Origin of the sequence: Amycolatopsis sp. NPDC059021 (assembly GCF_042739895.1) — a bacterium.
Classification (GTDB): domain Bacteria; phylum Actinomycetota; class Actinomycetes; order Mycobacteriales; family Pseudonocardiaceae; genus Amycolatopsis.
Genome location: NZ_JBHYIQ010000011.1, coordinates 1 through 54640, shown reverse-complemented (window position 1 = coordinate 54640; position 54640 = coordinate 1). Strand labels below are relative to the sequence as shown.

Genomic DNA, 54640 nt, shown 5'->3' with positions numbered 1-54640 from the left:
TACTGCTCCCGGAACTCCGGGTCGGTGACCAGCCGCTCGTCGACCGAGAGGCCCGCGCGCAGGATCGCCGCCACGTCCTCGTATTCGGTGAGGAACCAGAAGCCGTACGGGTGCTGGTGCACCGGATCGGCCGTCCGCATGCGCCGGTACACCGGGTACGGGTCGTCGGTGAAGCCGGGCTCGAAGGGGTTGAACAGCAGTTCCGTGTCGGTCATCGCTGCCTCCTGAAGGCTGTCCGCCTCATGCCGTGGCCGCGCCACGGGCGGCGAAGAGAGGGCACCACCGCGGCATCCGGCGGTGGCGCGGGGCCTGGTGCGCGGCCGGGATCCGCCCCGGCTCCAGGCGGACCCCGGTCGCCTGGAGGAGCCGACGGCGGTGATGGTCGTCCAGCTCGGCCAGCGCCGGATGACCGGTGCACGCGTCCAGGAGCAGCCGCGCCGCCGGCATGACCGCGGCGAGCTCGTGCCACAGCCGGACGAGCGCCGCGTGGACGTCCGCGGGATCCTCCTCCAGGACGGCGTCCAGGCGCGCGTCGAACGCCCGGTACCACCGGAACTGCACCTCCCGCAGGAACCCGTCGAAGCCGCCGAACTCCGCGTCCACCTCGGCCCGCCGTCCGGCCGGGATCACCGGCAGCCCGGATTCCGCGATATCCCCCAGCACCGCCTGGACCACCCGCTGGCGGCGATGCAGCTCGTTCCACGACATACCCCTGCACCTACTCCGTGTCGGAAACATACACTGCGTATGTCGTATACTCCCCGCATGCCTTCTGTCAAGAGCCGGCGCGAGCAGTACTCGCAGGCGACCAAGGCCGCGCTGATCGAAGCGGCCACCCGGCGGTTCGCCGAACACGGCTTCGCGGGGACCTCGCTCGAGGACGTCGCGGCCGACATCCAGGCCACCCGTGGCGCGGTCTACCACCACTTCTCGAACAAGACGTCGCTGTTCCGCGCGGTGTTCGACGAACTGGAAACCGAGATGATGCGCCAGGTCACCGAATCGCGGGAGAACTCGGCGGGCCCGTGGCAGGCCGCGCTCGCGGCCATGGCGAAATTCCTCGACCAATGCTGCGACCCGGTCTACGGGCGGGTGGTCTGGCAGGAGGCACCCCTCGCGCTCGGCTGGCGCGAATGGCAGGAATGCGAGGAGAAATACGCCTACGGCTTCATCGAGCAGACCCTGCGGGAACTCGTCGACAACGGCGAAGTCCGGCCGTTGCCCCTCGGGCCGACGACCCGCATCACCTTCCATATTCTCGGCACCGCGGGAATGGCACTCGCCGAAGCGTCCGAAGAGGACAAACCGAGGATCAGGGCCGAGTACGCCGAGGTCATCGGGCAGTTGCTCAGCGGCATCCGGATCGAGAAACCGTCCTAACAGGACACAAGAGAAGGGCGGGTGCCCCGCGTAAGCAGGACACCCGCCCCTCGTGGTGCGTTACCGGACAGCTCAGCTCTTCGAGCCGCCGATCTGTTCCTTGACCCAGGCCGCGTGCGCGGTGACGTCGGTGTAGATGCCGGCCTTCTCCGGGCAGTTCGCCGTCTGCCCCCGGCTGGTCGCGCCGACCAGCGCCCACTTGTCGCCGTCCTTCACCACGGCAGGCCCGCCCGAATCGCCGTAGCAGGCACTGACCTTGCCGCCCTGGTTGTCCATGCACAGCTCGGTCTTGGCGTCGAAGTCACCGCAGGCACTCGCCGCCGCGATCTTCGTGTCGACCTGCTGCAACTTGACCGGGGCCTCGCCGCAGCCCCGGGTCGGACAGGTCTGGCCCCAGCCGATCTCCCGCACCGCCGTGCCCTCCTTGGGCTTGGCCGAGGCGATCGAGATGGGGGCCGCCTTCACCGGCTTGGCCAGGTGCACCAGGGAAATGTCGTAGTTCCCCTGCCCCTGCCAGCTCCACTTCGGATGCGGGATGAACTTGTCCACCGCGACGACCTCGCCACCCTTGGTCCGGTCGGTGCTGCCGATGCGGTACTGCCACTGCGCCGGGTCCTCGACGCTGTCGTCCTGATTGGTCACACAGTGCCCCGCCGACACCAGCCATTGCTCGGCGATCAGCGAAGCACCGCAGTTGTGCTGCCCGTCCTTGGTCTGCATGGATGCCATGAACGGATAGGTCTCCGTCGCGTCACCACCGCCGATGATGAACGGCTGCACCCCACCGTCCGGCGCTCCGGCGGCGACGGCCGGGGTGACGAAACCGAGAAGTGCGGCTGACGCGGCCAGCAATCCCGCGACCATGGACCGTTTCCTCATCTGATCCCCTTCCTTTCCCTGCGGTCAGTTATTTTCACCCTGATCGCAGGGGACGTTAGGGGGCGAGCGCACGACCTCGGTACCTACGATCGTCGGAACCGGTCTTTACTATCGAATACCCCGTGAACCGTAACCGGAATCAGCCGGAAGAATCCTCTGTGGACAGATTTACCCCGGTCTTCCGGCACGCGACGAAAGTAGGGGAACGCGAATCACCTCTCCGCTTCGCCGTTATTGGGACGCCCGTACCGCCGCGAGAACGTCGTCGGTGGCCGGGTCGAGAATGTCGTCGAAATCGTGGTGCCGGGCGACGTACTTCGCGACGAACGGGCAGACCGCCACGATCCGCCTGCCGTCGGCGCGGGTGAGTTCGAGCGCCCGCGCGATCAGCGCGCTCGCCAGTCCCCGCCCCGCGAACCGCTCGTCGATTTCGGTGTGGAAGAAGACCCGCCGTTCCTCGTGGTCGAGGAATTCGGCGAACCCGGCGGCCTCGCCACCGGCGGTGATCTCGTACCGGTCCTTCTCCGCCGATCGGGTGACCGCGACGTTCTGCTGCTCTGCCATGGCCTCACCCTAGGCCGGGCCCCGCGGCTACGCTCGGCCATGAGACCGGCGCGACGCCGGCCGCAGGCGCACGGGAGAGCGGATGAGCAACCTGGAAACCACCCCCGCGGAGCTGACCTGCACGGGCGACGGCGAAACCGCGCCCGGCCTGGTCCTCACCCCGCGTGCGGTGCCGCTCGGCGGACCGCGCGGGATGACCGTGCGCCGGACGCTGCCCCAGCGGTCCCGCTCGCTCATCGGGGCCTGGTGCTTCGCCGACCACTACGGGCCCGACGACGTCTCCGGCACCGGCGGGATGCGGGTCGCCGGGCACCCGCACACCGGGCTGCAGACCGTGTCCTGGCTGTTCGACGGCGAGGTCGAGCACCGCGACACGGTCGGCACCCACGCGCTCGTCCGGCCCGGCGAGGTCAATCTGATGACCGCGGGCAACGGCATCGCGCACTCCGAGTACTCGACCCCGGCCACCAGCGTCCTGCACGGTGCCCAGCTGTGGGTGGCACTGCCCGAACGGCACCGGTTCGCCGCGCCCGCCTTCGAGCACTACGCGCCGCCCGTGCTCGACCACGACGGGGCGCGCGTGCTCGTCTTCCTGGGGTCCCTGCTCGGCAGTTCGTCGCCGGTCCACACGTTCACCCCGTTGCTGGGCGCCGAAATCACGCTCCGCGCCGGCCAGCAACTGCGGCTCGACGTCGACCCCTCGTTCGAACACGGCGTGCTCGTCGACACCGGCGAGGTCCGCGCCGCCGGGGTCACCGCGGGGCCGGGCCACCTGATCTACCAGCCGACGGGCCGGCCGCGGCTGGACCTCGCGGCGGCACCGGATCGCGACACCCGCGTGCTGCTGCTCGGCGGCGAGCCGCTGGGCGAACAGATCGTCATGTGGTGGAACTTCATCGGGCGCTCCCACGAGGACATCGCCGCCTACCGCGAGCAATGGCAGGCGGAGCGGGCGAACCCCGGCGGGGACGGAGCCCGGTTCGGCTCCTTCCCCGCACAGTGGGCGGAGACGCTCGCCGCGCCGGAGCTGCCCCACGCGCGGCTGCGCACGCGAGGGTGAGGCGCGCTCAGCCGGGGAGGTCGCTGATCTCCCACAGCCCCAGCGCTTTGTCCGCGTAGGCGCCGTCCTCCTCGGTACAGCCCTCGAGGAGGACGGCCAGTGGCTCGGGGAAACCGAACGGCTCCCGGCACAGGTTCAGCGGCCGCCAGTCCCCCGTCGGGATGTCGGTGTTGGTGGTCAGTTCGACGAACGTGGTGGTCAGCAGGTACCGGGACCCGCTGCGCTTGAGGTTCTCCACGGCCCGCCCGATCTCGGCGAAGCTCAGATGCACCAGGCAGTCCCGGCACAGCACCAGATCCGCCCTCGGCAGCGGATCCGCGGTCAGGTCCAGCACCCGGAACTCCCGCGTGCCTTCCTGCCCGTACCGCTCGGTGTTGCGGTCCACCAGATCGGCGACGATATCCCCGCCGAGATACCGTTCCACACCGAGATCGACGCCGCTCAGCCAGCCGAAGTCCCCGCACGGCAGGTCGAGCAGGGTGCGCACGCCGAACCGGCCGAGCAGCTCCGGCAGCCGCGCGCGCAGTTCGCGAGTCTGTTCGAGTTCCGAGCCCTGCCCGGACACCGAGTCGTCCGAACCCCACAGGTTGTTCCGGAAGATGTGCGTGAAGCGCTCCCTGGCGTCCATCTTCGCGAGCGTGTCGGCGTGTTGTTCGTAACTGCGCTGCGCCACCGTGATCGGCCGATCGTCCATGTCGCCACCATACTGATCACCGGCGGGAAAGCGCTTCCCTTCCGCGCTCCCTTTTCGTGCTCGCGGCTAGCGCCGCACCGGCGCCCGGACGGGACGGCGGGAGAAGCGCAGGGCACCGTCGTCGATCTTGCCGTGCCGCAGGTTCACGACGTCGTGCGCGTAGCTCATGCCGAGCTGCCAGGGGGCCCGCGAACCGGCGCGCGGGAACTCGTCGATGGAACGCCGCACGTAGCCCGCGTCGAAGTCCATCAGCGGCTGTTCGGTGACCGACGGGTCGTCGTTGACCGGGACGAACTGGTCGTACCCCCGGGAGTCGAGATACCGCAGCAACCGCACGACGAATTCGCTGACGAGGTCGGCCTTGAGCGTCCACGACGCGTTCGTGTAACCGATCGTGAACGCGAAGTTCGGCACGCCGGACAGCATCATTCCCTTGTACGCCATGGTTTCCGGCAGTTCGACTTCGCGCCCGTCGACGGCGAGCCGGATACCGCCGAGTGCCAGCAGCCGCAGCCCGGTCGCGGTGACGACGACGTCCGCGTCGAGTTCGGCCCCGGATTCCAGGCGCAGCCCGGACTCGGTGAACGTCGCGATCCGGTCGGTGACCACCGACGCGCTCCCCCGCCGGATCGCGCGGAACAGGTCGCCGTCGGGCACGAGGCACAACCGCTGGTCCCACGGCTGGTAGCGCGGCTTGAAATGCGTGTCGACGTCGTAGCCGGACGGCAGCAGGCGGGTGTTCGCCCGGCGGATCAGCTTGCGCACCAGCCCCGGGTGCCGCCTGCTGAGCTGGTAGAACAGCGTCTGGCTCAGCACGTTCTTCCACCGCGCGATCGGATACGCGCGCCGGGCGCCGAGCAGGCTCCGCAGCCGGTTCGCGAGCGCGTCCTCGGCGGGCAGCGCCATGATGTAGGTCGGCGACCGCTGGAGCATCGTGACGTGGGCGGCCTTGTCCGCCATCGCCGGGACCAGGGTCACCGCCGTGGCGCCGCTGCCGATCACCACGACCTTCTTGCCGGTGTGGTCCAGGTCCTCCGGCCAGTGCTGGGGGTGCACGACCGTCCCGCCGAAGCGTTCGATGCCGGGGAATTGCGGCGTGTGGCCCGCGTCGTAGTGGTAGTAACCGCTGCACAGGTACAGGAAGTTCGCGGTCAGCGTCACGGTTTCGCCGTCGTGGACGGCTTCCACGGTCCAGCGAGCGTCCTCTGTGGACCATTCCGCCCGCACGACGCGGTGCCCGAACCGGATGTGCCGGTCGATGCCCGCCTCGGCCGCGGTGTCGCGAACGTAGCGCAGGATCGACGGCCCGTCCGCGATCGCCTTCGCCTGCGTCCACGGCCGGAACCGGTAGCCGAGCGTGTGCATGTCCGAGTCGGAGCGCACGCCCGGGTAACGGAACAGGTCCCACGTTCCGCCGATGGCGTCACGAGCTTCGAGGATCGTGTACGTCCGCTTCGGGAAGGCCGACTGGAGGTGGTGCGCCGCGCCGACGCCGGACAGCCCGGCACCGACGATCAGCACGTCGACGTGTTCGGTCGTCATCGCACGGCCTCCTGGGTCCGGGTGGCTTGGGCAGGTGCCGCCCGCTCGGCGGTCCGGCGGCGGACGACGGCGAGACCACCCTTCCCGGGAGCGTAGGCTATCCCGCGCGAATGCCATCGCTCGTCGCGCTCGTTCGTCGGTATCAGGGTGTACTCGCGCAGCAGCGTCCGCAGCACGACGTTCAGCTCCATGGTCGCGAAGGCCGCGCCGATGCACCGCCGGGTCCCGCCGCCGAACGGGATCCACTGGTAGAGGTCCGGCCGCGTGCCGACGAAGCGCGACGGGTCGAACGCCCGCGCGTTCGGGAAGAGCGTCTCGTCGTCGTGGATCAGGGCGATGCTGACCAGCACCGCGTACCCCTTCGGCAGCGTCCAGCGGCCGAGCCGGAGACTGTCCGCCTTGACCTGCCTCGACGTCAGATCGATGACCGGCCGGGTGCGCTGCACTTCGAGGATCGTCGCCTCCCGCAGTTCCTTGCCGCCCGCGTCGGTCTCCTCGACGAGGTCACGCAGCACCGCCGGATGGCGGCGCAGCCGTTCGACCGCCCAGGCCAGCGTCGTCGCCGTCGTCTCGTGCCCGGCGGTGAGCAGCGTGAGGAGCTGGTCGGCGATCTCACCGTGGCTCATCGCGGAGCCGTCGTCGTAGCGGCTCTGCAGCATCAGGGCGAGGACGTCGTCGCGCTCGTCGAGATTTTCGCCGTGGGACGCCTTGACGATCAGCCGTTCGACGATGGCGTCGTACTCGCGCCGCATCGCCCTGAACCTGCCCCACGGGCTCCACCGTGCCTCGCCGAACTTAGGCATCGGGACCACGGCCAGCCGCGAACCGAGGGTGACGAAGGGCGGCAACAGATCGCGCAGCCGGGAGAGTTCGGCGCCCTCGGCGCCGAACACCGCGCGCAGGATGACGTTGAGCGTGATCCGCATCATCGAAGGCAGCGTCGCGAACGGCCGTCCTTCCGGCCACGAAGCCATCTCGCGCAGCGTTTCCGCTTCGACGATCTTCTCGTACGCGCCGAGACGACGGCCGTGGAACGGCGGGACGAGGAGTTTGCGCTGCTGCCGGTGTTCGTCGCCGGACAACGCGAAGAACGAGCGAGGGCCGAGCACTCTGCCGAGGTTCACTTCGAGGTTGTCGGCGACCTCGGGACCGGTCATGAACAGCTGCTTGATCTCGGCGGGATCGCTGATCACCACGGCGCGGCCGAAGACAGGGACGTGCACGGTGAACGCGTCGCCGTAGCGGTCCCGCAACCGCCGCATCCCGCGCAACGGCATGGTCAGCGCGTACGCACCCTGGAAGGCGCGCGGCGCCGAGGGGCCAGGAGGAAGCTTGACAGTCATCGAGCCGGCACCCTTCTCGGCGTGGTACGTCAACGTACCGTCGGTACGGTACGCCGGAGTACCATTGCTGCACAAGAGCTTCTCGGATGCGGGAGGTATAGCGTGACCACGGTGACGACCGCTCGACAGCAGCACTCCGAGACGACGCCGGCGTCCGACGAGGCCGGGAAATTCCGCCAGCGGCTGCTCGACGGCCTCGCCGCCTCGATCGTGGAGGACGGCTACCGGGACACCACGATCGCCGACATCGTCCGCCGCGCGCGTACCTCGCGGCGGACGTTCTACGAGCACTTCTCCAGCAAGGAAGCCTGTTTCGTCGCTCTGCTCGCCGACGCGAACGCCGAGATGGTGCGGCAGATCGCGGCCGCCGTCGACCGGAGCGCGCACTGGGAAAGCCAGGCGCGGCAAGCGATCGAGGCGTGGATCGCCTGCACGGAATCCGAGCCCGCGCTCACGCTGAGCTGGATCCGTGACGTCCCGGCGCTCGGTGCCGCCGCCCGTCAATTGCAGCGCGACACGATGGAAGCGTTCATCGTCATGATCCAGACGCTGTGCGACACCCCCGAATGGCGGACCGCCGGGATCGGGCCGGTGTCCCGTCAGCTCGTGATCATGCTGCTCGGCGGGTTACGCGAGCTGACCGCGAGCACCGTCGAGGACGGCGGGCGGATCGGCGACCTCACCGAGGTCGCCGTCCACGCCACGATCGCGCTGCTCGGCCCGCGCCCCTAGGCTCACACCGCCGCGGGCGTCTCCTGGGCGAGCAGTTCCCGCACCCGCGGGACGACCTCGGTGCCGTACAGCTCGATCCCGGTCATCATCCGCTCGTGCGGCAGGGTGCCCTGCGAGTACTTGAGGTCGAAGCGGTCCGCGTCCAGTGCCCGGACGGTCCGCGCGATCTTCCTGGCCACCGTCTCCGGCGAACCGACGTGCAGCGCGCCCTCGTGGACGTCGGCCTCGAACTTCTCCCGCGTCAACCGCGGCCAGCCGCGCTCGGCGCCGATGCGGTTCAGGATCACCTCCGTGTGCGGCCACAGCGTCTCGATCGCCTCCTCGTCGGTCTCGGCGACCAAGCCCGGCGAGTGCACGGCCACCGGCAGCGGCTCCCTGCCGAACTGGTCCAGCGCCCGGTGGTAGAGATCGACGTACGACGCGAAGCGGACCGGGTCGCCACCGATGATCCCGAGCACCAGCGGGAAGCCGTACTTCGCCGCGCGGACCACCGACTCCGGGGTGCCGCCGACGCCGACCCAGGTGCGGATGTGCCCGCTCTCGGTCTTCGGGTACACGTGCTGGTTGTCCAGCGCGGCCCGCAACCCGCCTTCCCAGGTCACGGCCTCCTCGGTCAGCAGCTTCGCCATCAGCTCGAGCTTTTCCGAGAACAGCTGCTCGTAGTCGCCGAGGTCGTAGCCGAACAGCGGGAACGACTCGGTGAACGAACCACGGCCGAGGATGATCTCCGCGCGGCCACCCGAGATCGCGTCGAGCGTGGCGAACCGCTCGAACACGCGCACCGGGTCGTCCGAGCTGAGCACGGTGACCGAGCTGCTCAGGTGGACACGCTCGGTGCGGCTCGCGATTCCCGCGAGCACCACCTCGGGCGCGGAAACCGCGTAGTCGTCGCGATGGTGCTCACCCACGCCGAAGTTGTCGAGGCCGACCCGATCGGCGAGGACGCCCTCCTCGATCACGTTCCGGATCACCTGCCCGTACGGAAGACGCTCCCCCGCGGCGTCGACCGTGACGTCACCGAAGGTGTCCGCCCCGAATTCCACGTTCTTGGCCATGCCGTCTTCCCCTGTCCCTGTGCCGATCACGCTGTTAGATGCTTCGTCAAGCAACTACAATACCCGCATGCCTTCTTATTCCCGGCCGGTCCAGCCCCTCACCCCCGCCGAGGAGACGCTGTTCCGCACCTGGCTGCGGGCCGCGCGGCTGATCCGCCGTGCGTTCGACGAGGACCTCGAGCGCGAGCAGCGGATGTCGCTGCACGAGTACAGCGTGCTGATGCACCTGTCCGAAGCGCCGGAACGCCGCCTGCGCATGGGCGAACTGGCCGCGGCCGTCGAGATGTCGCTGAGCGGGATGACCCGGCTGGTCACCCAGCTGGAACGGCTCGGGTTCGTCGAGCGGTGCCGCCTGGAGTCCGACGGCCGCGGCGCGAACGCGGTCCTCACCGACCGAGGGTTCGCCCGCCTCGAAGAGGCCTATCCGACGCACCTCGCGAGCGTACGGCGGCATTTCGCCGACCACCTCGCCGGGCTCGACATCGCCGAGCTGACCCGCGCACTGGCAGCCTGCGCGGACAGCACCTCGGCGTAATTCGCTCGCGGGCGCCGCCGTGCCGTCGTTATGCTCGCCGCGTCCATCGTGGATTCACCGACCGGGCCTGTGGCCGAAAAGCCGTGTGCCTTAGAAAGAGTGTCTTGATGCCCCGGCCCGCGCCGAGCGCGCCTCGCTTCACCGCGTAACCCTTCGCGTCCCCAGGACGCCGTTCGCGGTGCCCTCAGCCGCTCCACCGTGCCCGGATTCTTCCCGGGTCACGGGGCTTTCGCGCGGCCGCTCGGCCTGCTCTTGCTGTTCTCCGTACCTTTTCAGCAAGGAGCATCCCGGTGTCCACCACCGACAACACTCGTCAGAACAACACCGTCAAGATCGGTACCTTCGCCTGCGTCCGCTGCGGCCTGACCGTGTCGGCCTTCGCCGCCGACGGCACGCGGCGCAACCACTGCCCGTCCTGCCTGCACTCCCGGCACATCGTCGACCACACCGACGACAGCCCGGGTGACTGCCAGGCACGGATGACCCCCATCGCGATCGCCGTCACGCGCGGCGGCGACTGGATGGTCATCCACCGGTGCGTGCGCTGCGACGAACTCACGGCGAACCCGATCTGCGCGGACGACAACCAGCTCATCCTGATGCGCATGGCGGTCCGCCCGCTGGCCCAGCCGCCGTTCCCGCTCGAAGTGTTCGGCGACCTGTGATCGTGGCCCGGCAGAAAGGAAAACCACATGCCACGACGGAACAACCGCCAGGAACGGGCTCGTACGCAACGGCACAAGGACGTCCAGCACGCCGAAACCGGGTACCGCGCGTTCCGGTGCGTGGGGTGCCGGCTCGACGTGCCACCGGACGCCCCGGGCACCGCGCACCGCAACCACTGCCCGCACTGCCTGGCCAGCCTGCACGTCGACCGCCGCGTCCCCGGTGACCGGGCCGCGTCCTGTCGCGGGCGGATGGAGGCACTGTCGATGTCGGTCCGCCCGGACGGCGAATGGCTGATCATCCACCAGTGCCGGACGTGCGGTGAGCTGTCGGCCAACCGCATCGCGGGGGACGACAACGCGCTGGTGCTGCTGCGGCTGGCGCTCAAGCCGCTGCGGGACACCAGGGCGGCGACCCGCACGCTGCTCGCCCTGTGAAAACCGGGGCCGCCGAAGCGATCTCTTCGGCGGCCCCGGCCAGTCACCGGCCCGCCGCGGCGTCGCCGATCGCTTCGTCGAGAATGGACAGACCGAGCGCGAGTTCCTCCTCGGTGACGGTCAGCGGCGGCGCGATCCGGAACACTCCGCCCATTCCGGGCAACTGCACGATGTTCATGTGCAGGCCGAGTTCGAGGCAGCGCCGGGTGACCGCCGCGCCGAGTTCGTCGGAACCGCGCTTGGTCTCCCGGTCGGTGACCAGCTCGAGGCCGGCGAGCAGGCCCCGGCCGCGGACGTCCCCGACGACCGGATGCCGCTCGGCGATCGCGTCGAGGCCCTGCCGGAGAAGCACGCCCAGACGGGCTGCGCGCTCGTCGAGCCGCTCGGCCGTGAGGACGTCGAGCACGGTGTTGCCGACGGCGGCCACCAGCGGGTCGGCGACGTGGGTGGTCAGGAACAGGAACCCGCGCTCGTGGGCCGTCTGCTCGATTTCCGCGCTGGTGAGCACGGCGGCGAGCGGCAGCCCGGCACCGAGGGTCTTGGACAGGGTCAGGATGTCCGGGACCACGCCGTCGCGTTCGAAGGCGTACCAGGTCCCGGTGCGGCAGAGCCCGGTCTGCGCCTCGTCGAGGATCAGCAGCATCCCGCGTTCCCGGCATTTCTCCCGCAGGGCGGCGAAATAGCCGGGCGGCGGCTCGATGATCCCGCCCGAGCTGAGGATCGGCTCCACCACACACGCGGCGAGCGCGCCGACCGACTGCGCGTCGATCATCTCGAACCCGAAGTCCAGCTGACGCCGCCAGTCGAGTTCACCGTCGGGAGTGGTGAAGTCGGGGCGGTAGGCGTTGGGGACGGGAAGCGCGAAGTTGCCTGGCGCCGCGGGACCGTAACCCTTGCGGCCCGCGCTGTAGGTCGCGTTGGCGGCCCCCTGCGTCATCCCGTGCCAGGAACGGGCGAACGAAACGATCTCGTGCCCGCCGGTGACGAGCTTCGCCATCCGGATCGCGGCCTCGTTCGACTCGGCGCCGGTCGTCAGGAGCAGCGCCTTCTCCAGCGGCGCGGGCAGGGAATCCGCGAGCCGCCTGGCGAGGTCGACGACCGGGCGGCTCAGCATCCCGCTGAACAGATGGTCCAATGTGGACACCTGGCGCCGCACGGTGGCGACGATCTCCGGATGCGCGTGGCCGAGGATCGCGCTCATCTGCCCGGAGGTGAAGTCGAGGATCCGCCGGCCGGTCTCGGTGTAGACGAAGCTCCCCTCGGCATGGTCGATGATCTCGCGGGTGAACGCGCCCCCGCCGGTGTAGCGCACCAGATGGCGGTCGGCGTCGGCCCAGAACGTCGCGGCGGTGGACGGGTCGGTGATCGGAGCAGCCATGTCTCCGACGCTAAGGGCACCCCGAGCGACGCGTCCATCTCACGATTCCGGCTGTGCTGTTCGGTGAAACCGCACAACAATGGCGGCATGCTGAACCCGTGGCGGCTCCGCCTGCTGAGCCAGCTCGACACCCTGGGCACCGTCCGCGCCGTGGCGCAGGCGGCCAACCTGAGCGCTTCGAGCGTGTCCCAGCAGCTCGCGGTGCTGGAGAGCGAAACCCGCACGCGCCTGCTCGAACGGACGGGACGCCGGGTCCGGCTGACCCCGGCCGGGCTGATCCTGGCGCGCCGGGCACGGGCGATCCTCGACCACATGGACACCGTCGAGGCCGAGCTGCGCAGCCTCGGCGAGGAGCCGGTCGGGCTGGTGCGGCTGGGGTCCTTCCAGAGCGCGATCCACACCCTCGCGGTCCCGGCGGTGACCCGGCTCGCGCGCTCGCATCCGCATCTCGACGTCGAGCTGCTGGAGCTGGAGCCGCACGAGAGCATCCCGGCACTCCAGGTCGGCGACGCCGACCTCATCATCACGACACCGGACTTCGTCGAGCAGCCGCTCGGCCCGGACGTCGACGTCGTGCCGCTGGCCATCGACCCGATCGTGCTCGTGCTGCCCGCGGATCATCCCACGGCGGGCCGGGGGCCGGTGGACCTCGCCGCCTGCGCGAACGAGCCGTGGGCGTTCGACATTCCGCAGTCGTACATGGCGAACGTGGCGATCCGGCTGTGCCGTCAGTCCGGTTTCGAGCCGCGGGTGGTGTGCCGCTTCAGCAACTACCTGATGACCCTGCAGCACGTCGAGGCCGGGCTGTCGATCGCACTGCTTCCCAGCCTCGCCGTCGATCACCGCTACCGCGTCGCCACCCGCGAACTCGCCACCCCGGTCACCCGCACGATCACCGCCGCTCTCCGGCGAGGTTCACCACCGCGCGCGGCGGTGAACCTCGTGCTCGACGCGCTCCGGCACCACCCGGCGCTGCCCGCCTCCGTGGCGCCCGCCGCCCCGGATCAGGCGGCGGGTGGCCAGGTGTAGAGCTTCTCCGGCGTGATCCGGACGATCAGCCGTTCGGCCGCGGGCTCCGGCGGCGGTGTCGCGCCGCCCATGTAGCGGTCGTACATCTCGTGCAGCAGCGTCTTCCCGGGATCCGGGGTGATCTCCACGGTGCCGCGGATCTCGACGTAACGGCCGGTCTCCTTGCCGAGTACGAGCAGGCTGACCCGCGGATCGCGGCGCATATTGCGGGTCTTGAGCCGTCCCTCGATCGTGCTGAACACGACCGTGTCCCCGTCCCGCTTGACGAAGATCACCGAGGACTGCGGACGGCCGTCCGCGTTCGAGGTCGCGATCATCGCGGCGTGCGGGCCGTCGAGCAGTTCCCGGGCGAAGTCGGTGAGGTGCGCGGTCATCGGGCTGTTCCTTTCGTCGTCCATATCCCGGTAGACCGGACGACGGCCGGAAAGGAATCGGTGCCGCGGGATTTTTCTCAGGCGACGGTCAGGACGAGCTTGCCGGGCGCGTGCCCGCCGTCGCTGACCCGATGGGCTTCGGCGGCGTCGGCGAGCGGGTAGACCGCGCCGATCCTGACCCGCAACTCGCCGCGGGCGGCCCGCTCGACGACCTCGGCCAGATCCTCGCCCCTGCTGCGGTCGTCGCCACCGCCGGAGAACGTGATCCCCAGCTCCTGCGCGGCGGGATCGGCGATCGTCACGATCCGGTCGGTGCCACCGCGCAGGGTGATCGAATCCGGCAGCGCGCCACGGCCCGCCGCGTCGAACACCGCGTCGATCCCCTTCGGCGCCAGCGCACGCACGCGATCGACGAGCCCGTCGCCGTACTCGACCGGAGTCGCCCCCAGCGAAGCGACGTAGTCGTGGTTGGCCGCGCTCGCGGTGCCGATCACCGTGGCGCCGAGCGCCACCGCCAGCTGCGCCGCGAGGCTGCCGACCGCACCGGCCGCGCCGTGGATCAGCAGCGTGTCCCCCGCGCCGACCTCCAGCACGCGCAGCACACGTCGAGCGGTTTCCCCGGCGACCGGCAGCGTGGCGGCGTCCTCCCAGCCGAGCCCGGCCGGTTTGGCCGCGACCACGGTCGCGAGCGCGTACTCCGCGTACGAGCCGGAATCCGCCCAGCCCACGACCTCCTGGCCCACGGTCAGCCCGGTGACGCCCTCGCCCACCGCGTCGACGACTCCGGCGACGTCCAGGCCCGGCGTCGACGGCAACGTCGTGGGGAACACCGCCTGCATCGCCCCGGACCGGATCTTGCCGTCGACGGGGTTGACCCCCGCCGTGTGGACCTTGACCCGTACCTGGCCCTGCCCGGGTTCCGGAACGTCCACTTCGGACAGCTGGAGTACCCCGGGATCCCCGAACCGGTCGAACGTGATCGCCTTCATGCCGTTTCCCTTCCGACTGCTGTTCCGCATTACCTGTCCGAACAGGCAACTCCGGCGACCTCTTCCGAGCGGACGACGAATGTGACCCAGGACACCAACGGCGCCAAGGTTAGTACGCTCTCCCTTCGGCGTCACCCTGACGGCTGTGCGAGCAGGTAACCTGCGAGTTCGTCGGGGAGAAAGGACGGTCGATCGCGATGGAGCAGCCGGACCCCGGGGCCGCGGCCCCGCCCGCCGCGCGCGGCGGCCCGATCAGCCACACGATCTTCCGGGTAGCACGCCTGCACCGCATGCTGGCCGGCCAGCTGCTGCGCCAGGCCGGGCTCCATCCCGGACAGGAACTGCTGATGATGCACCTGTGGGAGGCCGGCCCGCAGCGCCAGACGGACCTCGTCGCCGTACTCGGCTCCGACTCGGCCACCGTGACCAGGACGGTCACCCGGCTGGAGCGGTCCGGTTTCGTCCGCCGCACCTCGTGCCCGCACGATCGGCGGGTCACGATCGTCACCCCCACGCCCGCGAGCCTGGCGCTGCGCCGCGAGGTCGAAGAGATCTGGCGGCGGCTGGAGGACCTGACCGCCGACGGACTGACCACCGGCGAACGGGACACCGCCCTCGACGTACTGGAGCGGCTCGAACGCAATCTCGCCGAGGCCACCGCGGAACGCTGCGCGCGGACGTCGCCGCCGCGCCGCCCGTAACCGGTGGCCACCCGGGGCGCCCGTTCCGGGTTACGGTCACGGTATGCGCTTTGGTATTTCCCTTCCCCAGTTCTTCGCCGACGGCGAGTTCGACCCGGCCGGCTTCCGCGCGTTCCTGCGGCGCGCCGAGGAACTCGGTTTCGACAGCGGCTGGACACAGGAGCAGGTCCTCGGCTCGATGCCGCATCTGAGCCCGATCGAGACGATGACCTACGCCGCCGCCTGCACCGAGCAGCTCCGGCTCGGATGCGCGGTGTTCGTCTCTCCCCTGCACAACCCGGTCCACCTCGCCAAGCAGCTCGGCACGCTGGACCAGCTCAGCCGCGGACGGCTGGACGTCGGCATCGGGACCGGCGGCAAGGGCCGGGCGTTCGGCGCGTTCGGCATCGAGGCCGAGGGCCTGGTGTCGCGGTTCACCGAGGGCCTGCGGCTGATGCGCGAGCTGTGGACGCAGCCCGAGGTGACCTTCGACGGGCGGTTCTGGCAGCTCGAAAACGCTTCCATGGAGCCGAAACCGTTCCAGAAGCCGGGCCCGCCGGTCTGGTTCGGCGGCAGTCACCCGAACGCGCTCGCGCGGGCGATCCGGCTCGGCGACGGGTTCTTCGGCGCGGGTTCGTCCACCACCGCGAAGTTCGCCGAGCAGGTCAAACTGCTGCGCGCCGGACTCGCCGAAGCGGGACGGCAGGACTTCCCGATCGCCAAGCGCGTCTACATCGCCGTCGACGACGACGCGGCCCGCGCGCAGACCCGTATCGCCGACGGACTGGCCGCGCTCTACGGCAAGCGCGGCTTCGAGGACGTGGCTGTCGCGGGCACCGCCAAGGACTGTGTGGACGGTGTGCGCGAGGTGATCGATGCGGGCGCCGAACTGGTCCTGTTCACCCCGCTGTTCGACCAGGCCGAGCAGATGGAACGCCTCGCCGCGGAGATCATGCCACAGCTTCCCTGATCTCCGCGGTCACTCGCGCTCGGCCCTGCGCAGCCCGCGCTCGGGTGTCCACCACTCGACGACGAGCATCGTGGCCTTGTCGTCGAGGTGGGTGTGCACCACTTCGGCGATATCGGCGTGGAAACGGTCGCTGCCCTCGCCGTCGGCACCTTGTCCGGCGACGAGGGCCCGGCCGGAGATCTTCGCCTCGCCCGGCCATTGCGCCTCGGCGCCTTCGACCGGGTCGACCGTGGCACTGTGCAGAGCGAAGCGCGGATCCCGGCGGAGATCCGCGCCCTTGCGGGCGTTCGGCATCGATCCGAAGACCAGCTCACCATCCTCGAAGACCGCCTCGATCCCGGAGATCCGCGGCGACCCGTCGGCCCGCAAGGTGGCCATGGTCTTGTGCCGATGGGCGTCGAACAGCGCCCGCACCCGCCGCGCGAACTCGGGTGCCGCCTGTTCGACGTCGCGCCAAGCCGTCATGCACTCACGGTACCGACGGCGCAGCCACACTCAAAGTACATCTGATCCTCGAGGTCCTCGCCTATGCGGCCGAGGAGGCCGAGAGCAACGCCGGCGGACGATGCACCAGGGGCAGACCGTCAAGAAGCCGATCATGGCGACGAAGGATCTGCGGTTCTTCGACTTCCCCGACGCCCAACTGCTTCCCGACGGTCACCCACGCCGCGGAATGTCCGTCGTCGCGGCACTGAGCGAGTGGCTCGTGCACACCAACCGGCGCCACAACGGTTCATGGACCCAACGCTACGAACACGGCATCCCGGCCACCGACCTGACCCCGATCGCCGACGACGGCACGACCGGGACAACCGTCCTCTTCCGCCCACAGCAGAACCTGGACGCGACGACTCAACCCCCGGCAAGCACGCTGCAGCAATGGACCGAATCATGGCCACAGCTGTCCATCGAGACGATCGACCGGCGAGTCGGCTGACCTCGACTGTCCCGTGCCTCGTCGCCGAGCAGCCCTTGGTCGATGATTTCTCTCGCAAGAGAAGGAAAACAAGCCAAGCCTCCGTGCAGACGCCGGTCGGCTTACGTCCAGCGGCAGCAGGTACGTCTGACCGGTACGGCACGCTGGCGCCGGGCTCCTGGTGCGAGAGAAGTGGCTTCGGTAACCACCTCCCCTACCAGGCGCCCATGCCCACCATAGGTTCAAGGGGCGATGGGTATGTGGAGGACGTTGCGTCTGGGTGTGCGTAAGGGATCTACGTAATCTGGCGGGATGAACTCGGGGAGTCCGTCCTCGGCGATCCGGACCGACCAGTCGGCTTTGTGCAGGAGTCGGTGGTGGGCGCCGCAGAGCAGGACGAGATTCCGGAGAACGGTCAGTCCGCCGTGTATCCACATAGTGACGTGGTGGGCGTCGCAATGCCGGGGTTTGCGGTGGCAGCCGGGGAATGCGCAGCCGCCGTCCCGGATGGTCAACGCTTTGCGTAGCGCGGGTGTAACCAATCGTTTGGCTCTGCCGAGATCAAGGGGTTCGCCCCTGGAGCCGAGAACGGCGGGGATGACCTGGCAGTCGCAGGCCAGCATCCGGGCTTCGGTGGCGGTGATGGTGCTGACCATGTCCAGGCAGGCGGTGCCCAGCTTGGACTTCAGGTCCTCAAGGGTCACTGTGACCAGGAGTTGGGCCCGGTCGCCGCCGGGCACATCCGGGACGTTGGCGAGCATCGCGATCGCCTCGCCGAAGGCTTCCCCGTAGCGTTCGGGGACCGAGCGCAGGTCGGGCCATTTGTCTTCCCCAGCAGGACGCGGGGTGGCCAGTGGATCGAGGATGGTGCTCAGCCGGGTTCCGGTGATGGGGTCGAGCTGTCCGTCGATGTCGAACCAGCCGTCCTTGCGCTGTCGTACCCGCAGTTCCGGCTTCCGCTCCGGCGGGTCCGGGTCCTTCGGTGGCTTCCCGTCCTGGTCCATCCGCGCCAGCAACTCATCAGCGGCTTTCACCACCTCTTGAGGCGTCGCGTGACGAGCCAGCTCCACCAAGATCTTCTCGGCCTTGGATCTGTCCTCATCGGACACAAAGCTCGGGACCTTCTTCAGGAACTGGAGAATACGGTCGCTGTGGTGCGGGCCGATCTCACCGTCCAGTGCGGCGGCGCCGGTTGCTGGCGCCACCGCGGGGAGTTCGGTACCGTCGAGGTTACGGCCGGGATTCAACCCGTGGGCACGATCGAGATACTTTTTGGCTTCACCACGCGACATTCGAGCCATATGCGCGAACCACGCCGCAGTGGAGCCGTATCCGTACAGTTTGGACGCGCCGCGAGAGTCGATCTCCGCGAGGTAGTGGCCGAGTTCGGCGTCCAGGCGCCACAAGGACTCCAGTCGTGTACGCACCTCATCGGCGAGTTCACGACCGGATCGCCGCCACAGCTCCTGCGGCGGTTCCAGAGTGGACAGATTCCCGGACACACCACCATCATACCGCGCCGGATAGAACATATGTACGACATGATCGAGTGAAATCATCCGCTTGACTTTCGCGGTTATGCGGCGGCATTCGTTGACGATGTCAGGCTGCGATGAGGACGCGGCGGAGCTTGGTGATCGTGGCGAGTGGACGGTGCGCTGGACAGCTTTTCGGTGCGGTTGCGGACTTCTCCCGCGCCGGTGGTGTTCTTGACATCGGCGAAGGCGCCCTCGATGGACCATCGTGCGGCATAACGTTCGATAATGATGACGGTGGACATGGCCAGTCCCGGTGTGCCGATACGTAGTCGGCCGCGTCTGCCTCGCGCCCCATGGCCGGGCGCCACTGAATCGAGCGCCGCATCCCACACGATGAAACAGGAACGTCGGCTTTCAGGAGGTGCGCGCGTCCCCATGACCCGCCAGCCGCCGCTCCAGACCGTCGATCAGCGCGGACAGCCCGATGTCGAAGGCGCGCTCGGCATCGTCGGGCAGCCCGGTCGCCTGGTCGTGTACCGAGCCGATGACGAGGTATTCGATCGCGCGCACGACCGGTACCAGGTCGTCCTCCGGCCAGCCTGCCTCGCGCAGGACGGCGAACACCTTGTCGTAGGCCGCCAGTACCGTCGGCGACCGCACCGGCTGGGCCGTCAGCAGCGGGACGACGTGGGGGTGCGCCGCGAACGACGCGCGGTAGGAACGGGCGACGCGGTCGCAGGCCAGGGTCCAGGGACGCAGGTCCGCGGCGGCGAGATCCATGTCGGCGGTGAGCAGCTCCCGGAGGCCTTCGATGATCTCGTCACGCCCGGAGACGTGGTTGTACAGCGAGGGGCCCTTGACTCCCAGTTCCGCGGCGATCCTGTTGGTGGACAAGGCATCGGGGCCGTGCTCGTCCACCAGTCGCAGCGCCGCGCGGAGGATGCCATCCCGGCTGATCAGCGCCTGCTTCGGTCGTGCCATCGGTCCGTCCTGGCGGGGTTGTTCCTCGGCCCCGGATAGCCTACCGTCCTAAAACTAGAACCTCTAGTCCAAGGCGGTGGTCCGGTGGAGTACAGCGAGTACCGGCGGTTCGACGCGGTCGGCCTTGCCGAGCTGGTGGCACGCGGCGAGGTCTCCCCCGCCGAGCTGCTGGAGGTGGCGATCGCGCGCGCCGAGCGGGTCAACGGGCCGCTCAACGCGATCGTGTACCCGATGTACGACATCGCCAGGAAACGCGCCGCGACCGGCCTTTCCGGACCGTTCGCCGGGGTGCCGTTCCTGCTCAAGGACCTGCACCAGGACTACGCGGGGCTGCCCACCGGCAGCGGCTCCCGCTCGCTGCGGCACCGGCCGGCGGCACGGCACAGCGAGGCCGTCCGGCGCTGGCTCGACGCGGGCCTGGTGATCTTCGGCAAGACCGCGACACCGGAGTTCGGCACCAAGGCGGTCACCGAGTCGGCGGCGACCGGGCCGACCCGCAACCCGTGGAATCCCGGGCACACGCCCGGCGGCTCCTCCGGCGGTTCCGCCGCCGCGGTGGCCGCGGGCGTGGTGCCGGCGGCGGGAGCCAGCGACGGTGGCGGTTCGATCCGGATTCCCGCCGCCTGCTGCGGGATCTTCGGGCTCAAACCGGGACGGGGGCTGCTGCCCTGCGGCCCGGACCACGCCGAGTACCTGCACGGCGCCGCCACCGAGGGCGTCCTGTCCCGGAGCGTGCGGGACACCGCGGCGATGCTCGACGTCCTGGCCCGCACACCCGACCCCGGCGGCCCGTACCTCGCCGCGATTCCCGAAACGCCCTACGCCGAACTCGCCCGGCGGGAGCCCGGCAAACTGCGCATCGGCTACACCACCTATTCCCCGCTCGGCACCGCCGTCCACCCGGAGGCCGTCGCCGCGGTGGACAGCGCCGCGGTACTGCTCGCCAAGCTCGGCCACGACGTGGAGCCCGCGGACCCCGGCATCGACGGCGCCCAGCTCGCCAAGGACTTCCTGACGATGTGGTGCGCGCAGTCCGCCACCACCATCGCCGAGATCCAGCGCACCACCGGAGCCTCCACAAAGGACTTCGAGCTGGACACCCGGCTGCTCGCCGCCTCGGCCTACGCGGTGCGCGCCCCCGAGTACGTCGCCGCGCATCACCGGTGGAACGCCCACACACGGGCGCTCGCCGCGTTCCACGAGAAGTACGACCTGCTGCTCACCCCGACACTGGCGGGCCCGCCGGTACGCGTCGGCGAGCTGGACACCCCGCGCCTGCTGCGCTACGTCGGCGAGGTCCTGCTTCGCCTCGGTCTCGCCGGGCCGCTCGCGAAGACGAAGGCGTGGAACGACACGGTCATCGCGAACCTGGCGCCCGTCCCGTTCACCCAGCTCGCCAACCTCACCGGCCGCCCGGCCATGTCGGTGCCGCTGTACCGCACCGGCGCGGGGCTGCCGCTCGGCGTCCAGTTCGTCGGCGGGCTCGGCAGCGAACCGGCGCTGCTCGCGCTGGCCACCCAGCTGGAAGCCGAACAGCCGTGGGCCGATGCCGAACCCGAGTTCTGATCGGACAGTCCACAAGAGACATTCAGCGAGGACGGGGGCCACTCAGCGCCGCCGCGGCGGCGTCGGCGACGCGGCGGGTGAGGTCCGGATCGGACAGCTCGGGCAGCACCCGGTCGACCGGGGCCAGCGTCGCCAGCGCGTGCGCACCGGCGCGATACACCTCGAGCCGGTACAGCGGGTCGGCATGCCGCCGGGAATCGGGCCCGTCGCGGAGCGCGCGGACCAGTCCCGGCAACGCCAGCAGATGCGCGAACGGATCATCGTGGACGAGCACTGCGGGGGCCGTGTCTTCGGCGACGGAACGGCTTCCGGCGGCACGCGCCAGATCGACGACCACCGCGGCGTCACGGGCGATGGCCGCGAGCGGGAAGCCGGGCGCGTCGGCCGGACGCCACGACGCGATGTCCCCTACACCAGCTGCCATGAGCAACGAGACCAGGAGCGGTGCCAGTTCCGCTCCCGTCACCACGACACGGCCGGCTCGGCACGGGATGTCCTTGCGCCGCAAGGTGACCAGCACGGAGGCGGCGAGCGCGACGCCGAGCGTGTCCTGCTCGGTGAGGACCGGGACCCCGCCCGCCAGGGCACGCTGTGCCGCCCCGGCCCGCGCCGCTTCGGTGCGCGCCAGGAACACCGCGGTGATCCCGGTGGGCAGCGCCCGCACCGCGGTGGACAGGTCCCCGGCGTCACGGGCCGCGACCGCCACCGGGAAGGCGTTCAACGAGGTGTGGTCACGAAGCGACCGCGCGTCGCCGCTCAGCGCGGCCAGCACCGCGCCGGGATCGCCCTCGGCACCGGGCAACGCGCTGCCGTCACCGGCGATCGCGAGCCCGGCCGCCACGTTCACGCTTCGAGGACGGCACGGTCCTCGGCCAGTGCCGCGCGGACCGCGGGAATGACGAGCACGGTGGCGTCGATGTCGTTTCGCTCGGCGAGGTCCAGCAGTTCGGCCAGCCGCGCGCGATGCAGGTAAGCCTCGTAGGGGTGCCCGGCCTCGGCCGCGACGAGGGTGGCGTCCTGTGCTTCCCCGATCCCCCGACGCAGTTCGTTCGCGAACTCGCTCACGGCTCCCGCCTTCCCGCCGAACTTCCCAAGACCTAGAGAACATACCATGTTGGCAGTTTCATAATTTTGCAACTCTTCAGTATGTGCCGGCACCGCCGTTTCGCGGACACGGCACGCGGTTCAGCCGGATCCGGTGCGCGCGGGCGCGAGCGAGGCGAGCACGGCCTCGGTGATCAGACCGGTCACTTCCCGTGCCGCACCGCGCGAAAGCATCCGACCCGGCGTGACCACGGCCGCCAGCACCGCCGCCGCGACGTGGCAGGTGTCGGCCTCCCCCGCCCTGCCCTCCGCCTGGAGCGCGGCACGCAGCAGCCCGGCCGCAGCGCACGGCGCGGCATGCACGTCGTCGCCGGTGATCACGGCGAGCGCGCCGCCGATGTCGCCGGGGAGCGCGCCGAGCAGGTCCACCACGGCGTCGGCGCCGAAAACGATCTGATGCAACGGGAAAACCGCGCCGTCGGCGGCGTTCCACAGCGTGACGTCGCGGATGTCGGACGCGATCAGCAGCGGGGCGAGACCGGGCAGCAGCTCGGCACCGGCGATCACGACCCGCGCGTCGCGCGGTGCGCGTCCGCGCCGGGCCAGTGTCGCCAGCAGCGCACCGGTCACCGCGATCGCGGCCGCGTCCTGGTCCGACAGCACATAAAGCCCGCTGGCCGCACGCACCCGACGCGCCGCCGAAGCCGCCCCCGCACCCGGATGGGCCAGCAGGATCGCGCCGTACTCGCCGGCAAGGGCCGTTCCGGAACTCGCGCCAACGAGCACCCTCGCGGGAATTCCGGCCAGGCCGCTGATCAGCTCCACGTACTCGCGCGCCGGGGATTCCGCGGCACCGGCCTCGCACACGACCGCGATTCGCCGGGTTCGCTCACCGCGCATGGACATCACTCTGACCGGGAGAAGTCACCACAGCGCGATAATGTGCGCAGTTGAAGAAATTCGCAAGTGCCCGATCATGCGAGAAGAGCCACACCCGGAGCCGCGGCCTACAGGTCGTTGCCCGCGTAGGACAGGTTGAAGCTCTTGTTGGTGAGCGGGAAGTCCGGGACGATCGTGTCGGCGAGCGCCACCGGGAGCGCCGGCCAGTTGAAGAAGCTGGGATCGACCACCTTGACCCGGCTCAGCCTGCCGCCGGCGTCGATCTCGACCCGGTGGACGATCGTGCCCCGCCAGCCTTCGGCGATGCCCACCCCCGAGCGCGCGCGGGGGAACCGGCGCAGCGCCACGGTCCGGCCGAGTTCGCCGGTGTCTGCCACCAGACGGGTGATCAGCGCGACAGCGGCCTGGATTTCCTCGGCGCGGACCATGAAGCGCGCCAGCACGTCGCCGTCGGTGCGGCTGTGCGCGGCCGGGGCGAACCCGGAGCCGAACACCGGGTGGCCGGCGCGAGCGTCCTGCCGCACGCCGCTGGCGCGAGCGACATAGCCGAGTGTGCCGAGGTCCTCGGCCTGAGCGCGGGTGAGCACCGCGGTGCCGGTGAACCGGTCGGCCACCACGGCGTTGGCCAGCGCGAGACCGGCGATCTCCTCGACGTCCGCACCGATCACGGCCAGCTCGTCCGGATCGGGCAGCCGCCGGACGCGGGTGCCGCCGGGATGGACGGCACCACGCAGCAGGCGGTGCCCGGTCACCTGGTCGTTGATCCGCAGGAGCCGTTCGCGGACCCGCTGGGCGTGCACGTTGAGGATGCCGTGCCCGACGTCGTTGCACAGCGCACCGAGATCGGTGACATGGTTGTACATCCGTTCCAGCTCCAGCAGGATCGCGCGCAGGCGCACCGCGTCGTCCGGGACCACGACGTCCAGCGCGTCCTCGACGGCGAGGCAGAAGGCGAGCGTGTGACCGACGGCCGTGTCACCACTGACCCGCTCGGCGATCTCGATCGCTTCCGCGGGCCCGCGGCCATGGAACAGCTTTTCGAGTCCTTTGTGGACGAACCAGAGCCGCGCCTTGAGGTTGAGGATGGTCTCGCCGACCACGGAGAACCGGAAGTGGCCCGGTTCGATCATTCCGGCGTGCACCGGGCCGACGGGGATCTCGTACACCCCGTCGCCCTCGACCGCCCGGAACGGGTACGGGCCGTCGACATCGCCGAACGAGGGCGGCTCCCCGGCGTCGCCGAGCATCGGATACCAGCCCTGGGGCCAGTGGAAGTGCCGCACCAGCCTGCGCGGCAGCGGATGGCCGGTGGGCACGATCCCGAACAGATCACGCATCTCACGCTCGAAGCGGCCCGCCGGGAACGACAGGCCGGCCAGGCTCGGCACCCGCGGATCGGCCTTGTCGAGCGGGACGTGCAGCTCGACGCGCCGGTCCGGGCCCGCCGCGGTGAACAGGTACACCGCGCGCAGCCGGTCGCCGTCGTCATGCCCGGCGACGAGCGCGACGCGGAACCCTTCGCCGAGCAACGCCTCCGCCCGCGCGGGGAGATCACCTGGGGTGAGGATCGTCGAGCCGGTCATAGTGTCCTCGTCAGCAGTTCGGCCGCGGCGTGCAGCAGAGTGGTCAGCGGGCCCGTCGTGACGCCGAGCCCGGCGCAGAGCAGCAGTCCCCCGACGAGCGCCGTCGCCGAGGCCCGGGAGAGCCGGATCGGAGCGGTCGCGGTGCCCGGTCCCTCCGGCGGGGCGCCCAGCACCATGCCGCCGGTGTGCCCGATCAGCGCGGCCGCGATCACCAGCACCAGCACCAGCGCGGCGGCGGTGACCCAGCCCAGGCCCCCCACCGCGAACCCGGCGCGGACGATGCCGAGCTCGCTCGCGAATAGGCTGAACGGGGGCAGCCCGATGAGCGCCAGCACACCGAACCCGACGCAGCCCGCCAGCACCGGCCCGCGCGCGGCGAGGCCGCGGACACCGGCGATGCGGCTGGTGCCGACGCCCTGCAGAACGCGGCCCGCGCCCAGGAACAGGACGGCCTTCGCGAGCCCGTGGCCGAGGATGTGCAGCAGCACCGCCGCCGACGCGAGCGGGCCGCCGATCGCGGCGCCGAGCGCGATCAGGCCGAGGTGCTCGATGCTGGAGTAGGCCAGCATCCGTTTGTAGTCCCGCTGTGCCAGCAGCAGCGACGCGGCCAGTGCGAGCGACGCCAGCGCCATGACCGCCAGCAGCGTCCGGGCGAAAGCGGGCCCGAGCGCGCCGTCGGCGATGACCTTGACCCGCAGGATGGCGTAGAAGGCCACCGAAAGCAGCACACCGGACATCAGTGCCGACACCGGCGCCGGCGCCTGGGAATGCGCGTCCGGCAGCCACGCGTGCAGCGGCGCGAGGCCCGCCTTCGTCCCGAACCCGAGGACCAGCAGCGCCACCGCGATCCGCGTCACCCCGGGATCGAGGTCGCGCGCGTGGGCCGAGAGGGACGCGAGATCGATGCCGCTGCCCGCATAGGCCGCGGCGTAGTCGAGCAGCAGCGTACCCAGCAGCGCCAGCGCGATCCCGGTCGAACAGATGACCACGTACTTCCACGCCGCTTCGACCGCGTGCCGGGTGCGGCGCTGGCCGACGAGAAAGGCGGTGACGATGGTGGTGGCCTCGATCGCCACCCACAGCACGCCGAGGTTCGCCGCCAGCACGGCGAGTCCCATCGCCGCGAGGAACAGCTGAACCAGCAGGCTGTGCCGGGCCGCCGTCCGGGCCGTCGCGCGGCCCGCGGCGATTTCCCGTCGCAGGTGGGCGGGCGTGGCCGCGGTGGCGAGCAGTGCGACCACGCCGATCACCAGCAGCATGAACGCCGACAGCGCGTCGGCCCGCAGCAGCCCGCCCAGCACCTCGCGCGCCCCGTGGCCGACCACGTCGGCAGCGGTGGCGGCCGCGGCGGCCAGCATCAGCCCCGAGGCCACGGCGCCGGTCCAGACGGTGGCCCGCCGCCAGCCGAACACCGCGTGGACGAGCGCACCGAGCAGGGGAAGGACGACGAAGGCGGTGAGAGTGATCATGAGTCGCGCAGCTCCCGCAGCTCGTCGAGATCGGTGCCGCCGAAGGTCTCCCGCATCCGGCTGGTGAGGATCCGCAGGACCAGCACGGCGAGCAGGACGTCGAGCGACACGCCGAGTTCCACGATCAGCCCGGCACTGCTCGTGGTGAGGAATCCGACCGCGGTGATCCCGTTGTCCAGCAACAGGAATCCGACGAGCTGGGACAGCGCGCGGCGCCGGGTCACCACCCGCGGCGACGATCCACAGCTCGGCGGAGTGCTCGTGCGCGGCGAGCACCGCGACCAGCGTGGCCAGCGCCAGCCCCTGGAACACGAACACCCGCACGATCACCGCGAACTCGCGGCGCCACAGGATCAGCACCGCGGTCAGCAGCAGCGCACCGCCCGCGAGATCGAGCACCTGCACATAACCCGTCTCGTTCACGACACTCCCTGGGCGAGGAAGAAGGACGCCGCGACTGCCAGCAGCGCCAGCAGGAACGACCCGGCCAGCAGCTCGGGGACCCGGAACAGCCGCAGCTTGGCCAGGAACACCTCGGCCACCGCGAGCAGCACGCCCAGCACGCCGACCTTGACCACGAGCGCGATCACGCCGACGAGCACAGCGAGCGGGGTGGCCGTGGCGGCGATGCCCCACGGCACGAACAGATTCGCCAGCAGGCCGAGGAACACCGACAACCGCATCGCCGAGGCGAGCTCGATCAGAGCCAGGTCCGGCCCGGCGTATTCGAGGATCATCGCCTCGTGCACCATCGTCAGTTCCAGATGCGTCGAGGGGTTGTCCACCGGCAGGCGCCCGGTCTCGGCGATGATCACCACGATCAGCGCGACCGCGGCGAGCAGGCTCACCGGCGAGATCACCCGCGCCGGATCGTCCACAGTGGACGAAACGATGGCGCCGAGGTTCGTCGAGCCCACCCGCACCGAAAGCGCGAAGATCGCCACCAGCAGCGTCGGCTCGACCAGCGCGACGATCGTCATCTCGCGGCTGGCGCCCATGCCGCCGAACGCCGTCCCGGTGTCCAGCCCGGCCAGCGCCAGCGCCACCGTGCCCAGCGCCAGCAGCGCCACCACCGCGAACAGGTCGGCCACCGGTCCCGCCACCGAGGTCGTGCTCACGAACGGCGCCACCACCGCCACGACCAGCGTCGTCGAGACCAGGACCAGTGGGGCGAAGCGGAACACTTCGCTCGTCCCGCGCGGGGCGACGCGCTCCTTGCGCAGCAGCTTGAGCAGGTCCCGCCACGGCTGCGCGATCCCCGCGCCCGCCCGGCCCTCGAGCCGGGCCCGTGCCTGGCGCATCACCCCGGTCAGCAAGGGCGCGCCGCCGGCGACCACTACGAGCTGCACCGCCGCGCCCGCGATCGAGAACCCGCTCACCGCGTCACCGCCAGCAGGATCAGCACGCCCACGACGGTCGAGAAGCCGTAGCCGAGGTAACGGTGCACGCTGCCCGTCGCCAGCCGTCCACCCACCCGGCCCCAGGCCGTCACGGCGGTCAGCACCGGGCGGTACAGCCACCGTTCGACGCGGTCGGGCACCCGGCGCCGGTACTCCACGGCCCGTACCAGGTAGCGCGACTCCTCGTGGTGGTCGACGTCGACGTCGGTCTCGGGCAGCACCACGTCGTCGAAGACCCGTTGCAGCGGTTCGGCGAACGACGTCGCGGTGTACTCCGTCCGCGCCGGCATCGGGCCGCCGCCGCAGTCCCAGAGCCGCTTCTCCGCCCGGCGCGCCCCGCGTACCGCGACGGCACGCAGCGCGGCGACGATCACGATCACCCCGGCCGTCAACCCGAGCGCCAGCAGCAATGGCGACAGCGATCCGGCGACTCCGGCCAGCCGCAGTGTCACCGCCCCGCGCACCGCCGGGTCACCGAACCCGGACGCGGCGCCGACACCGGGGAGCACCAGCGTCGGCACCATGGCCAGCACCGCGCAAGCCACCGCCGCGACGCCCATCCCGGCCACCATGCTCGGCGGGCTTTCGTGAGCGTTTTCCGCCGCGGCGGACCGGGGCCTGGCCAGGAATCCGACACCGAACGCCTTCACGAACGTGGCCACCGCGAGTCCCGCGGTCAGCGCGACCGCCGCCACCGCGACCGGCATCGCGATCGCCGTCGCCACCCCGGCCGCCGGCAGCCCGTGGATCAGTGCCTGGAGCAACAGCCATTCGGACACGAACGCCGTCCCCGGCGGGAGCGCCGAGGCCGCCAGCGCCCCCACGCCGAACAAGGCGGTCGTGGCGGGCATCCGGGCCCGCAGCCCGCCCAGCGCGTCGAGATCGCGGCTGCCCGTACCGTGCAGCACCGAACCGGCCGCCAGGAACAGCAGGGTCTTGAACGCGGCGTGGTTCACCACATGCAGCAGGGCCGCCGCCAGCGCCAGCCCGGCCAGCGTCCGCTGTCCCGAGGCGGCGAACATCCCGGCCGCGCCGATCCCGGCCAGCACCAGCCCCAGGTTCTCCGTCGTCGAGTATCCCAGCAGGCGCTTGAGGTCGGTGCTCATCGCCGCCTGCAGGATCCCGTATACCGCCGAAACGGCCCCCAGCGCGAGCACCAGCAGCCACCACCACCGCGGGCCGCCGCCGAGCAGATCGAACCCGACCCGCACGATGCCGTACGCGCCGAGGTTCACCATCGCCGCCGACATCAGGGCCGAAACGTGGCTCGGCGCCTCGGGATGCGCGCGCGGGAGCCACGCGTGCAGGGGAAGGACGCCCGCCTTCGAGGAGAAACCCGTCAGCGTCAGCACGAACACGATCCCGGACATCACCGGGGAAAGGTGCGCCTGGCGCAGCATCGCGAACGTGTCACCACCCGCGTACGCGGTGAAGATCATCAGTCCGCAAAGGATGGTCAGGAAGCCGAGGTGCGTCATCACCGCGTACCACCGGCCCGCCGCCGCGACCTCGGGGCGCCGCCGGTGGTCCGCGAGCACCAGCACCAGCGAGGTCGCGGCCATCAGCTCCCAGCACACCAGGAACGTCCCGGCACTCGCCGCCGCGGGCACCAGCAGCATCGCCGTCACGAACAGGGGGAACACCGCCTGGATCACCCGGGAATCAGGGCCGCCTCTGGCGTAGCCGACGCCGTAGATCCCGGCCGCGACCGCCACCGCCCCGATCACCGCGGCGAACAGGCCACCCAGCGCGTCGAGCGTCAGCGAAACCCCCGAAAGCGGGAGAAGCCCTTGCCACGAAACGGAAAACGACGTCCCCGCCACCGCGGACACCCCGGCCGTGACCCCGGCCGCGCCGGTCAACGCCGTCCCGGCGCCCACCGCCACCGCGCGCGCCGGACGCGGCACCAGCAACCCCGCGAACGCGCTCAGCACTCCGAACGCCCCGGCCGCGCCGAGGCCCGCCGCCGTGAGGTTCACCGACCGGTCAGCTTCCGCAGTCCCTCCACAATGGCCTCCGGCCGCGGTGGGCAGCCCGCGATCTCGAGGTCGACCGGCACGATGTCGCCGACCGCGCCCGCCACGCCGTAGCCGCCCGCGAACACGCCGCAGTTCCGTGCGCAGTCCCCGACCGCGACGACGGCCTTCGGACCGGGCACCGCGTCGTAGGTCCGGCGCAACGGCTCGGCCATGTTCCGCGTCACGGGGCCCGTCACCAGCAACGCGTCCGCGTGCCGGGGTGACGCGACCAGCCTCGCCCCGTACCGCTCGGCGTCATGGACCGGGCCGAAGGCCGACGCGATCTCGACCTCGCATCCGTTGCACGATCCGGCGTCGACATGCCGCACCTGCACCGAACCGCCCAGCGCCGCGACGCCGTCCGGACGTTCCGGCGCCGGCTCGGCGATCCGGCCGGTCCGGCGGATCATGCGCCACAAACCCAGCATCGACCACTCCCACCTGCGCACACGAAAGAGGGGAAGCCGCCCCGCGGGCAACGAGCCAGTGATCGGCGGGGCGGTGGCGGGTCAGCCGCCCCGTGCGTTCGACTTTCGCGTTCGCCGCCCGGTGGCCGGAGCCGGAGCCGGGGTGCGCAGGTCGTCCAGCAGTTCCACCTGCCCGGACAGCACACCGGTGAGGATCCGGCGCGCCACCGCGAGCAGTTCCGCCACGTAGGGGCTGGTCAGCGAGTAGTAGACGCTCGACCCTTCCTTGCGGGTCGTCACCAGGCCCGTGCGGCGCAGCACCGCCAGCTGCTGCGAAAGGTTCGCCGGCTCGATGCCCACCTCCGGCAGCATCTCCGCCACCGCGTGCTCTCGTTCGGACAGCAGCTCCAGCACGCGGATCCGCGCGGGATGCCCCAACGTCTTGAAGAAGTCAGCCTTCAACTGGTACAGGGGCCTGCTCACCGACGCTCCTCCCGGAGAGTGCACCGTCCGGTACGGTGTTCAACACTTGCCAACCTTAGCAAGTCCGAAAGAGCCTGCAACCGGACGCCGCGCTACCGGGCTTTGAAGATCCGCCCGGCTCCCACAGCGAGGCTCAGCGCGAGAGCCCATCCCGCCACGACGAACGCCGAGGACACCCAGACGGCGGCGCCACTGGCGATCCACAGATCCCGCTGTTTCAGGTTCACCACGGGCACGAGCAGATCGAGGGTGTACAGGAATTCGTTGGTCCCCGTCGCGTCCTTCCGTGGCGTGAGCTGGTGCACCCCGCTGAACACGGTGAAGGCGACGGTGCCCGCGAACTGCAGGGCCAGCAGCCACCAAAGTACCTGGAGCGGCCGGTAGCCGTACTGCACCGTCCACCGCGACAGGCCACCGACCAGGCGCAGGAACCTTCCGAGCGGCCCCTTTCTCGAAGCACGCCGGACCGTCTCCCCGGCGACCGCCACCTTGATGGCCTCGTCGTCGAGACCGGCGGTCCGGTAAACGGAAGCGAGCTGAGCGTAGACCTGGGGCATGTAGCGGTGATTCCGCTTCAACCACGCGAGCCGCTCCGCCACCGTCGGGACGCCGGCCTCGTCCTGCGGCAGGGTCCCGTACACGAAGTCGTACAGCCGCACACTTTCCGGCCAGTCGGTCCCCCTGTCGTCGAGGTGCCAGACCTGAGCCCGGCACAGGTCCACCTCGCCGGTGGGCCGTTCCTTGAAGCGCAGGGTGAGCGTTCTCCCGACCACCACGCCTTTGAGAACAAGAGCCTGCTCGTGGCTGCCGGTCAGTTCCGCGCGAGTGAAATCGAGGTCCCCGGTGATCTGCGCGCCCCGGAGCGACACCGTGCCGTCCGCCCGGAACCCCTCCCGGAATTCGGCCGACTGCCGCACGATGACGCGATCGGCGACCAGCGCCCGGCCACGATGGGTGAACTGCCCGGTCGTGCAGCTGAGTCTGCCGCCGACCTTCGAATCCGTCAGGTCGACTTCACCCTCGGCGACGAAATGATCGTCGAACAGGGCATCGCGAGTGACCTCCAGCCCCTTCGCGGTCAGTGCCCCGTCGCCGGAGTTGATGAAGTGCCCGCCCGAGCACCTGAGCGAGCCGTTGATAGCCGCGTCGCTCAGCACCACCTCACCCACCGCCCGGAACCCCTCTCCCGTCACCGTGCAACAGAAGTTCACATCCCGCTGCACGGTGAGCCCGGTCGCGTCGATGACCACGTCGGCACCGTTGTCGAACTTCCCGCCCTCGCACCACAGGCCACCGCCGATCTTCGCACCGGCGAGCAGGGCCTTCCCCACGAGATCGAAACCGCTCTGGCAGATCATGTTCTGGTCGATCGAAGCCCGCGCCAGATCCAGCGCCACACCACCGACGTTGTGGAAGGTGCCCCCGGTGAGATCCAATCTCCCGCCCACCTTGCAGCCGGTCAGATTGACGCTACCGTCCACATGGGAACCATCGTCGAACCGCACGTCCTGCCCCACGGTCAATCCGTCGAAGTCCAGCGCGATACCGTCGCGGTTGCGAAACCGGCCCCCCGTGCAGGTCAGCTGCCCCTCGACGCGCGCGCCCGCGAGCCGGACCGAGCCGACGGCACGGAAGCCGCGATTCCAGCAGACGTTTTCCTCGACGACCAGATCGCTCGCCTCCAGCGCGACCCCGCCCGGACTGACGAACTTGGCTTCGCTGCACTGGAACTGACCACCCACATGTGTTCCGATGAGACTGACCGGCCCGTCGGCCTGGAAGCCGCCGGAGCACCGCATGTCCTGATCCACCCGCATCCCGTCCGCGCGCAGTACCGGGCCGTCGGAGCGGCGCAGCCGGGTGCCCATGAAGTCGACCTGCCCCTTGACATGCGCTCCCATGAGGTTGATGCCGCCCTTGTCCTCGCATTCGCGGACCTCGAAGCTGAAGTCCGTTTGCAGTTGTTCGGCGCGAATACCGGACAGCCCGCACTCCACGAATCCGATGGCGGGCGCCTGCGCCTGGCACAGGCCGACCGGTTCACCGAAACGGCATTTGCGGAACTCGACGGGAAAAAGCAGCTTCCCGGCTTCGAGGTTCACCGCACCCGCGACAACGGCGTTGCGCACGACCAGTTTCCGGCAATCCCGATCGGCGATCTTCGTCAAGAGCACATGACAGAGGACCTTTGCTGCCAGGTCCTGCCCCTTGCCGTCGAAGTCGACCGCGCCACCCTCTCCGACGTGCTCCCACAACCTGGCATCGTTTCCGGTCAATCCCTCTCGCTCCACCATCGCCCCTCCCGCACACCCGCGATCACCACGTTCAATCCGGAGTCGCCGATGAATACACTCCGTTAGTGCAAGGAGCGCGGTTCACTCGGATGCGGCGGGCTCGCGACGTTTTCGATATGGGAAAGAGTCCGTTTCGCGGCATGGGAAGTCAGCGCAACGCGATGAGACCCGCATCGGTGGAACGGAACCCGCACGCGCCGAAGTAGAAATCCCGGAGGTGTTCTTCGAAATCGACGTGCAGCCATTCGCAGCCCGCCTCGGTGGCGCCCGCCGCCGCGCGGCGTACCAACTCGGTGCCGATCCCCCGGTGCTGGCGATCGGGCCGAACCTTCGGGTCGAGCAGGAAGGCGTGGTCGGCCCCGTCCCACGCGACGTTGACGAAGCCGACCAGTGTCCCGCCGAGCTCGCGACCGGTCACCCAGCCGAGACTGTGCGCCCTGATCCTGTCCCACCAGCCCGCTTCCGCGGCGCCCCCGTGCGAGCGGGTCAGCGCGGCCAGTTCGTCGTCGGCGAGCCGGGCCCGCCAGCCGTAGTCGATCTCCATGTCCCCATGATCCCGGCCCCGGCCAACGGTTTTCAGGCCGCGACGGCGACGCGCCGGGGCCGCCACAGCAGGCCGACCACGGCCAGCCCGGCGAGACACGGCAGGACTCCGGCGACGCCGAGCAGCGTCGGCAGGACCCGCCGTCCGTACTCCTCCATCAGCAGGTTCATGACGGCGATTCCGCCGCCCAGCAGGAGCAGCGTCACGGCCACCACGCGTGTCCCCCGCTTCCCCGTCTTGACCATCCACGCGATCAGCAGCCACGACACCACGCCGAGGCCGCCGAGCGCGTAGAGATAGGTGGCGACGACGGAGTGGGTGACGGCCACCTTGTCGGGCGCTATCCAGCCGTCCTCGACCTCGTGCAGATGCCGCAGCAGCGCGTCGTTCCCGATGACGACGGCGAGTGTCGCGACGACAGTGAGAGCCAACCCGACGTAGGCGGCCGTCAGGACCCGCCGATCCCCTGTCCCGGTCATGTGCGTCCCCCGATTCCTCCGCAGGACTATCCTCCTGCGAGTAAGAGTTTCAAATACTGAACTTGAGACATCGTATCCCAAGTTTGAAGGGACCGGCCACCGTGAAACAGGACACCCCTCCGCCGGGCACCGGCCTGGCCAGGCGCAGGCGCCGCCTGTCGGACGAGGAGACCGGCCAGCGCATGCTGCAGGCGGCGACGGCGATGGTCACTGAGACAGGCCTGACCGTGAGCCTGGACCACATCAGCCTCGAGGACGTGATCCGCGACGCCGGCGTCTCGCGCAGCGCGGCCTACCGCCGCTGGCCGTACAAGGACCTGTTCTTCAGCGATCTGCTCAAGGAACTGGCCAAGGGCACCAGTCCGGAGATCGGCGCCAATCCGGACGCGCTCGCCGCGATCGGCCGCGTCGTGCTCGATCGGCTGGACTGGATCGAGACGCCCGAGCGCCGTCTCGCCGTCGCGGCCGAAGCCCTGCGGCACGGCGCGCTCGACGAGTTCGAGCTGTTCCACCGATCCGCGCAGTGGCGCACCTACTTCGCGCTGCACGCGACGTTCCTGAGCCTGCCCGACGGCGAACTCCGCGACGAGGTCCAGAGCGCGCTGGCCACGTCGGAACAAGCCCTCATCGCCGGGATCGCGACGGCGTACCGGCAGGTGACGACCCTGCTCGGGCTCCGCCTGCGGCCGGAACTCGACGCGTCCTACGAGACGGTCGCAACGCTGGCCACCGCGACCATGCGCGGCCTGATCCTGATGGCCCCCGCGAACCCCGCGATCGCGACGACTCGATTCCAGGCCAATCCGTTCGGCGCCCCCGAGGCGGCCGAGTGGTCCCAGCCCGCGCTCGGCATGGCCGGAGTCACCCTGACGTTCTTCGAGCCCGATCCCGGCGTCGTCTGGGACGAGCAGCGTGCCGTGGCGGCCCGCGAGCTGCTGACCTCGGGAGACTGGACGCGGACCTGACCCGGCGGCCCCCTTCGCCAGGGCCGGAACGGTGGACAGGACACCTGCCGTCATGGTCCGCTGTCACCCGAACCGGTTACTGGGGAGTCGGTCACAACCGAAGAGGAGCGGACGCTGAGCCTGTGGGACTACCTCCGCGAGAACTGGATCGACGTCGTCAACGACGCGATCCTCCATGTGGACGTGACCCTCGCGGCGATGGCGTTCGCCGTGCTCATCGGGGTGACGATCGGCGTGCTGACCTACCGGCGCCCGCTGTTCGCCGCGCTGGCGACCACGACCACCGCGGCGTTCCTGACCATCCCGTCGATCGCGCTGCTGGGCATCCTGATCGGTCCCTTCGGGCTCGGGATCACCAACGTGCTGTTCGCGCTCGTGCTCTACGCGCTGCTGCCGATCACCCGTAACACGATCGTCGGACTGCGCGGCGTCGATCCGGCGATCGTGGACGCGGGCGAGGGAATGGGGCTCGGCCGCGCGCGGCTGCTGTGGCGGGTCCGGATGCCGCTGGCGTGGCCCGTGATCCTGTCCGGTATCCGGGTTTCGACGCAGATCACCATCGGCATCGCCGCGATCGGCGCGTATGTGAAGGGGCCGGGCCTCGGCAACGAGATCTTCGACGGCCTCGGCCGGTTCGGCTCGGTCAACTCGCTGAACCAGGTGCTGACCGGGACGCTCGGCATCGTCGTGCTGGCGTTGCTGTTCGACCTCGCGTTCGTGCTGCTGGGCAAGCTGACGACCCGGCGGCGGCGGGCCGCCGTCCCCGCGGCCGCCGGAGGTGAAACCGGTGGGAGGCAAGGGGAAGCGATCGAACTCGACGGCGTCGCCAAGCGCTACCCCGGGCAGTCCTCCCCCGCCGTCGACGACCTCACGATGCGGATTCCCGCCGGGGAGATCGTGGTGCTGACCGGGCCGTCGGGCTGCGGGAAGACGACGACCATGCGGATGATCAACCGCCTGGTCGAGCCCACGGCCGGCCGGATCACGGTCGGTGGCACGGACGTTTCGGCCCTCGACGTCGACGCGCACCGGCGGGACACCGGCTACGTCATCCAGCAGATCGGCCTGTTCCCGCATCTGCGCGTCGAGGGCAACATCGGCGTGGTGCCCCGGCGGCTCGGCTGGCCACGCGGGCGCATCGCCGCGCGCGTGCGCGAACTCCTGGAAGTCGTCGGCCTCAAACCCGAGTACGGCGGCCGGTATCCGCACGAGCTGTCCGGCGGTCAGCGGCAGCGGGTCGGGGTGGCACGGGCCATGGCCGCCGATCCGCCGGTCCTGCTCATGGACGAGCCGTTCGGCTCCACCGACCCGATCACCCGTGCCCGGTTGCAGGACGAATTCCTTCGCCTGCAACGGGAAGTGCGCAAGACGATCGTGTTCGTCACGCACGATTTCGACGAGGCGGTGAAGGTCGGCGACCGCATCGCCGTACTGCGTCCCCGTTCGGTGATCGCGCAGTACGACACCCCGGAGGCGATCCTCGCCGCGCCCGCCGACGACTACGTCGCGAGCTTCATCGGCAACGGGCGGAACCTCAAGCGGCTCGGGCTGATCCGGCTGCGCGACGTCGAACTCGGTGCGGTACCAGCGATTTCGGACGGCCTGCGGTCGCTGCCCGCCGACGCGACGCTGCGGGACGCGCTGGACGTCATGGTGCACGGTGGCGGCACCGAGGTGCTGGTGACCGACGACGGCCGGCCGCTGGGCGTGTGCGGCCTGCCGGGCCTCGTCGCGACGCTGCGGCCGGCGGACGACACTCCCCCGATCGTGGTCGAGCAGCGGGAGCCGGAACCGGATTCCCGCGCCACCACAGGGGAACCGCCACGCCGCCGGTGGCTCGGGCTGCTCGTGCGGCCCGCGTTGCTGGCCGCGGGAATGCTGGCGTTGTTCCTCGTGATGCGCGCGCAGCCGATCGATTCGATCGAACAGCGCTATCTCAACGGCCAGGAGATCCTCGCCGAACTCGGCGCGCATGTCCGGCTTTCGCTGATCTCGACGCTGTTCACCGTCGTGCTCGCGGTGCCGCTGGGCATCCTGTTCACGCGGCGCTCCACCCGCTGGCTCAAGCCGTTCGGCCTCGGCCTCGGCAACCTCGGGCAGGCCATCCCGTCCATCGGCCTCGTCGTGCTGCTCGCGCTGTGGACCGGCACCGGGACCGCGACCGCGGTGACCGCGCTGGTCGTCTACGCGACGCTTCCGGTGCTGCGCAACACGATCGTCGGGCTCGACGGCGTCGACCCGGCCGTCACCGACGCGGCGCGCGGCATGGGCATGTCGCGGGCCGCGGTGCTGTGGCGCATCGAGTTGCCGCTGGCCGTCCCGGTGATCCTCGCCGGGATCCGCACCGCATTGGTCCTCACGGTCGCGAGTGCCACGCTCGCGACGTTCATCGACGGCGGTGGGCTCGGTGGCGGGCTCGTCGCCGGGATCGGGCTGTACCGCCCGGCACTGAGCCTGACCTTCGGCCTGATCGTCGCCGCGCTCGCGCTCTTCGCCGACTGGCTGGGCCTCGTGGTGGAGGAATTCCTCAAACCACGCGGCACCTGACCCGACCCACCACGAGAAGGAGCAAGTCCATGCGCAAGCCCCCACGCCCGGTCGCCGTCGTGCTCGCGCTCGTCGCGGCCGTGTCGCTCGCCGGCGGTTGCACGATCGGCAAGGACTCCGGCGGCGCGCAGGTCGGCGAGGGATCCATCAAGAAGATCGACGCGCTGAACGGCGTGCAGATCAAGGTCAGCTCGAAGGAGTTCGACGAACAGCTGCTGCTCGGGCAGATCGCCGTCGTCGCGTTGCAGGCGGCTGGGGCGAGCCCGCAGGACAAGACCAACATCACCGGATCGAGCAACGTCCGGCAGGCGCTGACGACCGGCGCCGTCGATCTGTACTGGGAGTACACCGGGACCGCGTGGATCAGCTTCCTCAAGCAGACCAAGCCGATCACCGATCCGCAGGAACAGTACGACGCGGTCAAGAAAGCCGACGAGGCCAACAACATCACCTGGTGGGCCCGCTCCCCCGCCAACGACACCTACGCGATCGCGGCCAACCAGAAAGCGTTGCAGCAGACCGGGGTCAAGACGTTGTCCGACTACGCGGCGCTCGTGAAGTCGAACCCGGCCGCCGCGTCGACCTGCATCGGTCCCGAGTTCAAAAGCCGCGACGACGGCTTCCCCGGCTTGGAAAAGACCTACGGCTTCACTCTTCCGCCGGCGCAGGAACACCTCGTGAACGACGCGGTGATCTACCCGACTGTCGGCAAGGGCGACACGTGCGGCTTCGGCGAAGTCGCCTCGACCGACGGCCGCGTCGCGGGCCAGCAGCTGACCGTGCTGGAAGACGACAAGCACTTCTTCCCGATCTACAACCCGGCCATCACGGTCGCCACTCCGCTGGCGCGGAAGTACCCGCAGCTGGAACAGGTTTTCGCCGGTATCGCCGCGAAACTCGACACCAAGACGCTGACCGATCTGAACAAGAAGGTCAGTGTCGACGGCCAGAAGCCCAACGCGGTGGCACACGACTGGCTGAAGGCCGCGGGCTTCATCGGCTGACCGGCGGGTGCTGAAGGGGACTTTCGTCTCGTTACATGCGAGGAAAGTCCCCTTCAGCTCATCCGGTGCGAGGAAAGTCCCCTTCAGCAACCGGGACGTCGTAGAGCGCATCGACGGCGGCACGGAAGGCGGGATAACTCGCCGCCATGCGGGCGATCTCCACTTCGGTGGCGGGCAGCGCCGCGGCGGCGAGCAACATCCGGATCTCCGCGGTCATGCCGCCACCTCCGCCGCGACCGGCGGCGTACGCAGCTGCCAGTCGGTGGCACGCTGGTAAGCGGCACCGACGCGCACCAGCTCCGCCTCCGCGAACGGACGGCCCGCCAGCTGCATCGACAGCGGGAGACCACCGGCGGTGAAGCCCATCGGCACCGCCAGCACCGGGTTGGCCAGCCCGTTCCAGTAGGGCGTGGTGAGCAGGCGGAACAGGACGCCGCTGTCCGGCACACCGCCGGGCCCGGCCAGCTCGGCGACGCGGGGCGCGCCGCCCGACGCGGTCGGGCACACGATGACGTCGACATCCTCGAAGAGCCGGTCGGCCGCCCCCTGCGCGACCTGCCGGACCCGTTGTGCCTGAACGTAATCCGCGCCGCTGACGAACGCGCCGGTCGCCACTTCTCCCCGGAATCCCCGCCCGTAGTCCTGCCATCGGCGCGACAACTCGCCGCGATGGCAGGCCAGCGCCTCACTCGTCGCGACGACCACGACCGCGGTCGTCAATTCCGCCCGGTACGGCAGGACGACTTCGCGCACCCGCGCGCCCAGCCCGGTCAGAACGTCAAGCGCCGCCGAGAAAACGCCGTCCAGCGCGGGATCGCGCCCCTCGGGGAAATGACCCTCGCGGACGACGCCGATCCGCAGCCTGGCGAGGTCACCACCGAAGTCGGGAGAACGGAACGGCACCGGCACGCACTCCGGATCGGCCGGGTCGGGTCCCGCGAGCACCTCCAGCACGGCTGCGCAATCCTGTGCACTCCGCGCCAGCGCGCCGATGCGGTCGATGCTGGGGGCCAGCGGCACGCAACCGGTCCTCGGCACCCGGCCGTAGGTCGGCATCAGACCACTCACCCCGCAGAACGCCGCGGGCATGCGGACGCTGCCCGCGGTGTCGGAGCCGATCCCGGCCAGGAACATCCCCGTCGCCACGCCGATCCCGGCCCCCGAACTCGACCCGCCCGCCCAGTGTTCCGGCCGCCACGGGTTACGCGGCATCGGGAACGGGTCGGCCTCCTCCGGCAGGCCACAGCCGAACTCCATCGTGGTGGTCTTGCCGGTGAGGACCGCGCCCGCCGCTTCGAGCCGGGTGACGACCGTGGCGTCCCGGCCCGCCCACCACGCGCGGTCGTGTGCCCGGCTCTGCGCGGTCGTCGGGCCGTCGGCGGTGGCGATGAGGTCCTTGATTCCCACCGGAATCCCGTGCAGCGGACCGCGATCCCGCCCGGCGGCGAGTTCGGCGTCGGCACGGGCCGCCGAGGCGCGGGCGGCGTCGTCGAACCGCCTCAGGTAGGCGCCGTACACCGGGTCACCACGGTCGGCGGCCGCGATGGCCGCTTCGAGCAGGCCGGTACTCGTGACGGTTCCCGCACGCAACGCGGCCGCGGCGCCGGTCAGGGTGTACGGGGGCGAGGACGTCGTGCTGATGGCTGTCTCCGATCCGGACCGGGACGGCGAGGTCCCGCGAATGAGGTCGGCCATCACTCTGCGTTCTCAACTCGGGTTGAGGTCAACCCCGGCGTTCACCGGGACGACGCGAGCCGCGAGTCCGGTGTCCCGGCGGGCGCGCGGTCTCCCGTGGGATCGCCGACGAGCAGCATCGCGGCCTGACGCCGCTCGATGGTCAGCGCGCCGGTCTCCGTGCGGACCTCGACCCGGTTCGCGTCCGGCGCGAACTCCAGCTCGGCGCCGGGCACGATCCCGGCCTCCCGCAGGGCACGCAGGAACGCGCTGTCCTCCTGGATCCGCTCGCTGATCCGGTACAACCGCGCGCGGCCACCGGGCAGCGCCTCGGACAGCGCGCGCACTCCGCTCGGCACCCGCACGGGCTCGACGGTCGCGTCGAACTCCGCGAGGCCGGGAATCGGCGCGCCGTAAGGGCTGTACCGCGGTTTGCCGCAGAGGTCGAAGATGCGGCGCTCCGCCTCCTCGGACATCACGTGCTCCCAGCGGCACGCCTCGATGTGCACCGTGGCCCAGTCCAGCCCGATCACACGCTCCAGCAGCACTTCGGCGAGCCGGTGCTTGCGCATCACCCGCACCGCGCGGCGCCGCCCCCGCTCGGAAAGCACGAGATGCCGGTCGTCGTCCAGTTCGAGCAGACCGTCCCGTTCCAGGCGGGAGACGGTCTGGCTCACGGTCGGCGGGCTCTGGCCGAGGCGGTCGGCGATGCGGGCGCGCAGCGGGATGACGCCGTCCTCCTCCAGCTCGTAGGCCGCCTTGAGGTACATCTCGGTGGTGTCGATCAACCCTTCCGCAGTCATCTGCCGAGCCTGCCACTTCGAGTTAACTTGAGGTCAAGCGAATTTCGCGCATTGTCAAGCCTCCGAACGGCTGGCCTCCGGGAGGACCACGCTCGCGCGGAAGTGCGGACACTCGTGCAGCTCGCTCTCCTGCGTGCACAGCAGGAGATGACGCAGGTAGGTGCGCGCGGCGATCAGCCGGTCCATCTGCTCCTCGATGACGTCGATCCGCGCGGCCACGGTTTCCCGCCAGTCACCGTCCGCGGCGTCGCCCGCCTGCACCGCGGCGATGTCGTCGAGGCTCAGCTGCCCGATGTCCCGCCACAGCCGGATCTGCGCGACGCGGTACAACTGCTCGCGGTCGTAGTAGCGCCAGCCGGAGCGCCGGTGCGAGCTGATCAGCCCCCGGCGTTCCCAGTAGTGCAGCGTCGAAGCGGGGAGGCCGAAGTGACGGGTGACCGCGCTGATCGGGACAGGCTCCATCACCCCATTGGACCCCAAGCCGGACCGGCTTTGCAAGGTTAGGCTAACCTAAATCTCATCGAGTGTCGTACCGCTCCCGTACGCTCCGCCCATGGGACGCATCGTGCTGTCGATGTCCATGTCGCTCGACGGTTTCTTCGAGGGGCCGGACGGCGACATCGGCTGGCATCGGGTCGACGAGGAACTGCACAGTCACTTCAACGACGAACTCCGGGCGATGAGCGCCTTCCTGGACGGCCGGGTCGTCCACGAACTGATGGCCGCGTACTGGCCGACCGCCGACGCCGATCCTGCCAGTACCGGCCCGGAGGCCGAATTCGCGGGAATCTGGCGTGAAATGCCGAAGTACGTGTTCTCCCGGACCCTGGAACGAGCCGAGTGGAACACCACGATCGTGCGCGAGGTCGTCCCCGAGGACATCCTCGCGCTCAAGGCACGCACGAGCGGCGATCTCGCGCTGGGTGGCCCCGATCTGGCCAGGACTTTCCGGCGGCACGGGCTGATCGACGAGTACCGCGTCTACGTCCACCCCGTCGTCCTCGGCCACGGCAAACCACTGTTTCCCGCTTCCGATACGCGAGAGGATCTGGAACTCACCGAGACCCGCGCCTTCGGCAACGGCGTCGTCCTGCTCCGCTACCGCGTCACACCCCGGCGACCTCCCGCTTGATCTGCTCGAACTCGACCGCCATGGCCTCCGACAACGCCTTCGCGGCCGACAGCGGCCGGACCATGACCATGAAGTCGTCGATCAGGCCCGCCTCGTCGGTGTGCAGGAAGTCGCAGCCGGTGATCTCCTTGCCGTCCACAGTGGCCTGGAAGACCAGCGCGTGGTCGGCGCCGTCGGCGATCTCGCGGACGTAGCGGAAATCCTCGAACACCCGGAACACCGCGCGCAGGATCGCCGCGGTGATCGGCTTGCCCTCGTAGGGCTTGAACGCCACCGGGCTGGTGAACACGACGTTCTCGGCCAGCAACGCGGCGACGGCGTCGTGGTCCCCGGCTTCGACGGCGGCGCGGAAGGGATGCGTACTCATAAAATTGACTATACTGCGATATGACCAGGACACCAGGGAGGCCGCGACCGCATGGCTCTGCGACACGCCGTACTGGCCGCGCTCCTGGACGGGGAGTACAGCGGATACCAGCTGGCCAAGGCGTTCGACGTCGGTGTCGCCAACTTCTGGTACACACAGCCCCAGCAGCTCTACCTGGAACTCGCGAAGCTGGAGAAAGACGGCCTGGTCACCGGCCGCCAGGTCATCCAGGAGACCCGGCCGAACAAGCGGCTCTTCACGGTCACCGGCGCGGGCGTGGCCGAGTTGGAGCGGTTCGCCGCCGCGCCGGCCAAACCGTCGTTCATCCGGGACGACCTGATGGTCAAGGTGCAGGCCGCCGACGCGGTCGACACCGCCGAGGTGATCCGGCAACTGGAGGAGCGGATCCAGCTCGCCGACGCCAAGATCGAGGTCTTCGACAAGCTCCTGCAACGGATGCGCGGCGAGCACGACGAGGAGACCTTCCTGCGCGAAGGGGATCGCGTCGGGCCGTACCTGACGTGCTTGCGCGGGCGGCAGTTCGAGGCCGAACACCGCGCCTGGTGCGTCCGGGCCGCGGCGGTGCTGCGCGCGAGGGCGGCGGGCTGACCGCCGCTCAGCGGTCCGTCAGCTCCTCGGTGGCCTCCTTGCCCGCGGCGGTGGCACGGCGGAGGAAACCTGCGAGCAGTTCGAGTTCGGCCTCGGAGTACTCGGCGCACAACTCGTCCATCGCGCTGTTCATCCCCGCGTAGAGGGCGAAAAGCTCCGCGTTGCGGTCCCGTACCGCACGGACCGTGACGGCCCGGCGGTCGGCCGCGTCCGGATCCCGCTCCCGCACGATCCAGCCGCCGCGCTGCAGCCGGTCCAGGATCCCGGTGACCGTCGCCGGATGCAGCCCGGCCCGCCGCGCCAGCACGCTCGGGCTCAGCGGGCCGTGCGCGCCGATCAGCTCGAGGCAGTCCAGGTCGACGTCCTTGAGTTCCAGCCGCGCGCCGACCTGGTGGTTGAGCAGCGAAAGCTGGCTGCGCAACTCCCGCAGCGACTCCTTCACGGCCACTGTGGACCGTCGCCGCCGCGCGGCGGCCGACCGGGGCGAAGAGGGGGAACTCATCTGATGTGGTCTCCGTAATATCCGAGTTTCATAGCCAGCGTAACGGGCCCGGGTCCGTGACGAACAGTCCGCCGGTTACTCAGCGCGTCTGTCGGAATACCGACACGTCGGCATTCCGCCGCCCACAATTGGTCCAGACCACGTAGCGTCTGAGGAACACGCTTTCCGGGAGGCCGTCAATGAAGACGACGATTCGCCGCATCCGCCGAGCGGCCGCGCTGACCGCGGGCGCGCTGCTGCTGCCCGCCGCGGCGGTGCTCGCGGGCGAGCAGTTCGCCGGCGCGGCCACCAGCGCCTCCGCGAGCTTCGCCAAAGTGTCCACATGGGACTCCGGTTACACCGGCAAGTACACCGTCACGGCGGGTTCGGCCGCGCTGGCGAACTGGAAGCTCGAGTTCGACCTGCCACAGGGAAGCGCCGTCGGCACGTATTGGGACGCCCTGCTCACGCCGGGCGGGAACCACTACACCTTCACCAACCGCGAGTACAACGGCACGGTCGCGGCCGGGGCGTCGGCGTCGTTCGGCTTCACCGTTTCCGGCACCGGAAGCCCCCTGAACTGCACGCTCAACGGTCAGCCGTGCACCGGCACCCCACCACCGACGACCACTCCCCCGACGACCGCTCCCACCACGAGCGCGCCGCCGACCACCACGACACCGCCCGGCCCGTCCACCGGCGGGCTGAGCGCCGCGCCGTACTACATGCCGCTCGACAACGATCCGCAGGACATCGGCGCCGCCATCGCCGCCAGCGGGCAGAAGAGCTACATCCTCGCGTTCGTGCTGGCGCCCGACGGCGGCGGCTGCACGCCGGTGTGGGACGGCAACGCCGCGCAGCCGGTCGCCTCCGACACCGTGGTGGCGGGAAAAGTGGCGCAGATCCGTCAGGCGGGCGGCGACGTCTCGGTGTCCTTCGGCGGTTACAACGGCCGCGAGCTCGGCGCGGCCTGTGGTGACGCGGCCTCGCTGGCGAACGCGTACCAGCAGGTCATCACCAAGTACTCGCTCACCCACATCGACCTCGACATCGAGGGCGACGACCTCGGCGACGTCGCGGGCGAGACGAAACGCTTCCAGGCGGTCAAGACGCTCAAGCAGCGCAACCCGGACCTGCACGTGACGCTCACCCTGCCGACCACCACGGTCGGGCTGTCCGGCCTCGGCAAGGACGAGATCCAGCGAGCCAGGGACATCGGCGCGCAGATCGACCTCTACAAGATCATGGCCTTCGACTACGGCGGCCCCGGCGGCAGCATGGCCGCCGACGTGCAAAAGGTCATGGAGCAGGTACACGGCCAGCTCCGCACCCTGCGGCCGGATCTCGACGACGCCGGCGTCTACGCCCGCACCGGGCTGATCCTGATGAACGGGCACACCGACCAGCCGAGCGAGCTGTTCACCGCCGACACCTTCCGCACCCTGCTCGGCTACGTCCAGCAGCACAGGCTCGGCCGGTTCTCGTTCTGGTCGCTCAACCGCGACCGCGAGTGCACCCGGCCCACCGGCTGGGTGGACGGCAAGTGCAGCAGCGTGTCCCAGCAGCCCTACGACTTCAGCAAGATCGTCGCCCAGTACCAGAGTTGACCCCTTCTCAGTGTCGACAAGGAGAACGATGTCCAGGAAAAGATGGCACCTGTTCGGGCTGCTGCTGGCCGCGGGCACGCTCGGTGCGGGGCTCGTGGTGGCCCCGGCGAGCGCGGCGGGCAGTGTGACCGCGGCGTTCAGCAAGGGCTCCGACTGGGGAGCCGGTTACGAGGGCAAGTACACGATCAGCAACGGCTCGTCGGCTCCGGTCTCCTCGTGGACCGTGGAATTCGACCTCGCCGCCGGGCAGAAGATCGCGTCGCTCTGGGACGGCAGCTACACCGCCAGCGGGCAGCACGTCACCGTGAAGAGCACCTGGAACGGCAATGTCGCCACCGGCGCGTCCGTGAGTTTCGGCTTCAACGTCCAGTATTCCGGCACCTACAGCGCGCCCAGCGGCTGCAAGGTCAACGGCGGCGCGTGCGACGGCGGCACGACCCCGCCCACCACCACGACGGCACCCACCACCCCGACCACCGTGCCGACGACACCGACCACCCCGCCGACGACCACGACCCCGCCGGACCCCGGTGGTCTCAAGAACGTCGGCTACTTCGTGCAGTGGGGCGTGTACGGCCGCAACTACCACGTCAAGAACATCGAGACCAGCGGTTCGGCCTCGAAGCTGACGCACATCAACTACGCCTTCGGCAACGTCAAGAACGGTTCGTGCTCGGCGAACGACGACACCTACGCCGACTACGACAAGTTCTACGACGCCGGGTCCAGTGTGGACGGTGTGTCGGACACCTGGGACAACGGCGCGCTGCGCGGGAACTTCAACCAGCTGCGCAAGCTGAAGAAGATGCACCCCGGGCTCAAGGTGATCTGGTCGTTCGGCGGCTGGACCTGGTCCGGCGGCTTCGGCCAGGCGGCGCAGAACCCGGCGGCGTTCGCGCAGTCCTGCTACAACCTGCTCAAGGACCCGCGCTGGGCGGACATCTGGGACGGCATCGACATCGACTGGGAGTACCCGAACGCGTGCGGCCTCAGCTGTGACACCAGCGGTCCCGACGCCTACAAGAACCTCCTGTCCGCGCTGCGCGCGAAGTTCGGCTCCTCGTTCCTGGTCACCTCGGCGATCACCGCGGACGCGAGCAACGGCGGCAAGATGGACGTGGCCGACTACGGCGGCGCGGCGCCGTACGTCGACTGGTTCAACGTGATGACGTACGACTTCTTCGGTGGCTGGGACGCGAAGGGCCCGACGGCACCGCATTCGCCGTTGACCGCTTACGACGGCATCCCGAAGCCCGGGTTCAACACCGACGCGGCCATCCAGAAGCTGAAGTCGAAGAACGTCCCGTCGAGCAAACTGTTGCTGGGCGTCGGCTTCTACGGCCGCGGCTGGACCGGCGTCACCCAGGACGCGCCCGGCGGCACCGCCACCGGCCCCGCGCCCGGCACCTACGAGGCGGGCATCGAGGACTACAAGGTGCTCAAGAACAGCTGCCCGTCCACCGGCACCGTCGCGGGCACCGCGTACGCCAAGTGCGGGAGCAACTGGTGGAGCTACGACACCCCGGCGACGATCGGCGGCAAGACGCGTTACGTGAAGGAGCAGGGTCTCGGCGGCGCGTTCTTCTGGGAACTCACCGGCGACACCACGAACGGCGAACTCATCAGCGCCCTCCGGGGCGGACTGTCCTGAAAGGACTCATGATGATACGCAAGCGATTACTCGGAAAGGTGCGGTCCTCGATGAGCCTGGGGGCGGGCGCGCGCCCGCGCGCGCGGGCCCGCCGCTGTTGGGGAGGGCCCGCGGCCGCCGGGGCGGGCAGCGGCCCCGGCTCGGCGGCCGGTTTCGCCGCGGGTTTCGCCGCCGCGCGGCGGGTCCCGGCGGCGGGCCGGGCCTGGGCGCCTGGGGCGGCGACGGTCTCGGCGGGCACCTTGCGCAGGGTGAGCGCGCCGATCGAGGCGACCGGTTCGCCGTCGACGTCCGCGATCTCCATCGTCACCGCGGGCTCGGCGCCTGCCAGCGGCCGGAGCCGGACGCGCACCGCGATCGCGCCGGTGGCGAACAGCTCGACCTGCGACCACGAGCGCGGCACGACGACGTCTTCGGTGCCGAGGCTGTGCGCGAACGCGTGCGCGGCCGCGTCGAGGACCGCCGGATGCAGCCCGAAACCGCCGGCGCCCGCCCGCTTGCCCGCCGGCAGGCTCACCTCGGCGAAGATCTCGTCCCCGGCCCGCCACACGCTCCGCAGGCCCTGGAACACCGGCCCGTAGGCCAGCCCACGTCCGGCCAGCTCCTCGTAGAAGCCTTCCAGCGCAACGGGTTCCGCCCCCGCCGGAGGCCAGGAGGACAGCTCGGACGAGGCCGTGCCGGTCCCCGCCGCGAGCACACCGGTGGCGTGCAGGACGGACCGCTCGCCGCCGAGCGAGTGCACGGCGAACGAGCGCGCCCCCGAGTCGTCGGGCGCGGCCACGCTCACCTGGATCCGCACGCCGCCCGAGGCAGGCAGCACCAGCGGGGTCTCCTGCGTCAGCTCCCGCACGAGGGAGCAGCCGACCCGGTCCCCCGCCCGGATCGCGAGTTCCACGAAGGCCGCTCCGGAAAGGACGGGCGTCCCGCCGAGAACGTGTTCGGCGAGCCAGGGATGTGTGTCCGCGGACAACCGTCCGGAAAGGACGACAGCGTCCGATTCACCGACGACGGTGACCGCGCCCAGCAGCGGATGGTCGGCGGGCTCCAGCCCGAGGACCACGGGATCGCCGTGCGCCGACACGGGTTCGAGCCAGTAGTGCGCCCGCTGGAACGCGTAGGTCGGCAGGTCGGCCGCGCGGGCACCGAGGCCGTCGAAGTAGGCTTCCCAGTCGGGAGCGGCCCCTCGCGTGTGCAACCGGGCCAGCGCGGCGACGACGCCCGCGGGGCCGGTGCGCTCGTCGGGCAGCACCGGGACGACGGCCGTGTACTCCGCCGGTCCGGTCAGATTCTCCTTCACCGCGGCCGAGAGTTCTTCCCCCGCCCCGATCTCGACGAACCGGTTGATCCCCTCGTCCTCCAGCGCACGCACCGCCTGCGCGAACGAGCCCGTCGCGGGCGAACGCAGCGTTTCGGCGGTCAGCGCCTCGCCGGTCCGCGCCGACACGATGGGGAGGACGGCCTCGGCGAAGGTGATCCGCTCGGCGACCTCCGCGAACCGCTCGGGCGCCGCAGCGGCCAGCTCGGCGGCGTCCGGCAGCGAGAGCACCCCGGCGAAGTGCGCGGCGGCCACCTCGCCGATCCCTGTCCCGGCGACATGATCCGGCCGGACGCCCCAGGATTCGAGCAGCCGCGCCAAGGCCACGCCCGCCGCGAAGGACACGGCGGCGACCTCGGCGTCGTCGAGCGCGGCGGGGCTGCCGACCAGCTCGCGGACCGGCCGCCGCAGGTGCTTGTCCAGTTCCGCGCTCACCGCGTCGAAGGCGGTGGCGAAGGCCGGGAACGTCTCCCCCAGCTCCCGTGCCAGGCCCGCCGGCCGCGGGTTCGCGCCGGAGAACAGGAACGCGATCGAGGACTCGCCCCTGGCGATCCCCTCGACCAGTCCGGGCACCGGGTCACCGGCGGCGACTCCACCGAGCCCGCGCAGCAGTTCGTCCCGGCCCTCGCCGACGAGGACGGTCCGGTGTTCGAAGGCCGACCGGCCGGTGGCCAGCGTCCTGCCGACGTCGGCCGGGTCGAGATCCGGCCGTTCACGCAGATGCTCCAGCAGCTTGTGTGCCTGTGCGCGCAGGGATTCCGCGGTCTTGCCGGACAACACCCACGGCACAGGGCCGCGCTTTCGCGACACGGGTTCGGCCGCCTGCTCGGGTGCGTCCTCGATGATCACGTGCGCGTTGGTGCCGCTCATCCCGAACGAGGACACCGCCGCGCGGCGGACCCGGCCGTCCCTCGGCCAGGCCACCGGCTCGGTGAGCAGCTCGACCGGACCCGACGCCCAGTCCACCCGGTGGCTCGGCTCGCCGACGTGCAGCGTTGGGGGCAGCTGCTCGTTCCGCAGCGCCAGCACCATCTTGATGACTCCGGCGACCCCGGCGGCGGCCTGCGAGTGCCCGAGGTTCGACTTGATCGACCCGAGCCACAGCGGCCTGCCCTCGGGCCGGTTCTTGCCGTACACGGTCTGCAGGGCCCGCGCCTCGATCGAGTCGCCGAGCGCGGTGGCGGTGCCGTGCGCCTCCACGACGTCGATCTCCTCGGGCAGGACCCCGGCGCCGGCCAGCGCCTGGCGGATCACCCGCTGCTGCGCGGGGCCGCGCGGGGCGGTCATCCCGTTCGACGCGCCGTCCTGGTTGACCGCGCTTCCCCGCAGCACCGCCAGTACCGGGTGGCCGTTGCGGCGCGCGTCGGAAAGCTTCTCCAGCACCAGCATCCCGGCGCCCTCGGACCAGCCGATGCCGTCGGCGTCCTCGGCGAACGACCGGCAGCGGCCATCGCTGGACAACGTCCCGTCGAGACTGAACTCCACAAAGGTTCGCGGAGAGTTCATCACCGAGACGCCGCCCGCCAGCGCCAGCGTGCACTCCCCCTGGCGCAGGGCCTGAGCCGCGAGGTGCAGGGTGACCAGCGACGACGAGCACGCGGTGTCCACAGTGACCGCGGGGCCTTCGAGGCCGAAGGTGTAGGCCACCCGGCCGGAGACCACGCCCGAGGAACCGTAGGCGCCGGGATAGTTGTGGTACATCACCCCGGTGAACACGCCGACCGGGCTGCCCTTGACTGACAACGGCGGGATACCCGCCCGTTCGAACGCCTCCCACGACGTCTCCAGCAGCAGCCGCTGCTGAGGGTCGGTGAACAGCGCTTCCCGCTCTCCGAGCCCGAAGAAGCCGGCGTCGAACTGCGGCGCGTCATGGACGAAGCCGCCTTCGCGGGCATAGCTGGTACCGGGCCGCTCACCGCTCGGATCGAACAGGCGCTCCAGGTCCCAGCCACGGTCCGCCGGGAACTCCCCGACGGCGTCGCGGCCCTCGCTCACCAGCCGCCACAGCTCCTCCGGAGTGCTGACGTCCCCCGGGAAACGGCACGCCATGCCGACGATCGCGATGGGCTCCTGGCCGGCGTCGGCGAGCTTCCGGTTTTCCTCACGAAGACGCTCGGTCTCCTTCAGCGCGGCACGGAGGGCGTCGACCAGCTTGTCATCGGACTTCTCCACTTAGCCCTCACTTCTCCTTCTTGGCATGTTCCTCGCCCGGGGCCGTGATGCTTTCCCTCCGGCAGGGCGAAGTGAAAACCGAATACGGCCGTCACCATTCGCCGAGCGCCGCGGAATTCCCGGAGTTGTTCCGCGGCCGGTGCGGCGGGCCGTCGGCCGCGCACCGGCTGCCCCCAGTACAACGCGTCCCACCTTACGAGCGGGACCATGCGGTACCCACCCCTAGCCGGGCGCCGGGCACCCCTGAGAACAGGCCGGGGCCGCCGGGCGGCGGGCCACCGCCCGCGCTCCGCCGGAACGCGCCCCATTCGCCACCGGCATTGCGGAACCCCGCGAACCAGGGTAGGGGTTGCCCGCCCTCACCGAAGCTGGCAAATTCTGGCCTCAGCGAAAGTCCGGAAAAGCCGGGGCGTTCGCCGAAAGCGCGTTCCCGGTGGCCATGCCAGGAAGGCCGGCCCGGAAACATCCCGTGGGGTAACCATTTCCGGAGCGCCGTACGTGCCGCTCCCGACAAAGACGGTGACGGATCATCATGCAAAGAACGATGAACAGGCTCCTCGTCGTCGTCGCTCACGGCGATGACGAAACGCTCGGCGCCGGGGCCACCATCGCGCGCCTGGCCGATCTGGGCGTCACGGTCTCCCTCTGCGTGCTCACGAACGACGACGGCTCGCGGTCGGCGTCGGGTGCCGGGGTGACCAACCGCCTGTCGGCCATCGAGTCGGCCGCGAAGGTACTCGGCATCGAACGGTTGCAGGTCAACCAGTTCGGCGACAACCGGCTGGACACCGTGGGGCATCTGGAGCTCAACCGGGTGGTGGAGCGGGAGGTCCGCGAGTTCGAACCGGACACCGTGTTCACCACCAGCCTCGCCGACCTCAGCCTCGACCACCAGCTGGTGGCCAGGGCGGCGCGGGTCGCCGGGCGGCCCGGCCGCGGCAGCGTCCGCGAGATCCGCAGTTTCGAGATCCGTTCCGCCACCGACTTCGGGGAGACCTCCGGGATCTCGCCCGCCTTCCGCCCGAACTGCTGGCAGCCGGTCGACGAGATCTACCTCGACCGCAAGCTCGAGGCCTTGCGGTCCTACGGCAAAGAGGTCGAGGCCTGGCCGAACCCGCGCAGCGAGCGCGGGGTGCGGGCGCTGGCCGAGTACCGGGGTTCCCAGGTGGCCACCGAATTCGCCGAAGCGTTCGAACTGGTCCGCGCGGTGCTGTAGGCACCCCACGCCGAGCCAACCGTCCACAAGGGAATGCGGGTTGATGGTGAGATGGCAAAATCCATGACAGTAACGGAATCCCCGGCCGGCCGGGCGGCGCTTTCCTCGGTCGCCGTGATCGGGATGGGCTATGTCGGCCTGCCGACCGCGCTCGGCCTGCACGCGGGCGGGCTGAACGTGATCGGGATCGATCACGACCCGTCACGGCTGGCGGCGATCGAATCCGGCGACGCCGATCTCATCGACGCCGACCAGCGCAGGCTCGACAAGTCCTTGCAGGAAGCCGGATTCGAGCTCACCACCGACGTGAGCAGGCTGGCCGAGGCGGACGCGGTGCTGGTCTGCGTGCCCACGCCGGTCGACCGCTACCAGCTGCCGGACCTGCGGCCGCTGCAGGGTGCCTGCGAAACCCTGCTGACGCACGCGACCCGCGGCCAGGTGCTGATCCTGACCTCGACCAGCTACGTCGGGACCACCACCCGCATGCTGGTAGACCCGTTGCAGGACAAGGGATTCACCGTCGGCGAGGACATCTTCGTCGCCTCCAGCCCGGAGCGGATCGACCCCGGCAACGTCACCCACACCCAGCAGGACACCCCGCGCGTGCTCGGCGGGGTCACCCCGGCGTGCGGCGAACGGGCGCAGCGCGTCATCGAGGTCCTCACCCCCGCCGTGCACCGGGTCGACTCCCCCGAAGCCGCGGAGATGACCAAGCTGTACGAGAACTCCTTCCGCGCGGTCAACATCGCGCTGGCCAACGAGTTCGCGGACATCTGCGCCGGACTGGCGCTCGACCCGATCGAGGTCATCGACGCCGCCGCGACCAAGCCGTACGGGTTCATGGCCTTCCACCCCGGGCCGGGCGTCGGCGGGCACTGCATCCCGTGCGACCCGCACTACCTGCTCTGGCAGCTGCGCGAGACGCGCGGCGCCGCGCCGCTGGTGAGCCAGGCGATGCACTCGATCGCGGAACGGCCTAAGCAGGTCGTCGACCGCGTGATCGACGCGTTGTCCGGTGCGGGCAAGGGACTCGGCGGGGCCCGGGTGATCGTGGCCGGGGTCAGCTACAAGCCCGGTGTGCGCGACGTCCGGTCGTCCTCGGCGCTGGACATCATGGACCATCTGGCGCACCGCGGCGCGAAGGTCGACTACTACGATCCGCTCGTCATGCGGGTGACGCTGGCGGACGGGACGGTGGCCGACAGCGCGATCGACCCCGACGGCGCGGACTGGGACCTCGTGCTGATCCACACGGTGCACCCCGGCCACGACTACGGCTGGATCAGCGACTGCCCCATAGTGGTCGACGCGACTTACCGGTTCGACTCCACCGCGGCGGCGGGACACACCCAGCCGGTCTGAGCTCACACGGCGGCGACGCCAGGGAAAGGAACCCCGCACGATGCGTTTCCTGATCACCGGCGGTGCCGGTTTCATCGGCTCGCACCTGACCGAACACCTGCTCGGCCTCGACCACGAGGTGGTCGTGCTCGACGACCTCAGCACCGGCAGCGAGCGCAACCTGGCCGCGGTCGCCGACGACCCGCGGCTGCGTTTCGTGCGGGGTTCGGTGTGCGACCCCGAAGCGATCGAAGGCTGTATGAGCGGGGTGGGCGCGATCTTCCACCTCGCCGCCGCCGTCGGCGTGTTCACCATTCTCGACAAACCGCTCGACAGCCTCCGCACGAACCTCCACGGCACCGAGACCGTCCTCGAAGCGGCGCGACGGCACGACGTGCCGATCCTGGTCGCCTCGACCAGCGAGGTGTACGGCAAGAACACCGCGTCCGGGCTGTCGGAGGACGACGACCGGATCGTCGGCTCGCCGCTGAAGAGCCGGTGGTCTTACGCCGAGGCGAAGGCGCTCGACGAGACGCTGACGTATCTCTACGGTGTCGAGCACGGCATGTCCACGGTGATCGTCCGCCTGTTCAACACCGTCGGCCCGCGCCAGACCGGGCGGTACGGCATGGTCATCCCCCGCTTCGTCGAGCAGGGGCTGGCCGGCGAGCCGATCACGGTGTTCGGCGACGGGCAGCAGATCCGCTGCTTCTGCCACGTGCACGACGTCGTCCCCGCGCTGCTGGCACTGCTGGAGGACAAGGCGGGCCACGGGACGGTGTACAACCTGGGGAACTCGGAGGAGGTCACCATCACCGAGCTGGCCCAGCGGGTCATCAAGGCGACCGGCTCCACCGGCGGGATGGTGAAGATCCCCTACGACCAGGCCTACGGCGCCGGCTTCGAGGACATGCAACGGCGCGTGCCCGACTGCCGCAAGGCCCGCGAGCGGATCGGCTTCCGGCCGTCCCGCGATCTCGACGACATCATCACCGCCGTGATCGCCGAACGTCGCACCCCCTGACCCGGCGATCATCCGCCACGCGCACCGGGCGCCCCCTACTCCCGGCGCGCGTGGCCCTTGCCTCCGCGCCGGTTTCCCAGTGCCGGCGCGGAGGCATCCGTCTTTCCGCGGGGGTCACGCCACCCCGTCCTCGCGCTCGTACCGCCCCGCCTCCGCGTCGCATTCGAGGAGCCCGGCGTCGCAGAGCCGCCGTGCCCACGCGGCCATCTCCGCGCGCGTGCGGCCGGGATCGCGGCCCCACACCCCCGCGAGCGTCCGCGCCGCGTGGTCGAGCCGCCCGGCGTGCTGCTGGAGCGCGATCCACATCGCGGCACCGGCAGGGCCGCACCGGACCCGTTCGCCGGTGACCGCGCAGGCCAGTTCCAGGTTCCCGTCCGGGAGCACGGTCGGCGTCACGCCGGGGGTCGTACGAACCAGCATCGCGCTCGGTCCCTTCCACAGTGCCGTTTCCTCGCTTGCTGTCCTCCAGCCTTCCCGGAAACGGCCGCCGCGGACATGGTGCCCGCCCGCGAACCCGGGGTGGGGATGTCCCTACCCCCGATGGAGTTGCCCCGCCCCGGACCATGATCACGTTCCGGAGTCGCCGCTCCTCCGCGCCCCTGTGTGTCCCTTGTGGACACTGACGCGCGACGGACGGCGGCGTCCTGAACGCTCCGTTGGAGACGGTGAACGTCCCGAACGCGTCGTTCACGGCACCGGCCCGGCGATGCTGCGCCCCCACGGACCAACCAAGCCGATCGAAATGCGACGGAACATTCTCGGCGTGCCGCGGTGGGGGGGGGGGGGGGGGGGGGGGGGGGGGGGGGCGGGGGCCGCGGCGCCCGCGCCGCCCCGCCGCGCGGGAGGGAGGGGGGGGTAAAAAAATA

The 54640-nt window shown here is 70.3% G+C and carries 57 protein-coding genes (1 of these 57 cut by a window edge); 21 read left to right on the top strand and 36 right to left on the bottom strand.

The window, feature by feature from the left end; all coding sequences use genetic code 11:
* A protein-coding gene (locus tag ACFWX1_RS08825; RefSeq protein WP_378385357.1) for a cytochrome P450 crosses the window boundary here: on the bottom strand, window positions 1-215 show its beginning. It extends 994 nt beyond the left edge of the window; only the first 215 of its 1209 coding nucleotides appear in the window; the start codon lies at window positions 213-215; its stop codon lies beyond the left edge, outside the window.
* Between the two features lie 25 nt (window positions 216-240).
* The gene (locus ACFWX1_RS08820; RefSeq protein WP_378385355.1) at window positions 241-708 is read right to left on the bottom strand and encodes a hypothetical protein; all 468 of its coding nucleotides are present in this window, start codon (window positions 706-708) and stop codon (window positions 241-243) included.
* 57 nt (window positions 709-765) lie between these two features.
* On the opposite strand from ACFWX1_RS08820, the gene ACFWX1_RS08815 reads away from it, so the two are divergent.
* Complete coding sequence (locus ACFWX1_RS08815; RefSeq protein ID WP_378385353.1) at window positions 766-1380, top strand: TetR/AcrR family transcriptional regulator; 615 nt, start codon at window positions 766-768, stop codon at window positions 1378-1380.
* Window positions 1381-1452: 72 nt separating this feature from the next.
* Here ACFWX1_RS08815 and ACFWX1_RS08810 read toward each other — a convergent pair whose 3' ends face one another.
* Complete coding sequence (locus ACFWX1_RS08810; RefSeq protein ID WP_378385351.1) at window positions 1453-2259, bottom strand: S1 family peptidase; 807 nt, start codon at window positions 2257-2259, stop codon at window positions 1453-1455.
* A 231-nt stretch (window positions 2260-2490) separates the two neighbouring features.
* Entirely contained in the window at window positions 2491-2823 is a 333-nt protein-coding gene (locus tag ACFWX1_RS08805; RefSeq protein WP_378385349.1) for a GNAT family N-acetyltransferase, read from the bottom strand.
* Between the two features lie 82 nt (window positions 2824-2905).
* Here ACFWX1_RS08805 and ACFWX1_RS08800 point away from each other — a divergent pair, with 82 nt between their 5' ends.
* Window positions 2906-3883 (top strand): pirin family protein, encoded by a 978-nt coding sequence (locus ACFWX1_RS08800; protein WP_378385347.1) that lies wholly within the window; start codon window positions 2906-2908, stop codon window positions 3881-3883.
* A gap of 7 nt (window positions 3884-3890) precedes the next feature.
* On the opposite strand, the gene ACFWX1_RS08795 is transcribed toward ACFWX1_RS08800, so the two are convergent.
* The 3 genes from ACFWX1_RS08795 to ACFWX1_RS08785 form a co-directional block, all read right to left on the bottom strand.
* Entirely contained in the window at window positions 3891-4577 is a 687-nt protein-coding gene (locus ACFWX1_RS08795) for a class I SAM-dependent methyltransferase (protein ID WP_378385346.1), read from the bottom strand.
* Between the two features lie 66 nt (window positions 4578-4643).
* Entirely contained in the window at window positions 4644-6119 is a 1476-nt protein-coding gene (locus tag ACFWX1_RS08790) for a flavin-containing monooxygenase (RefSeq protein WP_378385344.1), read from the bottom strand.
* Window positions 6116-7462, bottom strand: coding sequence for a cytochrome P450 (locus tag ACFWX1_RS08785; RefSeq protein ID WP_378385342.1), 1347 nt, complete (start codon window positions 7460-7462; stop codon window positions 6116-6118). The genes ACFWX1_RS08790 and ACFWX1_RS08785 overlap by 4 nt, the downstream gene beginning before the upstream one ends.
* Before the next feature lie 111 nt (window positions 7463-7573).
* Here ACFWX1_RS08785 and ACFWX1_RS08780 point away from each other — a divergent pair, with 111 nt between their 5' ends.
* Window positions 7574-8194, top strand: a complete 621-nt coding sequence (locus ACFWX1_RS08780) for a TetR/AcrR family transcriptional regulator (protein ID WP_378385340.1) — start codon at window positions 7574-7576, stop codon at window positions 8192-8194.
* 2 nt (window positions 8195-8196) lie between these two features.
* On the opposite strand, the gene ACFWX1_RS08775 is transcribed toward ACFWX1_RS08780, so the two are convergent.
* Entirely contained in the window at window positions 8197-9249 is a 1053-nt protein-coding gene (locus tag ACFWX1_RS08775; protein ID WP_378385338.1) for an LLM class flavin-dependent oxidoreductase, read from the bottom strand.
* A 67-nt stretch (window positions 9250-9316) separates the two neighbouring features.
* Here ACFWX1_RS08775 and ACFWX1_RS08770 point away from each other — a divergent pair, with 67 nt between their 5' ends.
* The 3 genes from ACFWX1_RS08770 (at window position 9317) to ACFWX1_RS08760 (ending at window position 10887) form a co-directional block, all read left to right on the top strand.
* Window positions 9317-9784, top strand: a complete 468-nt coding sequence (locus ACFWX1_RS08770; RefSeq protein WP_378385336.1) for a MarR family winged helix-turn-helix transcriptional regulator — start codon at window positions 9317-9319, stop codon at window positions 9782-9784.
* A gap of 290 nt (window positions 9785-10074) precedes the next feature.
* Window positions 10075-10449, top strand: a complete 375-nt coding sequence (locus ACFWX1_RS08765) for an RNHCP domain-containing protein (RefSeq protein ID WP_378385334.1) — start codon at window positions 10075-10077, stop codon at window positions 10447-10449.
* A 27-nt stretch (window positions 10450-10476) separates the two neighbouring features.
* Window positions 10477-10887 carry an RNHCP domain-containing protein gene (locus tag ACFWX1_RS08760; protein WP_378385332.1) on the top strand — a complete coding sequence of 137 codons (411 nt, stop codon included), beginning with the start codon at window positions 10477-10479 and terminating at the stop codon, window positions 10885-10887.
* A 43-nt stretch (window positions 10888-10930) separates the two neighbouring features.
* Here ACFWX1_RS08760 and ACFWX1_RS08755 read toward each other — a convergent pair whose 3' ends face one another.
* Window positions 10931-12265 (bottom strand): aspartate aminotransferase family protein, encoded by a 1335-nt coding sequence (locus ACFWX1_RS08755; protein WP_378385330.1) that lies wholly within the window; start codon window positions 12263-12265, stop codon window positions 10931-10933.
* An 87-nt stretch (window positions 12266-12352) separates the two neighbouring features.
* Here ACFWX1_RS08755 and ACFWX1_RS08750 point away from each other — a divergent pair, with 87 nt between their 5' ends.
* Window positions 12353-13294, top strand: coding sequence for a LysR family transcriptional regulator (locus ACFWX1_RS08750; protein ID WP_378385328.1), 942 nt, complete (start codon window positions 12353-12355; stop codon window positions 13292-13294).
* On the opposite strand, the gene ACFWX1_RS08745 is transcribed toward ACFWX1_RS08750, so the two are convergent.
* Window positions 13270-13668, bottom strand: a complete 399-nt coding sequence (locus ACFWX1_RS08745) for a PPOX class F420-dependent oxidoreductase (RefSeq protein WP_378385326.1) — start codon at window positions 13666-13668, stop codon at window positions 13270-13272. The genes ACFWX1_RS08750 and ACFWX1_RS08745 overlap by 25 nt on opposite strands.
* Before the next feature lie 77 nt (window positions 13669-13745).
* Window positions 13746-14657 carry an NADP-dependent oxidoreductase gene (locus ACFWX1_RS08740; RefSeq protein WP_378385324.1) on the bottom strand — a complete coding sequence of 304 codons (912 nt, stop codon included), beginning with the start codon at window positions 14655-14657 and terminating at the stop codon, window positions 13746-13748.
* Between the two features lie 197 nt (window positions 14658-14854).
* Between ACFWX1_RS08740 and ACFWX1_RS08735 the strand changes: the two genes are divergently transcribed.
* Entirely contained in the window at window positions 14855-15358 is a 504-nt protein-coding gene (locus ACFWX1_RS08735) for a MarR family winged helix-turn-helix transcriptional regulator (protein ID WP_378385322.1), read from the top strand.
* Window positions 15359-15401: 43 nt separating this feature from the next.
* Window positions 15402-16307: an LLM class flavin-dependent oxidoreductase gene (locus ACFWX1_RS08730; protein ID WP_378385320.1), complete on the top strand. Its 906-nt coding sequence runs from the start codon at window positions 15402-15404 to the stop codon at window positions 16305-16307.
* Window positions 16308-16316: 9 nt separating this feature from the next.
* Here ACFWX1_RS08730 and ACFWX1_RS08725 read toward each other — a convergent pair whose 3' ends face one another.
* A complete protein-coding gene (locus ACFWX1_RS08725) occupies window positions 16317-16772 on the bottom strand; it encodes a pyridoxamine 5'-phosphate oxidase family protein (protein WP_378385318.1) in 456 nt (151 codons plus the stop codon).
* 133 nt (window positions 16773-16905) lie between these two features.
* Between ACFWX1_RS08725 and ACFWX1_RS08720 the strand changes: the two genes are divergently transcribed.
* A complete protein-coding gene (locus ACFWX1_RS08720; protein ID WP_378385316.1) occupies window positions 16906-17244 on the top strand; it encodes a hypothetical protein in 339 nt (112 codons plus the stop codon).
* A 221-nt stretch (window positions 17245-17465) separates the two neighbouring features.
* On the opposite strand, the gene ACFWX1_RS08715 is transcribed toward ACFWX1_RS08720, so the two are convergent.
* The 3 genes from ACFWX1_RS08715 to ACFWX1_RS08705 form a co-directional block, all read right to left on the bottom strand.
* Window positions 17466-18725 carry a DUF222 domain-containing protein gene (locus tag ACFWX1_RS08715; RefSeq protein ID WP_378385314.1) on the bottom strand — a complete coding sequence of 420 codons (1260 nt, stop codon included), beginning with the start codon at window positions 18723-18725 and terminating at the stop codon, window positions 17466-17468.
* A 74-nt stretch (window positions 18726-18799) separates the two neighbouring features.
* Window positions 18800-19003 carry a hypothetical protein gene (locus ACFWX1_RS08710; protein ID WP_378385313.1) on the bottom strand — a complete coding sequence of 68 codons (204 nt, stop codon included), beginning with the start codon at window positions 19001-19003 and terminating at the stop codon, window positions 18800-18802.
* Between the two features lie 112 nt (window positions 19004-19115).
* On the bottom strand, window positions 19116-19682 hold the full coding sequence (locus tag ACFWX1_RS08705) for a TetR/AcrR family transcriptional regulator (protein WP_378385311.1): 567 nt from the start codon (window positions 19680-19682) through the stop codon (window positions 19116-19118).
* Between the two features lie 84 nt (window positions 19683-19766).
* Between ACFWX1_RS08705 and ACFWX1_RS08700 the strand changes: the two genes are divergently transcribed.
* On the top strand, window positions 19767-21248 hold the full coding sequence (locus ACFWX1_RS08700) for an amidase (protein WP_378385309.1): 1482 nt from the start codon (window positions 19767-19769) through the stop codon (window positions 21246-21248).
* A gap of 22 nt (window positions 21249-21270) precedes the next feature.
* Here the strand turns inward: ACFWX1_RS08700 and ACFWX1_RS08695 are convergent, their stop codons facing one another.
* The 13 genes from ACFWX1_RS08695 to ACFWX1_RS08635 form a co-directional block, all read right to left on the bottom strand.
* The gene (locus ACFWX1_RS08695; protein WP_378385307.1) at window positions 21271-22095 is read right to left on the bottom strand and encodes a hypothetical protein; all 825 of its coding nucleotides are present in this window, start codon (window positions 22093-22095) and stop codon (window positions 21271-21273) included.
* Window positions 22092-22313, bottom strand: a complete 222-nt coding sequence (locus ACFWX1_RS08690; protein ID WP_378385305.1) for a hypothetical protein — start codon at window positions 22311-22313, stop codon at window positions 22092-22094. Before ACFWX1_RS08690 ends, ACFWX1_RS08695 begins: the two co-directional genes overlap by 4 nt.
* Window positions 22314-22433: 120 nt before the next feature.
* Entirely contained in the window at window positions 22434-23192 is a 759-nt protein-coding gene (locus ACFWX1_RS08685; RefSeq protein WP_378385303.1) for a hypothetical protein, read from the bottom strand.
* A 107-nt stretch (window positions 23193-23299) separates the two neighbouring features.
* Window positions 23300-24775 carry an NADH-quinone oxidoreductase subunit C gene (locus ACFWX1_RS08680; protein WP_378385301.1) on the bottom strand — a complete coding sequence of 492 codons (1476 nt, stop codon included), beginning with the start codon at window positions 24773-24775 and terminating at the stop codon, window positions 23300-23302.
* Window positions 24772-26244 (bottom strand): proton-conducting transporter membrane subunit, encoded by a 1473-nt coding sequence (locus tag ACFWX1_RS08675; protein ID WP_378385299.1) that lies wholly within the window; start codon window positions 26242-26244, stop codon window positions 24772-24774. The genes ACFWX1_RS08680 and ACFWX1_RS08675 overlap by 4 nt, the downstream gene beginning before the upstream one ends.
* Complete coding sequence (locus ACFWX1_RS08670; RefSeq protein WP_378385297.1) at window positions 26241-26471, bottom strand: hypothetical protein; 231 nt, start codon at window positions 26469-26471, stop codon at window positions 26241-26243. The genes ACFWX1_RS08675 and ACFWX1_RS08670 overlap by 4 nt, the downstream gene beginning before the upstream one ends.
* Window positions 26472-26663: 192 nt before the next feature.
* Window positions 26664-27623 carry a respiratory chain complex I subunit 1 family protein gene (locus ACFWX1_RS08665; RefSeq protein ID WP_378385295.1) on the bottom strand — a complete coding sequence of 320 codons (960 nt, stop codon included), beginning with the start codon at window positions 27621-27623 and terminating at the stop codon, window positions 26664-26666.
* Window positions 27620-29623, bottom strand: coding sequence for a proton-conducting transporter membrane subunit (locus tag ACFWX1_RS08660; protein WP_378385293.1), 2004 nt, complete (start codon window positions 29621-29623; stop codon window positions 27620-27622). Before ACFWX1_RS08660 ends, ACFWX1_RS08665 begins: the two co-directional genes overlap by 4 nt.
* Window positions 29620-30090: an NADH-quinone oxidoreductase subunit B family protein gene (locus ACFWX1_RS08655; RefSeq protein WP_378385291.1), complete on the bottom strand. Its 471-nt coding sequence runs from the start codon at window positions 30088-30090 to the stop codon at window positions 29620-29622. Before ACFWX1_RS08655 ends, ACFWX1_RS08660 begins: the two co-directional genes overlap by 4 nt.
* 81 nt (window positions 30091-30171) lie before the next feature.
* Window positions 30172-30552 (bottom strand): ArsR/SmtB family transcription factor, encoded by a 381-nt coding sequence (locus ACFWX1_RS08650; RefSeq protein WP_378323835.1) that lies wholly within the window; start codon window positions 30550-30552, stop codon window positions 30172-30174.
* A gap of 92 nt (window positions 30553-30644) precedes the next feature.
* Complete coding sequence (locus ACFWX1_RS08645) at window positions 30645-32846, bottom strand: hypothetical protein (RefSeq protein ID WP_378385289.1); 2202 nt, start codon at window positions 32844-32846, stop codon at window positions 30645-30647.
* 148 nt (window positions 32847-32994) lie between these two features.
* Window positions 32995-33390 carry a GNAT family N-acetyltransferase gene (locus ACFWX1_RS08640; RefSeq protein ID WP_378385287.1) on the bottom strand — a complete coding sequence of 132 codons (396 nt, stop codon included), beginning with the start codon at window positions 33388-33390 and terminating at the stop codon, window positions 32995-32997.
* A 32-nt stretch (window positions 33391-33422) separates the two neighbouring features.
* Window positions 33423-33869 carry a hypothetical protein gene (locus tag ACFWX1_RS08635; RefSeq protein WP_378385285.1) on the bottom strand — a complete coding sequence of 149 codons (447 nt, stop codon included), beginning with the start codon at window positions 33867-33869 and terminating at the stop codon, window positions 33423-33425.
* A gap of 101 nt (window positions 33870-33970) precedes the next feature.
* Between ACFWX1_RS08635 and ACFWX1_RS08630 the strand changes: the two genes are divergently transcribed.
* From ACFWX1_RS08630 to ACFWX1_RS08620, 3 genes are all read left to right on the top strand, one after another.
* On the top strand, window positions 33971-34834 hold the full coding sequence (locus ACFWX1_RS08630; protein WP_378385283.1) for a TetR/AcrR family transcriptional regulator: 864 nt from the start codon (window positions 33971-33973) through the stop codon (window positions 34832-34834).
* Between the two features lie 177 nt (window positions 34835-35011).
* Complete coding sequence (locus ACFWX1_RS08625; protein WP_378385281.1) at window positions 35012-37381, top strand: ABC transporter permease subunit; 2370 nt, start codon at window positions 35012-35014, stop codon at window positions 37379-37381.
* 29 nt (window positions 37382-37410) lie between these two features.
* The gene (locus ACFWX1_RS08620; RefSeq protein ID WP_378385279.1) at window positions 37411-38385 is read left to right on the top strand and encodes a glycine betaine ABC transporter substrate-binding protein; all 975 of its coding nucleotides are present in this window, start codon (window positions 37411-37413) and stop codon (window positions 38383-38385) included.
* A 58-nt stretch (window positions 38386-38443) separates the two neighbouring features.
* On the opposite strand, the gene ACFWX1_RS08615 is transcribed toward ACFWX1_RS08620, so the two are convergent.
* The 4 genes from ACFWX1_RS08615 to ACFWX1_RS08600 are packed head-to-tail and all read right to left on the bottom strand — an operon-like array spanning window position 38444 to window position 41324.
* Entirely contained in the window at window positions 38444-38602 is a 159-nt protein-coding gene (locus tag ACFWX1_RS08615; protein ID WP_378385277.1) for a hypothetical protein, read from the bottom strand.
* Window positions 38599-40080 (bottom strand): amidase, encoded by a 1482-nt coding sequence (locus tag ACFWX1_RS08610; RefSeq protein WP_378385275.1) that lies wholly within the window; start codon window positions 40078-40080, stop codon window positions 38599-38601. Before ACFWX1_RS08610 ends, ACFWX1_RS08615 begins: the two co-directional genes overlap by 4 nt.
* Before the next feature lie 41 nt (window positions 40081-40121).
* Window positions 40122-40862: a metal-dependent transcriptional regulator gene (locus tag ACFWX1_RS08605; protein ID WP_378385273.1), complete on the bottom strand. Its 741-nt coding sequence runs from the start codon at window positions 40860-40862 to the stop codon at window positions 40122-40124.
* A 54-nt stretch (window positions 40863-40916) separates the two neighbouring features.
* Entirely contained in the window at window positions 40917-41324 is a 408-nt protein-coding gene (locus ACFWX1_RS08600; RefSeq protein WP_378385271.1) for a MerR family transcriptional regulator, read from the bottom strand.
* 91 nt (window positions 41325-41415) lie between these two features.
* Between ACFWX1_RS08600 and ACFWX1_RS08595 the strand changes: the two genes are divergently transcribed.
* A complete protein-coding gene (locus ACFWX1_RS08595) occupies window positions 41416-41994 on the top strand; it encodes a dihydrofolate reductase family protein (RefSeq protein WP_378385269.1) in 579 nt (192 codons plus the stop codon).
* Here the strand turns inward: ACFWX1_RS08595 and ACFWX1_RS08590 are convergent.
* Window positions 41969-42361, bottom strand: coding sequence for a nuclear transport factor 2 family protein (locus tag ACFWX1_RS08590; protein WP_378385267.1), 393 nt, complete (start codon window positions 42359-42361; stop codon window positions 41969-41971). The two genes, ACFWX1_RS08595 and ACFWX1_RS08590, sit on opposite strands and share 26 nt — an antisense overlap.
* A 51-nt stretch (window positions 42362-42412) precedes the next feature.
* Between ACFWX1_RS08590 and ACFWX1_RS08585 the strand changes: the two genes are divergently transcribed.
* Window positions 42413-42970, top strand: coding sequence for a PadR family transcriptional regulator (locus ACFWX1_RS08585; RefSeq protein ID WP_378385265.1), 558 nt, complete (start codon window positions 42413-42415; stop codon window positions 42968-42970).
* A 7-nt stretch (window positions 42971-42977) separates the two neighbouring features.
* Here ACFWX1_RS08585 and ACFWX1_RS08580 read toward each other — a convergent pair whose 3' ends face one another.
* Window positions 42978-43472: a MarR family winged helix-turn-helix transcriptional regulator gene (locus tag ACFWX1_RS08580; RefSeq protein WP_378385263.1), complete on the bottom strand. Its 495-nt coding sequence runs from the start codon at window positions 43470-43472 to the stop codon at window positions 42978-42980.
* 179 nt (window positions 43473-43651) lie between these two features.
* On the opposite strand from ACFWX1_RS08580, the gene ACFWX1_RS08575 reads away from it, so the two are divergent.
* Together ACFWX1_RS08575 and ACFWX1_RS08570 are read left to right on the top strand one after the other, a co-directional pair.
* The gene (locus tag ACFWX1_RS08575; RefSeq protein ID WP_378385261.1) at window positions 43652-45058 is read left to right on the top strand and encodes a cellulose binding domain-containing protein; all 1407 of its coding nucleotides are present in this window, start codon (window positions 43652-43654) and stop codon (window positions 45056-45058) included.
* Between the two features lie 28 nt (window positions 45059-45086).
* Window positions 45087-46709, top strand: a complete 1623-nt coding sequence (locus ACFWX1_RS08570) for a glycosyl hydrolase family 18 protein (RefSeq protein ID WP_378385259.1) — start codon at window positions 45087-45089, stop codon at window positions 46707-46709.
* On the opposite strand, the gene ACFWX1_RS08565 is transcribed toward ACFWX1_RS08570, so the two are convergent.
* On the bottom strand, window positions 46681-50193 hold the full coding sequence (locus tag ACFWX1_RS08565; RefSeq protein ID WP_378385257.1) for a type I polyketide synthase: 3513 nt from the start codon (window positions 50191-50193) through the stop codon (window positions 46681-46683). The genes ACFWX1_RS08570 and ACFWX1_RS08565 overlap by 29 nt on opposite strands.
* A 544-nt stretch (window positions 50194-50737) precedes the next feature.
* Here ACFWX1_RS08565 and ACFWX1_RS08560 point away from each other — a divergent pair.
* The 3 genes from ACFWX1_RS08560 (at window position 50738) to ACFWX1_RS08550 (ending at window position 53774) form a co-directional block, all read left to right on the top strand.
* Window positions 50738-51409, top strand: a complete 672-nt coding sequence (locus ACFWX1_RS08560; RefSeq protein ID WP_378385255.1) for a PIG-L deacetylase family protein — start codon at window positions 50738-50740, stop codon at window positions 51407-51409.
* Between the two features lie 63 nt (window positions 51410-51472).
* On the top strand, window positions 51473-52771 hold the full coding sequence (locus tag ACFWX1_RS08555) for a nucleotide sugar dehydrogenase (protein ID WP_378385253.1): 1299 nt from the start codon (window positions 51473-51475) through the stop codon (window positions 52769-52771).
* Between the two features lie 40 nt (window positions 52772-52811).
* Window positions 52812-53774, top strand: a complete 963-nt coding sequence (locus tag ACFWX1_RS08550) for an NAD-dependent epimerase/dehydratase family protein (protein ID WP_378385251.1) — start codon at window positions 52812-52814, stop codon at window positions 53772-53774.
* Between the two features lie 114 nt (window positions 53775-53888).
* Here ACFWX1_RS08550 and ACFWX1_RS08545 read toward each other — a convergent pair whose 3' ends face one another.
* A complete protein-coding gene (locus ACFWX1_RS08545; RefSeq protein ID WP_378385249.1) occupies window positions 53889-54194 on the bottom strand; it encodes a hypothetical protein in 306 nt (101 codons plus the stop codon).
* Window positions 54195-54640 lie beyond the last annotated feature (446 nt).

Bases quoted from the DNA above. Each gene is read 5' to 3' on its own strand.
- ACFWX1_RS08820 (WP_378385355.1), bottom strand. From the start codon at position 708: ATGTCGTGGAACGAGCTGCATCGCCGCCAGCGGGTGGTCCAGGCGGTG.
- ACFWX1_RS08815 (WP_378385353.1), top strand. From the start codon at position 766: ATGCCTTCTGTCAAGAGCCGGCGCGAGCAGTACTCGCAGGCGACCAAG.
- ACFWX1_RS08810 (WP_378385351.1), bottom strand. From the start codon at position 2,259: ATGAGGAAACGGTCCATGGTCGCGGGATTGCTGGCCGCGTCAGCCGCA.
- ACFWX1_RS08805 (WP_378385349.1), bottom strand. From the start codon at position 2,823: ATGGCAGAGCAGCAGAACGTCGCGGTCACCCGATCGGCGGAGAAGGAC.
- ACFWX1_RS08800 (WP_378385347.1), top strand. From the start codon at position 2,906: ATGAGCAACCTGGAAACCACCCCCGCGGAGCTGACCTGCACGGGCGAC.
- ACFWX1_RS08795 (WP_378385346.1), bottom strand. From the start codon at position 4,577: ATGGACGATCGGCCGATCACGGTGGCGCAGCGCAGTTACGAACAACAC.
- ACFWX1_RS08790 (WP_378385344.1), bottom strand. From the start codon at position 6,119: ATGACGACCGAACACGTCGACGTGCTGATCGTCGGTGCCGGGCTGTCC.
- ACFWX1_RS08785 (WP_378385342.1), bottom strand. From the start codon at position 7,462: ATGACTGTCAAGCTTCCTCCTGGCCCCTCGGCGCCGCGCGCCTTCCAG.
- ACFWX1_RS08775 (WP_378385338.1), bottom strand. From the start codon at position 9,249: ATGGCCAAGAACGTGGAATTCGGGGCGGACACCTTCGGTGACGTCACG.
- ACFWX1_RS08770 (WP_378385336.1), top strand. From the start codon at position 9,317: ATGCCTTCTTATTCCCGGCCGGTCCAGCCCCTCACCCCCGCCGAGGAG.
- ACFWX1_RS08760 (WP_378385332.1), top strand. From the start codon at position 10,477: ATGCCACGACGGAACAACCGCCAGGAACGGGCTCGTACGCAACGGCAC.
- ACFWX1_RS08755 (WP_378385330.1), bottom strand. From the start codon at position 12,265: ATGGCTGCTCCGATCACCGACCCGTCCACCGCCGCGACGTTCTGGGCC.
- ACFWX1_RS08750 (WP_378385328.1), top strand. From the start codon at position 12,353: ATGCTGAACCCGTGGCGGCTCCGCCTGCTGAGCCAGCTCGACACCCTG.
- ACFWX1_RS08745 (WP_378385326.1), bottom strand. From the start codon at position 13,668: ATGACCGCGCACCTCACCGACTTCGCCCGGGAACTGCTCGACGGCCCG.
- ACFWX1_RS08740 (WP_378385324.1), bottom strand. From the start codon at position 14,657: ATGAAGGCGATCACGTTCGACCGGTTCGGGGATCCCGGGGTACTCCAG.
- ACFWX1_RS08735 (WP_378385322.1), top strand. From the start codon at position 14,855: ATGGAGCAGCCGGACCCCGGGGCCGCGGCCCCGCCCGCCGCGCGCGGC.
- ACFWX1_RS08730 (WP_378385320.1), top strand. From the start codon at position 15,402: ATGCGCTTTGGTATTTCCCTTCCCCAGTTCTTCGCCGACGGCGAGTTC.
- ACFWX1_RS08725 (WP_378385318.1), bottom strand. From the start codon at position 16,772: ATGACGGCTTGGCGCGACGTCGAACAGGCGGCACCCGAGTTCGCGCGG.
- ACFWX1_RS08720 (WP_378385316.1), top strand. From the start codon at position 16,906: ATGGCGACGAAGGATCTGCGGTTCTTCGACTTCCCCGACGCCCAACTG.
- ACFWX1_RS08710 (WP_378385313.1), bottom strand. From the start codon at position 19,003: ATGTCCACCGTCATCATTATCGAACGTTATGCCGCACGATGGTCCATC.
- ACFWX1_RS08705 (WP_378385311.1), bottom strand. From the start codon at position 19,682: ATGGCACGACCGAAGCAGGCGCTGATCAGCCGGGATGGCATCCTCCGC.
- ACFWX1_RS08685 (WP_378385303.1), bottom strand. From the start codon at position 23,192: ATGCGCGGTGAGCGAACCCGGCGAATCGCGGTCGTGTGCGAGGCCGGT.
- ACFWX1_RS08680 (WP_378385301.1), bottom strand. From the start codon at position 24,775: ATGACCGGCTCGACGATCCTCACCCCAGGTGATCTCCCCGCGCGGGCG.
- ACFWX1_RS08675 (WP_378385299.1), bottom strand. From the start codon at position 26,244: ATGATCACTCTCACCGCCTTCGTCGTCCTTCCCCTGCTCGGTGCGCTC.
- ACFWX1_RS08655 (WP_378385291.1), bottom strand. From the start codon at position 30,090: ATGCTGGGTTTGTGGCGCATGATCCGCCGGACCGGCCGGATCGCCGAG.
- ACFWX1_RS08645 (WP_378385289.1), bottom strand. From the start codon at position 32,846: ATGGTGGAGCGAGAGGGATTGACCGGAAACGATGCCAGGTTGTGGGAG.
- ACFWX1_RS08640 (WP_378385287.1), bottom strand. From the start codon at position 33,390: ATGGAGATCGACTACGGCTGGCGGGCCCGGCTCGCCGACGACGAACTG.
- ACFWX1_RS08635 (WP_378385285.1), bottom strand. From the start codon at position 33,869: ATGACCGGGACAGGGGATCGGCGGGTCCTGACGGCCGCCTACGTCGGG.
- ACFWX1_RS08620 (WP_378385279.1), top strand. From the start codon at position 37,411: ATGCGCAAGCCCCCACGCCCGGTCGCCGTCGTGCTCGCGCTCGTCGCG.
- ACFWX1_RS08615 (WP_378385277.1), bottom strand. From the start codon at position 38,602: ATGACCGCGGAGATCCGGATGTTGCTCGCCGCCGCGGCGCTGCCCGCC.
- ACFWX1_RS08610 (WP_378385275.1), bottom strand. From the start codon at position 40,080: ATGGCCGACCTCATTCGCGGGACCTCGCCGTCCCGGTCCGGATCGGAG.
- ACFWX1_RS08605 (WP_378385273.1), bottom strand. From the start codon at position 40,862: ATGACTGCGGAAGGGTTGATCGACACCACCGAGATGTACCTCAAGGCG.
- ACFWX1_RS08600 (WP_378385271.1), bottom strand. From the start codon at position 41,324: ATGGAGCCTGTCCCGATCAGCGCGGTCACCCGTCACTTCGGCCTCCCC.
- ACFWX1_RS08595 (WP_378385269.1), top strand. From the start codon at position 41,416: ATGGGACGCATCGTGCTGTCGATGTCCATGTCGCTCGACGGTTTCTTC.
- ACFWX1_RS08590 (WP_378385267.1), bottom strand. From the start codon at position 42,361: ATGAGTACGCATCCCTTCCGCGCCGCCGTCGAAGCCGGGGACCACGAC.
- ACFWX1_RS08585 (WP_378385265.1), top strand. From the start codon at position 42,413: ATGGCTCTGCGACACGCCGTACTGGCCGCGCTCCTGGACGGGGAGTAC.
- ACFWX1_RS08580 (WP_378385263.1), bottom strand. From the start codon at position 43,472: ATGAGTTCCCCCTCTTCGCCCCGGTCGGCCGCCGCGCGGCGGCGACGG.
- ACFWX1_RS08575 (WP_378385261.1), top strand. From the start codon at position 43,652: ATGAAGACGACGATTCGCCGCATCCGCCGAGCGGCCGCGCTGACCGCG.
- ACFWX1_RS08570 (WP_378385259.1), top strand. From the start codon at position 45,087: ATGTCCAGGAAAAGATGGCACCTGTTCGGGCTGCTGCTGGCCGCGGGC.
- ACFWX1_RS08560 (WP_378385255.1), top strand. From the start codon at position 50,738: ATGAACAGGCTCCTCGTCGTCGTCGCTCACGGCGATGACGAAACGCTC.
- ACFWX1_RS08555 (WP_378385253.1), top strand. From the start codon at position 51,473: ATGACAGTAACGGAATCCCCGGCCGGCCGGGCGGCGCTTTCCTCGGTC.
- ACFWX1_RS08550 (WP_378385251.1), top strand. From the start codon at position 52,812: ATGCGTTTCCTGATCACCGGCGGTGCCGGTTTCATCGGCTCGCACCTG.
- ACFWX1_RS08545 (WP_378385249.1), bottom strand. From the start codon at position 54,194: ATGCTGGTTCGTACGACCCCCGGCGTGACGCCGACCGTGCTCCCGGAC.